Source organism: Streptomyces scopuliridis, assembly GCF_042790125.1.
GTDB classification, from domain to species: Bacteria; Actinomycetota; Actinomycetes; order Streptomycetales; family Streptomycetaceae; genus Streptomyces; species Streptomyces scopuliridis_A.
The window spans coordinates 115344-170684 of record NZ_JBHTZS010000009.1; the positions used below are offsets into that span (position 1 = coordinate 115344).

The following is a 55341-nucleotide window of genomic DNA, read 5'->3' on the forward strand; positions in this document are numbered from 1 at the left end:
CGCGGGGTCGAGTCCGGCGTCCGCCACGGCCTGCCGGGCCGCGATCAGCGCCAGCTTCACGAACCGCGCCATCCGCCAGACCGACCTGCCGCCGATCACCGCGTCGAGATCGATGCCCTCGACCGCGCAGGAGAAGTCGACCGGCATACCGGCCAGTTCCGGGCGCTGCCGGGCCACCGACCGCCCCGCGCACAGCCCTTCCCAGAACGACCGTTCATCATGACCTGCGGGAGTCACCACCCCGAGCCCGGTCACCGCGACCGTCCCGCTCCCCTCAGCCGTCGGCGTCATGATCCGTTCCTTCCGTCGAGGGCCGTGGCCCGTGAGTTCTCGGGCCGTACGGCCTCGGACGCGGTCGCCGCAGACGTGGTCACCGCAGACGTGGTCACCGCGAGCGCTGTCGTCGTGGGCGCCGTCGCCGCGGGCCAGCGCAGCGCCACCGTCCCCCAGGTGAGGCCGCCGCCGAAGGCGGTCAGCAGCATGCGGTCGCCCGTGCGGAAACGTCCCCGCGCGTCCGCGTCGGCCAGGGCGAGCGGGATGGAGGCCGCGCCGGTATTGCCCACCCGGTCGAGATGGGTGACACAGCTCCGGGCCCCGATCCCCACACGTTCGGCGACGGCCCGCAGGATCCGGGCGTTGGCCTGGTGCGGTACGAAATGGTCGACCTCGGCGGCGTCCCAGCCCACCGTGCGCAGCAGCGAGCGGCACGACCCGGTCATCCGCTCGACCGCGTGCTGATAGACCGCCCGCCCCCGCATCCGGAAGAACTCGTCGCCCTCGGCGGACGGTTCCGCCACCGACCTCGACCGCGCCCCGCCGCCCACCACGGTGATCAGGTCATATCCCGTGCCATCACTGCCCAGATCGAAGGCGAGCAGTTCGCCCGGGTCTCCGGCCCTGCCCGCACCGATCAGCGCCGCGCCGGCTCCGTCGCCGAACACCACACCCGACGAGCGGTCCCGGGGGTCCAGCCAGGTCGAGTACACATCGGCGCCCACCAGGAGCACCCGTTCACAGAGCCCCGACACCACCAGTCCATGGCAGACGGCGAGCCCGTAGACAAAGCCGCTGCACACCGCGCCGATATCGAACGCGGGTACCGTCCCCAACCCCAGTCGGGCCGCCAGCGCCGGCGCGGTCCCCGGACAGAGATGGTCCGGCGTCGCCGTGGCCAGCACCACGGCGTCCACCGCCCGCGCGGGGCCGGACCCCGCCGATCCCGCCGATCCCGTCCACCCCCGACCCGCCCCCGGTGAAGCCGTCTCTCCGAGCAGCAGCCTCGCCGCCTCGTACGCGAGGTCCCCCGTGGACATCCCCGGAGCCGCCCGATGGCGGTCGGCGATGCCCGTGCGGGTACGGATCCAGGCGTCATCGACCTCCCACTCCGCGGGCAACGCCCCATTGGGGACCGGCTCCCCCGGCACCCATCCGGCGACGCCCTCAAGCACCGCCGTCCGTGACTCCGCCCCCTCCCCGCCTTCCGCGCGCCCCCTCGCGCGCGGGCCTCGCGCCTCCGTACGCCCGTACAGTGCGTTTCCGCTCGCCACCCACGGCCCCCATCCGGTAAACGATCACATCGACCGGATGACAAACGGGCGCGCCCGTAAGCGAGTTACTGCGCCATTTGGGGCAAAGATCGAGCCGGTTCCCACCCAGGTAGGTGAATCCTTGCCGCGGAGGTGCCGAGCCCGCTCGGAACGGGCGGCAGCCGACGGGTGATACGGGCCCGGTCCTCCAGCAGTTCGGCCTCCTTGTACCGCTTACAGCCGTGGTGCCAGTTGAGAATCCCGGCCAGCCAGTTCTCCAGCCCCTTCACATGGCCGTCGAGCACCCGGCGCGCGTCCGCGTCGAGGCCGAAGTCGTCGTACAGCACGGGCAGTTCATGGGCGACGACATGCCGGAACTGGCTCAGCCGCGAGTGCATCAGGTCGTCGATGATGGTGAGGGCGGCCGGATAGTCGCAGTTGAAGAAGTTCTGCACGACGAGCACACCGTTGTGCAGCTCGCCCTCGAACTCCACCTCCTTCTGGTACGAGAAGACGTCGTTCATCAGCGTCCCGTAGTCCTGGGCCGCGTTCTCCAGGGACCTCATCGGCCCTGAGCGGTAGATCTCGGGCGGTACCACCCGGCCATGGCCCAGCCAGGACAAACGCATCGTCATGTCCGACCCGAAGGTCCGCCGGCGCATCTCGATGTAGTCGACGGGGTCGGGGATCCGGTTCTGCGCCTGATTGGCCAGCTCCCACAGCCAGCTGTCGGTCATGTCCACGACCGACTTGCGGAAGGCACGGCGCGCCTCCGGGTCCAGCCGGCCCGCCGTACGGACCCAGAGATCGGCCAGCCCACGTTCCAGCGCGGTCGCGGGCGCCGGTGTCCCGAAGCTCTCGACCGGCATGAACAGCGCCAGCCGGTCGTTGCACGCCTTCGCGCCCGCCACATCGCGTGCGTTGCCGTGGACCACCGGGTAGTAGTCGTCGCCGTACGTCCCCCACGTCAGCCAGTCCGAAGTGAGATCCAGCCCCTCCGCCGTGGCGTCCGGATGGATACCGGCCGCGCAGAGCGGCAGGTCGATACGGCGCAGCCGCCGCTCGTCCCAGACGCCCGAGCCGGGGATACCCGGCTGCGCCTCCAGCATCCCCATGCGGTGGGCCCACTCGACGGTGTGCTCCCGCGAGTGGTGCAGATGCGGACTCAGCGACAGCCCGAACGGCATCCGGAACTCGGGCAGTACGGCGGGGCCGACCCGCTGGAACGGGACAGGGCTGTGGCTGCGCGCCCGCGCCGGCGCACCCGCGCTGATCGCCTTCGCGATATCGGCCGCGGCCGTACCGAGACCGACCGGCACCAGCGAGAACGACACGCCCGCCCCATCACCTGTCCCCCCGACAGCCTCGCCACCGGAGCCGAGGCCGGAACCGGAGCCGGGGCCGGAACCGGCGCCGTTCATATACCGACTGGAGCGCATATGCCACTCATGGCCGCCCGACTGCCAGTCCTGAAGCCCCTTCACATAGGCGAGGGTGTCGGCGCACGACTGCGGATCCAGCCCCTTCTCCGCGAAGAGCGGCCCCAGTTCGGTCAGCGCGGTGTTCTCGAACTGCTGGACGCGGGAGGTGAGCAGATCGTTGACCGCGTCCGCCGCCTCCTGTGTCGTACAGCCGAGGAAGGTCTCCAGGACGAGCACGCCATTGCTCAGCTCGCCCTCCTCCTCGATCTCCCGCTGGTACGAGAACAGGTCGTTGCGCAGATGGACAGCGTCCGAGAACGTCTCCTTCAGCACCCGCAGCGGGCGTGAGCCGGCGATCTCCGCGGGCACTTCGGCATTCGCCGCGTACTCGATGAGCCCCGCGGACCAGGGCGCTCCACCGACCTTGCGGCGCATCTCGATGTACTCGACGGGATTCGCGACCCGATGCGCGTTGATGTTCGCGAGTTCCCAGTCGGATTCGTTGAGGAGATTCTCCGTGGACTCCGCGAACCGCTGCCGCCACGCCATCGACATGCTCGGGACCGTACGGGCCCAGAGGTCCGCCAGCCCCGCCTCGACCGGATTGGTCGGCTCCGGGAATCCGGCGGCGAGATCCATCGGCATGAAGGCGGCCAGCCGTTCGAGATACGCCTTGCCGCCCTCCCGGTCCTGGGGCCGCTTGTAGACCTCCAGGAAGTGGTCGTCGAAGAAGAACACCCACACATACCAGTCCGTGACCAGCGACAACGCCGGACCGTCGCAGTCCGGATGCGTGTACGAGCAGAGCAGCGCGTAGTCATGGGAATCGAGGTCGTGCTCCTCCCAGACACCCGACCCCTCCAGCATGCCCATGTCTCCGGCCCACTGCTTGGAGTGCGCCCTGGCCTCCTCCAGGTGCGGATTGAGCCGGGCCGGATAAGCCAAATAGAAATCCGGCAATTCAAACGGCTGTGTCACGTGCGAGCGGCCTTTCCTGACGATTCCGGTGGTTTTCCCTCCGTCGTGATCTACCCTTCGCCCGACTCCGCCATTCGGACCACAAATTAGTCATATGAACACACGACAAGCGCGTGGCGTGCCCGGCCCACCACGCGACCCAGGCGATCATCGCTGAATGAGCACCACAATCCGGCTCGCACAACAGCCCGAGGCCGACGAACTGCTCGGCCGCAGCCCGCTGGCCGCGCTCGTCGGCATGCTGCTTGACCAACAGGTGCCGATGGAATGGGCGTTCTTCGGCCCGTACACCATCGCCGTACGCATGGGACACGACGACCTCGACGCCCACGAGATCGCCGCGTACGACCCCGAGGCGTTCGTCGCACTGCTCACGGACAAGCCCGCCGTGCACCGCTATCCGGGGTCGATGGCCAGACGCGTCCAACAGCTCTGCCAGTACCTCGTCGAGCACTACGACGGCGATCCCCGCGCGATCTGGCGTGACATCGCCACCGGCGCGGAGGTACGGGACCGGCTCAACGCGCTGCCCGGCTTCGGCAAGCAGAAGTCCCAGATCTTCCTGGCACTGCTGGGCAAGCAGTACGGGGTACAGCCCAAGGGCTGGCGCGAGGCCGCGGGGGCGTACGGGGACGTGGGGTCGTACCGCTCGGCGGCGGACATCACCGGACCCGAATCGCTGGCCAAGGTACGGGCGTTCAAGCAGGAGACGAAGCGCGCGGCGAAGGCGGCACGAGCGCCCAGGACCGACTGACCACCGTCCGGCCTGCCCCCGATCCGCGGCTGATCCGCGGCTGATCCACCGATACGCACCGTGAGCTGTGACACAGGTGTTCCCAGGGAGCGCGGCGCTGGCTAGCTTTCCCTCACCTTTGTTCGCACTGGAAGGATCCCAGTCCCTGTGAACGCAACGTCCCGCAGACTCCTGGCAGTCGCGGCCACCACCGCGCTGGCCGCCCCTCTCCTGCTGTCCGCCTCGCCCGCCACCGCGCTCTCCCACGACCCGGCCAAGGACGCCGCCAAGGACGCGGCGAAGCTCTCCCGGAAGCTGGTGCGCGAGGCATCGGCCGGCGACGCGTATCGGCATCTGGAGAAGTTCCAGGCCATCGCGGACTCCGCCAACGGCAACAGGGCGGCGGGCACGCTCGGCCACGACGCCTCCGCCGCGTACGTGTACAGCCAGCTCAAGAAGGCCGGTTACCAGGTCTCGTACGACACGTTCGACATCACCTATATCGAGACGCTCGCCGAGAAGCTCACGGTCACCGCGCCGACGCCGCGCGACGTCGAGATCGTGGCCATGTCGTACACGACCTCCACCAAGGAGGGCGGGATCGCGGCCGACCTCGCCGCCGTCCCGGTCGACGCGACCACGGGCTGCGAGCCCGCCGACTACGCCGCCGGCGCCTTCACCGGCAAGATCGCGCTGATCCAGCGCGGCGGCTGCGACTTCGCGACGAAGCAGAAGGAAGCGGCGGCGGCCGGTGCGGTCGCCGCGGTCATCTACAACAACACCACGGGCTCCCTCAACGGAACGCTCGGCGGTCCGGACGCCGGGAAGATCCCCACGGGCGGCATCACGCAGGCCGAGGGCCAGGCACTCGCCGCCGAGGCCGCCAAGGGCGCGGTGAAGGTCTCTCTGGACATCCGCCAGCTCCAGGAGGAGCGCACCACCCGCAATGTGATCGCCGAGACCAAGGGCGGCAGGGCGGACCGGACCGTCATGCTCGGCTCCCATCTGGACTCGGTCACCGAGGGCCCCGGCATCAACGACAACGGCTCCGGTTCCGCCGGGCTGTTGGACGTCGCCCTCAAGCTCGCCAAGACGCATGACAAGCCGGCGAACAAGGTGCGCTTCGCCTGGTGGTCGGCGGAGGAGCTGGGCCTGCTCGGCGCCGAGGCGTACGTCAACGGCCTCACCGACGCACAGCGCGAGGACATCGCGCTCTACCTCAACTTCGACATGATCGCCTCGCCGAACTTCGCCCAGTTCGTGTACGACGGCGACGATTCGGACGGCGAGGGCGCGGGCCCCGGACCCGAGGGCTCCGCCCAGCTGGAGAAGGGCATCACCGACTTCCTCGACAGCAGGAACGTTCCGCACGAGGGCACGGACTTCGACGGCCGCTCCGACTACGGGCCGTTCATCGACGCGGGCATCCCGTCCGGCGGTACCTTCACCGGCGCCGAGGGCATCAAGTCCGAGGCCCAGGCCGTGAAGTACGGCGGCGAGGCCGGTGTCGCGTACGACAAGTGCTACCACGCGGCCTGCGATGACCTCTCGAACATCAATATGAAGGCGTTCGGCATTAACATCGGAGTGATCGCCAACGCCGTGGGCACCTACGCCCACGATCTGAGTTCGGTGACCAAGCCCGCGGCGAAGACCGAAGGGGCGCGGATGCCGCTCAAGGGCGGCGCGACCGACACTGTTTCGCACTCCCGCGGCCACACGCCCACCGCATAGCGGGGAGATCAAACGGCTCAGCGCACCCCATTGCGATCAGGCGGTGGGGTGCGCTGCGGTTCTGGCGCCGGAAACAAAAGTGAAGAAAACAGCTCTGCTGAACACAAGGACCGGGCCTTCGGTATTCTTGCTGTCACGGACGGGGATAATGCCCGGGATACCGGTGCCTATTTCCACGCAATTTCCGCTGTTGTCGCCGCTGTAACTGCTCTTTACCCACGTTGTCGCTCTGAAATCGCGATTCATCATGGTGGCCGTACCCTTCCATCGCGTCATGGAGCAACGCGGCAGACTCGGAGGCGGACAGCGCATCCGCCCTCAGAACAGCATAGGTCTGTGCATGACGGCCGGTAACTTCCGGATCGTCGCTGAAGTGCCCGCGGTCAAGCGATTCCGAGTACACCCAGACATGACCATCCGCGAGGGTGATCAGGGACATGGACGTATTGGGACGCCAAATACCCGGGACACCCGCGGGAGCGACTTGGACACGGATGTTCGGCTGCTTTCCCACACGCAGCAGATGTGCGCACTGATCCCGCATGACGGCCGCGCTTCCGACGGTGTTCCTGATGCAGCTCTCGTCCAGGACCATGAGCAGCAGCGGCCCCTCGGGGGAGAGAAACCTGTGTTGTCTGCTGAGCCGCGCGCGCACGCGTCTTTCCAGCTCGTCCCCGCCGGCCCGGCGCGAGAGCAGCGCGCGGGCGTAGTCCTCGGTCTGCAGCAGCCCCGGCATCATCTGGGTCTGGTACTCACGGAGCGCCGTCGCCTCGGCGTCCATGGCGGCACGTCGCTTGAACCAGTCCGGATGGTCCACCTCCGGATACCAGTCGATCTTGTGCCAGAGCTTCTGCAGGATGCCGCCGGTACGCAGCACGATGTCGCACGTCTCAGCGAATTTCTCGTCAGGAACACGTGTTCCTGCTTCCACACGGGCAACGTAGGAGCGATCGCAGGGGACTTCGCCAGCCAGTGCTATTTGCGTAACACCTATGGACTCACGGCAGTGCTTGAGAACTTCGCCGAAGACATCGGCCGTGCTGGCGCCTTTCTCCCCGCCCCCTGCGTTGCGTCGGCCCATGGCCGCTCCCCTCATGTCATGTGACAGATCTCGACTGGAACGCGTTCAACGTTGTGCGCCCACCCCGCGCAACGCAACCCTTGTCCTGTGCAACGTAGTTGCATCGCCCCGAGGACGACAATGCGCGAGGAATCGAACTCAATGACACACCGTCCCCCTGAATTGGAGGCCGTGGTCCTCGGCACGACTATGCCCCGGCGGCGTCGGGCGGAACAACTACCCGCCGAAGCAGGTGAATTGCACGAGCCGGTCTATTTTCGGGTATCCCCTGGAGGTCACCAGAACGCGGCGCTCGGAAAGGTGACGTGATGCCCAGGGCGACCTTGACCACCGTGCTGCTCTCGAAGACGGACTGCTGGTACTGCGAATCCTGCTGGATAAACAGCGTGGAGGCGGCACGCACCACCCAGGACGGCTGTATGGACCTGCTGTGCCTCAGCTGCGCCGAGGCGAATTTCCCGAGGCGCGTGGATATCTTTCCTCCGTTCGGAATCTTCGGACTCTCGAACCGGCGGACCGGAATGAGCAACGGAAAGCACGCGAAACCGGGCGGCCCCAAAATACCCCCCGATCCCGGCCCGCATCCGCCGCCGAACCCGCGCCCGCAGTCCCCGCCGGGCACCCCGCCCGTCTAACGGGTCCGAGCGACGGGCGGCCGGAGTGAGCCGCTGTCGCGCGCCTCACCGCCCCTCTTTCGAGCGAATCAGCGGCACGCACCGGCGGCCGGTAGCCACGTTCCCGGGCGCACGGGCGCCGGAGGGGCTGGTTCCACTCACGCTTCGCTCCCCCTTTGCCACTAAATGCGACCTTTGCACTGGCGCACCATGGCTGCGCCCGGAGCCGCTCGCCCGGTAGGCTTTCCGTGTGATCTTCAAGCGCATCGGTAACGGGCGGCCGTATCCCGACCACGGCCGGGAAAGCACCCGGCAGTGGGCGGATGTCGCGCCGCGCCCGGTCCGCCTCGATCAGCTCGTGACCACGAAGGGTCAACTGGACCTGGAGACGCTGCTCGCCGAGGACTCGACCTTCTACGGGGACCTGTTCGCCCACGTCGTGAAGTGGCAGGGCGATCTCTATCTGGAGGACGGCCTGCACCGCGCCGTCCGCGCCGCGCTCCAGCAGCGCCAGGTGCTGCACGCGCGCGTGCTGGAGCTCGATCGGGGCTGACCCTGTCCGTACGGACAGGGTCCGACGACGAGGTCCACGACGGGCCGGCCCGTCGGGCACTGAGCCTTTCGGGGCCTATCGTCACCCGGTCCGCGCAACCGGTTGATCATTTAGTAGGAAACACCAGCAGCGCGCACTACGCTGCGGCCATGAGCATGCTGACTCCCCCCGGCATGGGCGGAAAGTACCGCATTACGGGCTCCAAGTACCCGCGCATGCGCCGCCCCCGTCATCGTCGCAGGATCGTGCTCGCGGCCGTCGCCTCCGTCGCTGCCCTCGGCCTGACCGGCTGGGGAACGCTGCAGCTCATCGACGTCTTCACGGGGGGCGGCACGAAAAGCGCCGCCGCCGCCCGGAAGTCCGGCTGCGAGCACTCGTCCGCGCCCGTCAAGGCGCTCCCCAAGCCCGGCCAGATCACGGTCAACGTCTATAACGCGACCCCGCGAGGCGGACTCGCCAAGGTCACCGCCGACGAGCTGAAGAAACGTGGCTTCGTCATCGGCAAGGTGGGCAACGCCCCCGCCGCGTACGACAAGAAGGTCCCGGGCACCGGGATACTGGTCGGCGGCGAGAAGCCCGAGGACGGGTTCTTCACCGTCCTCGGCGCCCAGCTGAAGGGGGCCACGTCGAAGACCGACACCCGTAAGACACCGGACGTCGATCTGATCCTCGGCGCGGCCTTCAAGGAGCTGACCGAGCAGAAGGACGCCGACCAGGCCCTGGCCACCGTGGCGAGCCCCGCGACGGATCCCGCCTGCGGGGATTTGGGGGCGGCCCCGAAGCACTGACCCCCGTACCTTCCCCTGGGCCCCGGTTCGCGAACGTGCGAACCGGGGCCCGGGGGTTTGTCCTACTCGGCCGTCCCGTACATACGGTCGCCCGCGTCGCCGAGTCCCGGCACGATGTAGCCGTTCTCGTTGAGGCGCTCATCGACCGCCGCCGTGACGACCGTCACCGGCGTGCCCGCGAGCTCGCGCTCCATGACCTCGACGCCCTCGGGCGCCGCGAGCAGCACGACCGCGGTCACATCGTCCGCGCCGCGCTTGATCAGCTCACGGATCGCCGCGACCAGCGTGCCGCCGGTCGCCAGCATCGGATCGAGCACATACACCTGGCGTCCAGAGAGGTCCTCGGGCATACGGTTCGCGTACGTGGACGCCTGAAGGGTCTCCTCGTCGCGGATCATCCCGAGGAAGCCCACCTCCGCGGTCGGCAGCAGCCGCACCATGCCGTCCAGCATGCCGAGGCCGGCCCGGAGGATCGGGACGACCAGCGGGCGCGGATACGAGAGCTTCACGCCCGTCGTGCCCGTCACCGGTGTCTGGATGTCGACCTGTTCTGTCCGTACGTCCCTGGTGGCCTCGTACGCGAGCAGGGTGACCAGCTCGTCGGCGAGCCGCCGGAAGGTCGGGGAGTCGGTGCGCCGATCGCGCAGCGTGGTGAGTTTGTGCGCCACCAGCGGGTGGTCGACGACATGAATCCGCATGGCGACACAGTAACCGGGGGCCAAGGCTGTACGCGCTGCCACCGCCCGGCTGGCATCAACCCCGGCAGGCGAGGGAAGGTGTGAGAAGGCCCCGGTACGACCCCGGAGCCGAGTGAGCAGCCTTGAGGTGGTGACGCATCCGTGCCGGACGAGGACCGGGAAGGCCGGGATCAGCGCGCCGAGGCGGAGGCCCGGACGGACGGTCGGGACGACGCCGGGGAGAGCGAGACGGAGCGCCGTCGGCGGCGCGCGCAGTTCCTGCGAGAGCTGAACGAGGCCAAGGCGCTGCGCGAGCGCGTGAAACCGCGCCAGGCCCGCGCGGCGCGGATGCGTCAGCAGATGCGGATGCGTACGTTCCGGTGGTGACCGGCCGACAGCCGCGCCCGGCGTGGGACGTACCTCACGTCCGTCCCGCATGCTCTTGGAAGGCATCCGGCGCCCGGGGCCGAACAGGGGCCTAATAAAATGGCCCGACGACGCAACGGTGGAAGACCTCTCGCGAAGCGTTCGTTTCTGCCACGATTCCGAGTGGGCGGGGCAGACCAGCGCACCGCCGGATCGTCACACCTCTGACCAGTGGGAGAGTCACGGTGTACTTCGCCGCACTGCTCGCGCGCACCGAAGACGGGTGGGAAGCGAGCGACACAGAGCTCGACGATGTGGAGACCTTGTCGGACCTGACCGACTTGGCCCGCGAAGCCTCGGTGGACGAGGACACGGTGCTCGTGTTTATCGAGCAGGAGGATGCCTGGTTCGGCATCATCCGCGTGGAGGGCGAGGAAGACCCTCGCATCTACGTCTCCGACGCGGCCGCGGCCGCGCGCTCCTCGTACGGGGAGATCCTCATTGATGAACTGCTCGGCAGGGACGACGACGACCCGGCCGACGACTTGGACACGCTGGACCTCGACGGTACGGAGGACGGCGAACCGGACGGGAACGACGAGGAGGAAGAGGACATCCCCGTGAAGAACGGGGAGACCGTGCCCGCGGGAGCCGTCGGCGACCGCGAGATTCTCACCGACCTCGGCCTGTCCGAGGCCGATCTGCTGGCGCTGGATTCCGATGCGATGGCCGAGATCGCGGAGGCTCTGGGAGCCGCCGAGGTGCTGGAGACCGTTCGATAGGGCCTGCCTTCCGGATCAGGCCGGATCAGGGAGCGGGGCCTGGTGCCGTGGATCGCAAGGCGGAGGAGGGAGCCCACACAGGAGCGGATGGGGTCTCCCCTGGTCGAGCGAAGCCGAGACCTTGGGGATGACTGACGACGACGCCGCGAGGCGCGGCACCAGGGCACGCGAGCCCGGCAAGATCTGGAAGGCAGGCCCTGATGATCCGGCACGACCCGGCGCCCGACCCGGTACGCGCACCGTGGCGGGGGGCCATGCGCCTCGCCCTGGAGGAGGCCGCACGCGCTGCCCTGTCCGGTGATGTACCGGTCGGCGCCGTCGTGCTGTCCCCGGACGGCACGGTGCTCGCCACGGGCCACAACGAACGCGAGGCCACGGGCGACCCGACGGCGCATGCGGAGATCCTGGCGATCCGCAGGGCCGCCGGGCAGCTCGGAGCCTGGCGGCTCACGGAGTGCACGCTGGTGGTGACCCTGGAGCCGTGCACGATGTGCGCGGGAGCGATCGTCCAGTCCCGGGTGGACCGCGTGGTGTTCGGCGCGCTCGACGAGAAGGCGGGGGCGGCCGGCTCGCTCTGGGACGTCGTACGCGACCGGCGGCTCAACCACCGGCCCGAGGTGATCCACGGGGTCCTCGCGGAGGAGTGCGCCGACCTGCTGACGTCGTTCTTCCGGGATCGCTGACCAGCCGTCGGGCAGCCGCCGGCCAGCCATCTGGCGGCCCTCGGGCGGCTATCGGGATATCGATTTCGGAGCACGGCCCACCTTGGGCTAAGCTCTCTCTCGGTAGCGTGTCCGAGCGGCCGAAGGAGCTCGCCTCGAAAGCGAGTGTGGGGAAACTCACCGAGGGTTCAAATCCCTCCGCTACCGCTCTTGTGAAGGGTCCCGGCGCAGTGCGCCGGGACCCTTCCGGCATGTATGGGCCAGGACGTCCGGCTTTCGGGGCCGGAGCGGTGTGGGAGAACGACCTCTGGGCAGAGGCGTTCATACGGTTAGACTCACGCGCGACCGCACTGGGGAGACAGGGGAGGAAGCGGCGCATGGGGCAAGCGAGAAAGATCGTGCTGTACGCGGTCGCCGTCTTCGTGCTGTACACGATCATCACGTCGCCTGCTCGGGCCGCCGATCTTGTCCAGGTAGGGTTCGAGGGCATTTCGAGCGCCGCCCAGGGTGTCGGCGAGTTCATGTCCGAGCTCATCAACTGACCGGCATTCAGCCACGCTGCGGCCCTCGCCCCCTCACTCTCTCCTCCGCGTCCTCCAAGGAGTGCCCGTGATCCGCCACCTGGTCCTCTTCAAGCTCAATGAGGGTGTCTCGCGCGACGAGCCGCGCGTCGTCGCGGGGGCGGAGGCCTTCAGGGAGCTCGGCGGGCAGGTGCCCGAGCTGGAGTTCTGGGAGTGCGCCTGGAACATCACCGACCGCCCGATCGCCTATGACTTCGCCATCAACGCGGCCGTCTCCGACCGCGAGGCGCTCCAGCGCTATCTGGACCACCCGGCGCACCAGGCGGGCGTCGCGCAGTGGCGTGAATTCGCCACCTGGGTGATCGCCGACTACGAGTTCTGAGCCGTCGGCCTCCTCGCCCCGCACCCATTCGGTGTGGGGCTTTTGAGGTTATTGCTCCATCCTGCCGTCAACACGGTTTTTTCAGGTGCTTGCACACAGTGGACATGTCTTGTGATGCTATGACCGCTTTTGACGGATGAGTTGACGTAGTCGACCGCAAAGGGGTGGCGTCACCGTGCCGGCCAGTACTACGCCTCAACTGCTGCCCCAGATCGAGACCGAGCCCCGCCCCGCCGCGCAGAGCAGGGGCGCGGACACCAGGGCACTGACCCAGGTCCTCTTCGCCGAGCTGAAGGAGCTTGAGCCGGGCAGCGAGGAACACACCCGGGTACGCGGAGCGCTCATCGAGGCGAATCTGCCGCTGGTGCGGTACGCGGCGGCCCGGTTCCGCAGCCGCAACGAGCCCATGGAGGACGTCGTCCAGGTCGGCACGATCGGTCTGATCAACGCCATCGACCGGTTCGACCCGGACCGCGGGGTGCAGTTCCCCACGTTCGCGATGCCGACGGTCGTCGGCGAGATCAAACGCTACTTTCGGGACAATGTACGGACGGTCCATGTCCCCCGTCGGCTGCACGAGCTGTGGGTACAGGTCACCGGCGCGACCGAGGACCTGACGACGGCACACGGCCGCTCCCCCACGACCGCCGAGATCGCCGAGCGGCTGAAGATCTCCGAGGACGAGGTACTGGCCTGCATCGAGGCCGGGCGCTCGTACCACGCGACGTCGCTGGAGGCCGCCCAGGAGGGCGACGGGCTGCCGGGCCTGCTGGACAGGCTCGGTTACGAGGACCCGGCGCTGGCCGGGGTCGAGCACCGCGATCTGGTGCGGCATCTGCTCGTACAACTGCCCGAGCGGGAGCAGCGGATCCTGATGCTGCGCTATTACAACAACCTGACGCAATCACAGATCAGTCAGGAATTGGGAGTTTCCCAGATGCATGTGTCAAGACTTCTGGCCAGAAGTTTCGCCCGGCTGAGATCCGCAAATCGGATCGAGTCGTAACCCTCAGGGGTAGACCCTCTTCGTCTCCTCTTCGCGGCCCGAAAACCCCCACACCCCCTCTTTCCAGGGCGGATTCAGCACTCACTTGTCGACATGTCACTACAGCGTGTTGCCGACATGTGACATTCTGCTTGAACCGCGTTTGCCGCAGTCCCGGCGCCGGTATTCAGGTGGAGGCTGCGTTCCACCGACGGGAGCGGCCGACGCGACCGTCCGCGACCTCAAGGGGGTGGCATGTCCGTAGAACAGGGCAGCTCGAAGGTGCTCACGCTCACAAAGAGCGCTCCCGCGCCCGATGCTCTCGACCACGTGGTCCAGCCGCGCGTGTCCCAGCCGGAAGCCATCGACACCCGCACTCTGTCCCGCTCTCTGTTCCTGCGGCTCGCCGTGCTCGATCAGGACAGCCCGGAGCGCACCTACGTACGTGACACCCTCATCGAGCTGAATCTGCCGCTGGTGCGGTACGCGGCGGCCCGGTTCCGCAGCCGCAACGAGCCCATGGAGGACATCGTCCAGGTCGGCACGATCGGCCTGATCAAGGCGATCGACCGGTTCGACTGCGAACGCGGCGTGGAATTCCCGACGTTCGCGATGCCGACCGTGGTCGGCGAGATCAAACGGTTCTTCCGGGACACCTCATGGTCGGTGCGGGTGCCGCGCCGGCTCCAGGAGCTGCGTCTCGCGCTGACGAAGGCCAGCGACGAGCTGGCGCAGAAGCTGGACCGCTCGCCGACCGTTCCCGAACTCGCCGCCGTACTGGGCGTGTCGGAGGAGGACGTGGTCGACGGCCTCGCGGTCGGCAACGCGTACACCGCTTCCTCGCTGGACTCGCCCTCTCCTGAGGACGACGGCGGGGAGGGCTCGCTCGCGGACCGGCTCGGCTACGAGGACATGGCGCTGGAGGGCGTCGAGTACCGCGAGTCGCTCAAGCCGCTCCTCGCCAAACTGCCGCCCCGCGAGCGGCAGATCATCATGCTCCGGTTCTTCGCGAACATGACCCAGTCGCAGATCGGCGAAGAGGTGGGCATCTCCCAGATGCATGTCTCGCGGCTGCTGACCCGTACGCTCGCGCAGCTGCGGGAAGGGCTGATCTCGGACTGAGGCCGGTGGACCCCGCCCCTCGCCCGTGCTCGGGCGATGTCGCGGGCGGGGTTCGGAAACGACCGGACCGGGTCAGGCGAAGGCCAGCCAGGCCACCACGGCCAAGACCACGACGGCCGCGACAACGCCGACGATCACTCCGGCCTTCGGCCCACTCTGCTGAGGCGGCGCCTGCCGGCGCTGCGGCTCGCCGTCGTCGACGAACGCACGGAACATCTGGGTGCTGCCCGCGGGGTCGGGATTGCCCTGGGGGCCCTGCGGGGCATGGGGGTTGTGTGCCATACGGCAGGACCCTAGCGAACGCGCGGACCCCGTCCAACGCCGGGCCCGCCCCTGACTGATATGGCGCTGCCCGCCGACTGATACGCCCCCCTTTGCCAGGCCGTCGCCCTGCCAGGCCATCGCTCCGCCAGGCCGATCGCGTTGCCAGGCCGATCGCGCTCGATGCCGGGCCGACCGGTGTTCCCCTTACCGGGCCGGACAGCTCTCCTTGGCAGGCCGGACAGCTCCCGCGCCGGGCATTGACCCCGTCCATACGAAGCCTTTTGGGTTCCTTTACTCCACTCGGCCCGTTTTAGTTTGCCTGCAGCAACCAACGGCTTCTATGGTTCTATGGTTGCCCCAAGCAACAAGATGTCGGGAGGGCCCATGGCCGCAGCACAGAGTCAGTACGCGGAACTGGCCCGACAGCTCAGTGCCATCGGCGCCGTCAAACGGGGGCTGGCGCGCACCCTGCCCGCCGAGTGCCCCGCCGGCACGGCCGCCGTCCTGACCCTGCTCGACCGGCACGGCGAGATGCGGATGAGCCGCCTCGCCGAGCTGCTCGCCGTCGACATGTCGGTGACCAGCAGACATGTCGCCCATGCCGCCGAGCGTGGCTGGATCGAGCGGTCCCCTGACCCCGGGGACAAGCGCTCACGCATCCTGCGGCTCACCCCGGCGGGCCGGGAGCTGATCGACGAGCTCGCCCGCCGGACGACCGAAATGTTCGCGCGGACGCTCGACGACTGGACCGACGACGAGGTCGGGCAGCTGGTCACGATGCTGGAGCGGCTGCGCAGCAGCTTCGGCGACTGCCGGGACTGGCGTTACCAAGATTCGTACACCCGTACACCCATGCGGCACGAGACGTAAGACAAGGAACTCAATGGCTACGACCACACCAGCGGGTGTGCGGGGCGGCCACGCCAAGCGCGGAGGCGGCGCCCCCGCCTCCGTGAACGGCGCGCCGATGACACACCGTCAGATCATGGAGGCGCTCTCCGGGCTGCTTCTGGGCATGTTCGTCGCGATCCTGTCGTCGACGATCGTCTCCAACGCCCTGCCGGAGATCATCTCCGACCTCGGCGGCGGACAGAGCGCCTACACCTGGGTGGTGACCGCTTCGCTGCTGGCGATGACGGCGACCACCCCGCTGTGGGGCAAGCTCTCCGACCTCTTCAGCAAGAAGCTGCTGGTTCAGATATCCCTGGTCATCTATGTCTCGGGCTCGATCGTGGCCGGCCTCTCGCAGAGCGCCGGGATGCTGATCGCCTGCCGGGTGGTCCAGGGCATCGGCGTCGGCGGTCTCTCCGCCCTCGCCCAGATCGTGATGGCCGCGATGATCGCGCCGCGTGAGCGGGGCCGGTACAGCGGCTACCTCGGCGCGACCTTCGCCGTCGCCACCGTCGGCGGCCCGCTGCTCGGCGGTGTCATCACCGACACCTCGTGGCTGGGCTGGCGCTGGTGCTTCTACGTCGGCGTCCCGTTCGCCTTCATCGCGCTGATCGTGCTCCAGAAGACCCTGAAGCTCCCGGTCATCCGGCGCGAAGGGGTCAAGGTCGACTGGTTCGGAGCCTTCTTCATCAGCACGGCCGTCTCGCTGCTGCTGGTGTGGGTCACCTTCGCGGGCAACAAGTACGACTGGATCTCGTGGCAGACGTACGCGATGGTCGGCGGATCGGTGCTGCTCGGCGCCGCGTTCATCCTCGTCGAGTCGAAGGCGCGCGAGCCGATCATCCCGCTGCGGCTCTTCCGTAACCGCACGATCACGCTCGCCTCGCTGGCCTCGCTCTTCGTCGGTATCGCGATGTTCGCCGGCACGGTCTTCTTCAGCCAGTACTTCCAGCTGGCCCGCGACAAGTCGCCGACGATGTCCGGTGTCATGACCATCCCGATGATCGGTGGTCTGTTCGTCTCCTCCACCGTCTCCGGCATGATCATCACCAAGACGGGACGCTGGAAGATCTGGCTGGTCAGCGGTGGTGTGCTGGTGACGGCCGGGCTCGGCCTGCTGGGCACCCTGCGGTACGACACCCCGTACTGGCACATGGCGGTCTATATGGCCCTGATGGGTCTCGGCGTCGGCATGATGATGCAGAACCTGGTCCTGTGCACACAGAACCAGGTCTCCCCGGAGGACCTCGGCGCCGCCAGCTCCACCGTCACCTTCTTCCGCTCACTGGGCGGTGCGGTCGGCGTCTCGGCGCTGGGCGCGGTGCTCGGCAACCGGGTCACGCACTACGTCAAGGAGGGTCTGGCCGACCTCGGTCCTGAGGGCGCGGCCCTCGGCCACGGCGGCACCGGCGGCGGCGCCATCCCGAATCTGGACACGCTGCCCGCCCCGATGCGGCAGGTCATGGAGGTGGCGTACGGCCATGGCGTCGGCGATGTCTTCCTCTACTCGGCACCGGCCGCGCTGGTCGCGCTGCTGCTGACGCTGTTCATCAAAGAGGTCGCGCTGAAGTCGCGGGCCGGCTCCGAGACGACGGGGGCCGCGGCCCCCGCGGCGGCGACCGCGCCGGTCTCGACGACCACCGCGATACCCGCGCTGTCCGAAACGACGCCGTCGCCGGCGGCGGTGCCCGTGGCGGCGGTGTCCGGAATGGCAGCGGCTTCTGGAGGGACCATGACAGCTGGATCTGCTGGATCGGCTGGATTTGATGGATCGGCTGGATCGGCTGGATCGGCAGGGTCTGCCGAATCGTCGTTCGCGGCACCCGTGCCGGGCACCGCCGTACGGGGTGTGGTGCTCGGCTCCGAGGGCACGCCGGTGCCCCGCGCCGCCATCACCCTGATCTCCCTGGCCGGACGGCAGCTGGCCCGCTCGGTCGCCCAGTCCGACGGCGGCTACCTCCTGGACGCGCCGGGCGCCGGCTCGTACGTACTGATCGCCTCCGCCGACGGCTTCCAGCCGCAGGCGTCCACGGTGGTCGTCGGGGACGGACCGCTCTCGTACGACATCCTGCTCTCCGGTACGAGCGGCCTCACCGGGGCCGTGCGCGCCGCGGACGGCGGGTACCCGATCGAGGGCGCGATGGTGATCGTGACCGATGTGCGCGGCGATGTGCTGGCCACCGGGAAGTCGTCCGGGCAGGGCGAGTTCGCCTTCAGCGAGCTGGTCCCCGGCTATGTGACCGTCGCGGTCAACGCCGCCGGCTACCGTCCGCTGGCCCTGCCGGTGGAGATAGGCGGCCAGGGCGTCACCCGCGTCGAGGCGGTCCTCCTCTCCGGCGCCCTGGTCCAGGGCACGGTCAGGGCGGGCGCGGCCCGCCGCCCGGCGCACGACGCCCGGGTGACGCTGGTCGACGCGGCCGGAAACGTGGTCGCGACGGCGACGACCGGGGAGGACGGGGCGTACGCCTTCGCCGACCTGGACTCGGGCGAGTACACGGTCATCGCGACCGGCTACCCGCCGGTGGCGGGCTCGCTGACGGTCACCGGCCGCGGCGTCGACGGCCACGACATCGAACTCGCCCACCCCGGCGAGTAGGTCCCGGACAGGGACTGGTCGAAACCCCCGGACCGCGTGGCGCTTGTAGCGGGCGCCGCGCCGGTCGGGTGCGGAAACGGGCTCCGGTGGCGGGGGCGGCGGGCAGGGGACGGCCTGCCTGCCCCCGGCCGGAGCCCGGCTCTTTATGGGACCGAGGGACCGAGGGAGAGAGAAACGGGATGGGACTTCGCGGACAGGTACGGACGCGGGACGGCTGGGCCGTGCAGCACGCGGTCGTGACCATGACCGATATGAGCGGTACGCAGGTGCTGCGGGAGGGGGCCGACGAGAACGGCGCGGTACGGACCGAGGCGGCGCTGGCGCCGGGCCCGTACACCGTGGTCGTGACGGCAGTCGGTTACGCACCCGTCGCCTCCACGGCGCTGGTGACGGCGAGCGGGCGGGCCGAGGTCGGCACGGTGGTCCTGGCCCGGCAGGGCGGGGTCGAACTGCCGCCGCCGGGCGCCTGGAGCCTGGATCCGGCGCACTCGGCGGTGAGCGCGGTGGCGCAGCATCTGGGGATCTCCAGCGTGCGCGGGCGGTTCACGGAGTTCGGGGGGCGGATCGAGATCGCGGAGGGCGGCGCCGGGGCCCCGGCGGGCGCGGGGAGCGCGGGAGGGGCGGGAAGCGCGGGAGGGGCGTACGGAGTTGAGGCGTCGCGCGTCGACGCGGTGATCAACGCGGCGAGCATCGACACCGGCAACGCGCTGCGGGACAAGCACCTCAGGTCGCCCGACTTCCTGGACGTGGAGCGCTTCCCGGAGATCACGTACAGCAGTACGGGACTGACCCCCGCGGGCCCCGACCGCTGGACCGTGCACGGGGTGCTGTCGCTGCACGGCGTCGTACGCGAAGTGGCCCTGGACCTGAGCTATCTGGGCACCGGACCCGACCCGTGGGGCGGGGTACGGGCGGCCTTCCGCGCGACCACGGAGCTGCGCCGGGAGGACTTCGCCATGAACTACAACCAGGTGGTGCAGGCGGGGATTTCGGCGATCGGGACGACGCTGCGGGTGGAGCTGGACATCCAGGCGGTCCAGGGCGAGAGCCTGCCGGGTGTGTGATCGCGGGGCGGGGTGTGGCTCGGGCGAGGGCTGCGGCTCGGGCGAGGGGTGTGGTTCCCGGCGGGCGGGCTCCGAGGTCGTAGGCTGCGCGGCATGGCACCGAATATCGCGACGAATACGACCGTTGACCTCGCCGGGCTGCTGGAGTTCGTACGCCCCAGGCACCGCGCGATCCTGCTGACCACCCGTTCCGACGGCCGGCCGCAGGGCTCCCCGCTCTCCTGTGGCGTCGACGACTCGGGCCGGATCGTCGTCTCCACGTACCCCGAGCGCGCCAAGACGCGGAACGCCAAGCGGGACGAACGGGTGAGCGTGATCGTCCTGTCGGACGACTGGAACGGCCCGTGGGTGCAGGTCGACGGTACGGCCGAGGTGATCGACTCGCCGGAGTCGGTCGAGCCGCTGGTCGAGTACTACCGGAACATCGCGGGCGAGCATCCCGACTGGGACGAGTACCGGGAAGCGATGGTGAAGCAGGGGAAGTCCATCATCCGGATCACCCCGGAGCGCTGGAGTCCTCTTGCCACCGGCGGCTTCCCGGCCCGTCTCGTCTCGTAGGTCTTGTCCCTGGGAGCGGGCCGGCCGTCCTCCCGTGGGCCCGTAAGCCCCCGGTAAAGGCTCAGCTCCGGGCCCTGTCCCCGCTCGGGTCGTGGGGCCCGTCCTCCGCCCCGGCGCGGGGCCGGGGCTGTCCGGCGGCGGCCCGGTCGCGCTCCCGCATCGCCTCGATGCCCGCGATGAGGAGTTCGATCGCGAACGTGAAGTCGCGTTGGCGCATCTCCGCCACCGTATCGCCGCCGCGCGCCTCCATCAGTTCGTCCGCGTCCTCGAACGACGCCTGGAACCGCGGCTGTTCGTTGATGGCGCCCATCGCCTGCCGGAAGTACTCGTCCTGGGTCAGCCCGGCGTCGGCGCAGCGCTGTACGAAGTGGCCCTCGATCGTGCCGAATCCGTACACGAACTGGAAGACCGCCGCCAGGCCGCCCATCCGGCTGTGCGGCGCCAGGCCCGTCCGGGCCATGACAGCCTGCACGGCCGCCGAGAAGGCCATCGAGTGCGGGCCGATGTTCAGATATCTGCCGATGAGCGGCGACACCCAGTGGTGCCTGACCAGCACTTCCCGGTAGCTGGTGGTCAGTTCGCGCAGCTGGTCGCGCCAGTCGGCGTCCTCGTCCGTCATATCGGGGACCCGGACCTCGCCGAAGACGGAGTCCAGGGCGAGTTCGAGGAGGTCGTCCTTGGTGTCGACGTACCAGTAGAGGGACATGGCGGTCACCCCGAGCTCCGCGGCCAGCCGCCGCATCGAGAACTTCGCCGGGCCCTCCGTGTCGAGCAGCCGTACCGAGACCGCTGTGATGCGGTCGCGGTCCAGGACGGCTGGATGGTCCGCGTTCTCGTTCCTGCGGCCGCGGCCCGCGGGCTTCCCCTCCAGCCACACGCTGGTACGGGTCGGCCGCTTGGCGCGATCGGCTTCCGACACCATGGGTGAGCCTCCTCGTTCCCGCCGGCCGGGCTTCGGCCGGACTCCACTTCCCTCGAGCCGGAGCATCCGACGATGCCGGGCATCCAAGGAGCCGGAGCCCGGACGCCTGCCGCTCTTCCGATGCTATGCCGCCCCTGACACGGAGTCCGACGGGGAGCCGGACGACGAGGCCGACGGGGAGCCCGGGGAGGACCCCGGAGAGCCCGGAGAGCCCGGTGTGGGGTTCGCGCGCTCCGCCCGGCGCAGCAGCAGCGCGGCCAGCAGACCGCCCGCCAGCACGGCCACGGCCCCGACCAGCTGGCTCGTCTCCAGGCTCGACGCGAACGCCTCGGAGATGCTCAGCCGCTCCGCCTCCCCGTCCGCCGCCGCGAGCGCGGCGGGCAGCGAGGCGGCCCCCACCGCCGCCGGGACGAGCGCGGCGAAGCGGGAGTTGAGCACGGCGCCCAGGACGGCGACCCCGAGACCGTTGCCGAACTCGGCCAGCGTGCCGTTGATGCCCGCGCCGACCCCGGCCTTCTCCGGCGGGATCGCGCTCATGATGGCGTTCGCCATGGCCGGCATGGAGAGGGCGACACCCGCGCCCATCACGATCAGGCCGAGCAGCATCCCGCCGTACCCATGGGCGCCGAGCACCGCGATCGCGGCGAGCCCGGCGGACACCAGGACCATGCCGAGCGCGATGGTGCCCGGCGTGCCGAGCTTCCGTACGGCCAGCGCGCCGACGCCCGCGAGGTTCAGGACGATGACGCTGACGGCGAGCGGAGCCGTGCGCAGACCGGCGTCCAACGGCCCGTATCCCAGGACGAACTGGAGATGCTGGGTCAGCAGGAAGAGCGAGCCGGTCATCCCGAAGGCGACGAAGATGGCCCCCGCCACCGCCCCCACGAAGCGCTGGTCGCGGAAGAAGTGCATGTCCAGCATCGGATACGGGACGCGCAGCTCCCAGAACACGAACAGGCCGAGGACGACCAGGCCGACGGAGACCGCGAGCAGCACCTGACCGGAGAGCCAGCCGTGGTCGGGCCCGGAGATGATCGCGTACACGACGGCGGTCATGCCGATGGTGGAGAGCAGCGCGCCGAGCAGATCGGGGCGGTCGCCCTCCTTGCTCTTCGACTCCGGTACGAGCGCGGCGACCGCGATCACCCCGAGCACCGCGACCGGGATGTTGATCAGGAAGATCGCGCCCCACCAGAAGTGGTCGAGCATGGCCCCGCCGATCAGCGGACCGGCGGCGAAACCTAGGGAGTTGACGGTCGACCAGATGCCGATCGCCTTGATGCGCTCGGTGTTGTCGAACAGCTGGACCACGACGGCGAGGGTCGTGGTGATCAGCAGCGCGCCCCCGACGCCCATTCCGGCGCGGGCGGCGATCAACTGGGCGCTGGACTGGGCGAGTCCGGCGCAGAGAGAACCGATCCCGAACAGCACGAGGCCCACGATCAGCAGCTTCTTGCGGCCGTACCGGTCGGCGGCGTTGCCCGCGGTGAGCAGCAGGCCCGACTGGACCAGGGAGTAGGCGTTGATCATCCACTGGATGTCGGCGGTGGAGGCGTGCAGTTCGCGGGTGAGGGACGGGATCGCGACGCTGAGGACGGTGTTGTCGAGCAGCACGGTGAGCTGGGCGAGACAGATGACACCGAGAATCAGCCAGCGCTGCGGGTGGCGTGCGGGGGCGGTGTGGTGCTCGGCGGCTGTCGCCGTCATGGAGGTCTCCTTGTACGGTGTACGGGAACCGTCGCCGTACACCGTACAAGAGCCTCCCTTACGCCGTATAGCATTTAATCGTGTCGGCGCGCCCTCCCGACGGCGCGCCCGGACGTCGGCCGGCCCCCGTCGGCTGAGTCCTTGTCGGGTCAGGCCTCCTGAGTCAGGTCGTAGAGGGTCACGCCGTCGACGGTGACCTTCTTGAAGGTGGACTCCACCCATGTGGAGATCCCGGAGTTGGAACCGCCGAAGCCGCCACCACCCCGGCCACCACCGCCGCCCTCGCCGCCGCCACCGCCGCCCTCGCCGCTCACCAGGAAGTAGTGGATCTTCCCGTCCTCGACGTACTGCTTGAACTGGTCGAGGGTCGGGGACGGATCGCTGCCGTTGAAGCCGCCGATCGCCATGACGGGTTTCTCGGTGGCGAGTTGATAGCTGGCCGCGTTCTGGGAGCCGATGGTCGCCGCGACCCAGGTGTAGTCGGAGGCGTCCTTCTTGAGCGCGGCCTCGGCCTCGGAGCTGACGGTCTGGCCGTTGAGGAGGCCGCCCATGGCGCCTCCGCCGCCCATACCGCCCCGGCCGGCCGGACCGCCCTCGGGCAGCGCGCCGTTCGGCGACAGCTGGGGCCAGCCGCCGGCGGCCGGGGGCTGTCCCTGACCCTGCCCCTGCCCCTGTGCCTGGCCCTGGATCCGGCCCTGCCTCTGGCCCTGGCCCTGGCCTTGTCCCTGAGCCTGGCCCGCTGCCTGCTGACCGGGAGGCATCATCCCGGCCTCAGCGGCGCCCACGACACCTCGGGGCCCGCCACCGCCGAAGCCGCCTCCCCGTGCGACGGCCGGTCCCGCCGTGATGATCGAGCCCCGGTACGCGGTGTTGACCGTGGTCAGCGTGTACGCGAGCGGTCCGGCAAGCGAGGCCGCGACCGCGAGACCCGCCGCCGCGAGCGCCAGCGGCAGGCCGAGCCTGCCAACGGCGAGCAGCCCCACGGCGGCCAGCAGACCGCCGATCAGCACCGCCCACCGCAGCCACGGCACATAGTCCGGGGTCCGGCCGAGCAGTACGTACGCCCACACCGCCGTCCCCGCCGCCGCGAGCGCCAGCGCCGCCGACGCCAGGATCCTGGCGCGCTCCTCCCAGAGCACGGTGACGCCCATGCCGATGACGGCCGCGATGTACGGCGCCAGCGCCACGGTGTAGTACTCGTGGAAGATGCCGGCCATGAAGCTGAAGACCGCGAGGGTCACCAGCAGCGAGCCGCCCCACACCAGGAACGCCGCGCGGGCCGTGTCCGTACGCGCGCTCCGCCGGGTCACGACGAGTCCGACGACGAGCAGCAGCAGTGCGGCAGGGAGCAGCCAGGAGATCTGGCCGCCGATGGACTCGCTGAACATCCGGCCGATTCCGGCGGCGCCACCGCGACCGAACCCGCCTCCGCCACCTCCGCCGACGCTTCCGACCTCGTCGCCGTTGATCCGGCCGAGGCCGTTGTAGCCGAAGGTCAGTTCAAGGAACGAGTTGGTCTGGGAGCCGCCGATGTACGGACGTGAGGACGCGGGCCACAGCTCCACGATCGCGACCCACCAGCCGCCGGAGACGACGACCGCGAGACCGGCCAGCGCGAGCTGGCCGAGCCGGCGCCGTACGGACGTGGGCGCGCACACCGCGTACACCAGCGCCAGCGCCGGCAGGATCAGAAACCCCTGGAGCGTCTTGGTCAGGAACGCGAAGCCGATCGCGATCCCGGCCCACACCAGCCATTTGGTCCGTCCGGCCTCCAGCGCGCGCAGTACGCAGTAGACGGCGGTGGTCATCAGCAGCGCGAGCAGCGCGTCCGGGTTGTTGAAGCGGAACATCATCACGGCGACGGGCGTGAGCGCCAGCACCAGGGCCGCGGTCAGTCCGGCGACGGCGCTGAAGCGACGGCGTACGGCGGCGTACAGCACCGCTACCGTCCCGAGCCCCATCAGCACCTCGGGCACCAGGATCTGCCACGAGCCGAGCCCGAAGAGCCGTACGGACAGGGCCATCGGCCAGAGCGCGGCCGGGGGCTTGTCGACGGTGATGGAGTTGCCCGCGTCGGAGGAGCCGAAGAAGAACGCCTTCCAGCTCTCGCTGCCCGCCTGGACGGCGGCGGAGTAGAAGGAGTTGGCGTAACCGGAATCGCTCAGATTCCACAGCTGGAGCACTCCGGAGACCAGCAGGATGGCGAGCAGGGCCGGGCGTACCCAGCCGGCGTCTTCGGCCCTGCCCCGCCAGAAGCGGCCGGCGCGGCCGGCGCGGCCGGCGGCGCGATGGCCCTGGTGGTGCGCCGTCGCCGGATGCCCGTCGGGCTGAAGGATCGTGGTCATCGTGCGGTCCTTGAGTCGAGGTCGGGGGTGTCGGAAGAGGTGGGGGCGGGAGAGGTGGAGGCGGGAGAGGGAACGGGACCGGCCGCTGTGGCGGACGAGGCGGGAGCGGTGGGTGGTGCGGAGGCGGGAGCGGTGGCCGGGGCGGTGTCGCGGGCCGGGAGGTCGTCCGTACGGCGCTCGGGGAAGACCCAGGCGCGCAGGAGCAGGAAGCGCAGCACCGTCGCGGCGAGGTTGGCGGCGATCAGCACGGCCAGCTCCGCGGAGTGGGAGGGGGTGCCCGTGGCCGTGTCCAGGGCCGCCAGTGAACCGCTGGTCAGGGCGAGTCCGATGGCGAAGACGACCAGGCCCTGGGCCTGGTGACGGACGGCACGCTCGCGGCCCCGTACGCCGAAGGTGAGCCTCCGGTTGGCCGCCGTGTTGGCGACCGCGGAGACCAGCAGGGCGGCGGCGTTGGCGAGTTGTGGACTCGCCATTGCGCGGAATCCGGAGTACAGCAGAAGATAGAAGAGCGTGGACAGGGCGCCCACGAAGCAGAAGCCGACCAGTTGCCGGGCGAGTCCGCCGGGCACCCCACCGATCCGGCGGTCCCTCGGGTCATCCCCGAATGGCCTGGCCAGCCGGTCCAGAGGCAGCGCGCCCACCGCGAGTGCCCGCCCCACCCGCCAGACGCCCTTGAGATCCTCGGTCGCGGTCTTGACGATATGGACCGTGCTGTCGGGGTCGTCGATCCAGTCCACCGGGACTTCATGGATCCGCAGTCCGGCGCGTTCGGCGAGCACGAGCATCTCCGTGTCGAAGAACCACCCGGTGTCCTCGACCATCGGCAGCAGCCGCTGGGCGACATCACGCCGTATGGCCTTGAACCCACACTGCGCGTCGCTGAAGCGCGCGGAGAGAGAGGACTTGAGGATGAGGTTGTAGGCCCGCGAGATGAACTCGCGCTTGGGGCCGCGTACGACCCGCGCCGAACGGGAGAGCCGTGACCCGATCGCCAGATCCGAGTGGCCCGAGATCAGCGGCGCCACGAGCGGGAGGAGTGCGTTGAGATCGGTGGACAAATCCACGTCCATATAGGCGAGGACGGGTGCGTCGGAGTGCGACCACACGGTACGGAGGGCCCTGCCACGGCCCTTCTGCTCCAGGCGGTACGCGCGTACTTCCGGGATCTCCGTGTCGAGCCGGGCCGCGACCTGCGGGGTCCGGTCGGTGCTGGCGTTGTCGGCGATCGTGATGCGAAAGCTGTACGGGAAGGTGCGGGCCAGGTGTTGGTGCAGACGCCGCACACATGGTTCGAGGTCCTGCTCCTCGTTGTAGACGGGGATCGTCACGTCAAGCACGGGGGCATCGGTCACCTCGACCGGGAGATGCTCCCGGGCCGGGAGTGTGCCCCATGAAGTGTCGGTTCGCATGACCCGACATTCGCGAGGCGCGCTGTCACGGCAGTGTGGTGAGGCTGTGCCCTGTCTGTGAGTCACGGCCGGGGCCCGACGGGCGCTGCTGGGGCCGCTGTTGCCCCTGCGCGGGGTGGGTCTGCCCCTTGGCGGGCGGGCCGGGCAGACGTACGGAGAACACGGTCCGGCCGGGAACGCTCTGGACGGTGACGGTCCCGCCGTGCGCGGTGACGACCGCCTGGACGATCGCCAGGCCGAGGCCGGTGGAGCCGGCGGCGCGGGAGCGTGACGCGTCGCCGCGCGCGAAGCGTTCGAAGACATGCGGAAGCAGTTCGGGAGGGATGCCGGGGCCGTCGTCCTGCACTTCGAGGACGACAGAGGATCCACCGCCGGAGAGCGCACCACTGTCCGGGAATCCCTCGACGGGGACTCCAGCGTCCGGGCATCCCTCGACCAGGACACCACCGTCCCGGACACCACCGTCCGGGACTCCATCGGCCGGGATTGCCTCGGCCGAGGACCAGACGCCCGACGACCACACATCCCACGGTCCGCCGCCCCAGTACCCGCCGTCGCTTCTGCGGACGCGTGCGGTGACGGTGGTGCCGGGCGGGGTGTGCGTACGGGCGTTGGCAAGGAGGTTGACGAGCACTTGATGGAGGCGGGAGGCGTCGCCGTACACCGTGGCGGAGGGCTCGTCCGGCTCGGGCAGTTCAAGGCGCCAGTGGTGGTCCTGTCCGGCGGCATGGGCGTCGCTCACCGCATCCACGACCAGAGGGGAGAGATCAGTGCTCTCGTACGAGAGCGGGCGTCCGGCATCGAGCCGCGCCAGCAGCAGCAGATCCTCGACCAGGCCGGTCATCCGTTGCGCCTCGGCCTCGATACGTCCGAGCGCGCGCCGGGTGTCCGGTCCGGTCTCCTCGCGCCCGCGCCGGGTCAGCTCGGCATATCCCCGGATCGAGGCGAGCGGCGTACGGAGCTCATGGCCGGCGTCGGCGACGAACTGCCGTACCCGCGTCTCGCTCTCCTGCCTGGCCGCGAGCGCGGACCCGACATGCCCCAGCATCCGGTTGAGCGCCGCACCGACCTGTCCGACCTCGGTGCGTGGATCGGCCTCGGCGGCGGGGACCCGTTCGAGCGGGGCCACCTCACCACTGTGCAGCGGAAGTTCGGAGACCCGGGTGGCGGTGGTGGCCACGCGCCTGAGCGGTCGCAGCGCGACGCCGACGAGCGCACTGCCCGCGATACCGGCGGCGATCAGGCCGGCGACGGTGACACAGACCTCCACGAGCACCAGGGTGGTGAGGCTGTCCTGCACCTGAGCGGCCGGTACGCCCACGAAATAGGCGCCGTTGACGCCGACGACGTACTGGACCCGGTAGTCGACGCCGTCGGGCAGCGTGACGGTGTGTGCCGCGTTGTCCTGCGGGACGGCCGCTATGGCCGCCTTCTGCGCTTCACTGAGCGGCGTTTCCGCGATCGGCGGCCAGGTGTTCTCGTTCTTCTGAAGGGAGCTCATCAGCCCCCGGCCGACCGAACCGTCGGCCGTCAGCTCGATACCGACCGTCCCCAGGGGCGCGCCGCCACCCGTGACGATCTTCAGCGGGTCCCTGGCTTCGGGCAGGTCGCCGGACGGCCGGTCGCCGTCGCCCGTACCGTTCCCCGTACCGCTTCCCGCGCCGGCCGCCACACCGCTCCCTGCGTCGGTCGGCGCCTTCCCCGGCGGCGGCGGTCCGGCGGCCCGCTTGGCGATGGCCTGCACCTGCGCGTCCAACTGGTCGTACAGATACGAGCGGTACGCGATCGTCGTGACCGCCCCGATCACCGTCCCGACGATCGCGATCAGCGTGACCGCCGACACGACGAGCCGGGTCCGCAAGGACCAGCGCCGCTTCATCCCCCCTCGCCGGCGTCCCTTCACCGCGGGGCGTCGCCCGGCTCACCGGGCTTGATCAGATAGCCGGCCCCGCGCCGGGTGTGGATCATCGGCGGGCGCCCCGCGTCGATCTTCCGCCGCAGATAGGAGATATACAGCTCGACGACATTGGCCTGGCCACCGAAGTCGTACGACCACACCCGGTCCAGGATCTGCGCCTTGCTCAGCACCCGGCGCGGATTGCGCATCAGATAGCGCAGCAGCTCGAACTCGGTCGCGGTCAGATGGATGGACTGCCCGTCGCGGGTGACGTCATGGCTGTCCTCGTCGAGCGTCAGATCCCCGACGACGAGCAACGACTCACTGCGCACGGCCGCCGCGCCGGACCGCCGGATCAGCCCGCGCAGCCGCGCCACGACCTCCTCCAGGCTGAACGGCTTGGTGACATAGTCGTCGCCGCCCGCGGTCAGCCCGGCGATCCGGTCCTCCACTGAGTCCTTCGCGGTGAGGAAGAGCACGGGCACCTGCGGCAGCTCGCGGCGCAGCCGGCCCAGGACCGCCAGCCCGTCCATGTCGGGCAGCATCACGTCCAGTACGACCGCGTCGGGCCGGAAGTCCCGCGCCGAACGCATGGCACCCGCGCCGTCACTGGCGCTGCGCACCTCCCAGCCCTCGTACCGCAGGGCCATGGACAGCAGCTCGGTGAGCGACGTCTCGTCGTCGACGACAAGCACACGGACGGGGCTCCCGTCCGGCCTGAGCATTTCGGTACGCCCCCGGGGCGAGGTGATGGTCATGCTGTTCACCCTGGGGACGGCCTCTGAGATTGCCCTTGTCGCTTCCTGTGAAATCCCTGAGAAACGGCCGCGGGCCAACGCCTGGCGTCTAGAGGCCAGGGCCCGGATCCCCCGGGGCTGCATCCTGGTCGCCGGCGATCCCGAAGAGCCGCGCCCCGTTCTCGTAACAGACCGCCCGCAGCCACGCGTCCCCCAGCCCCAGCCGCTCCAGGGCCTCCAGCTGATGGACATACGGATAGGGGATGTTCGGGAAGTCCGTCCCCAGCAGGATCCGGTCCCCCAGATCCGCCAGCCGCGCCCTCGCCTCCCCGGGGAACGGCGCGAAGTTCTCACTGAAGTCCGTGAACGCCATGGTCGTGTCGAGCCTGACCTCCGCGTACCGCTCGGCGAGGTCCAGGAAGTCCACGTACTCCGGCATCCCGAGGTGCGCGACGATCAGCCGCAGCCGGGGATGGCGCGCCAGCAGCCGCCCCACGGGCTCGGGCCCGGTGTACTTGCCGGGCGCGGGTCCGGAGCCGCAGTGCATCACCACCGGGACCGCGGCCTCGGCGAGCAGCCCCCAGACCCGGTCGAGCCGCTCATCGTTCGGGTCGTACGCGCCCACCTGGAGATGCGACTTGAAGATCCGGGCGCCGCCCGCGCCCGCCCCGCCCGCGCCCGCTCCGTCGGCCCCCGGGCCGCCGCCCACTCCTCCCGCGCCGCCCTCGACGGCCTCACGTACGTACGCCTCGACGCCGTCCTCCGGGAAGAGCGTGGCCGTCCGCAGACAGTCCGGCGTACGCGCCGCGAACCCGGCGGCCCAGCCGTTCAGCCACTCCGCCATCCCCGGCTTGTGCGGGTAGAGCATCGAGGTGTACGCCCGCACGCCGAACGCGCGCAGCAGGGCGACGCGTTCGTCCTCCTCCTGCCGGTAGGAGATGGGCCACTCCCGGCCTATGAGCGGCCCGGCGGCGTCGAAGTACGCCCAGACCTTCCTGAGGACCCGCTCCGGCATGAAGTGCGTATGTACGTCGACGATGCCCGGGAGCCCCGTCCGCTCCCGGAACCGCCGTACGGCCTCGACCTCATCCTCGTGACCGCTCATACCAGCCCACTGTCCCTTCAGAAGAGCCCGTCCTGCACCCCGCCGCTGTGCACGTCCCTGACCGGTACGGTGACCACGCCCTCACCCCCGCCGCCGCCCGCCGCCGCCAACTCCCACCCGCTCATCAGCCGGGTGTCCAGGACCATCATCCCGCCGTCCCCGGTGGCGAGATGGAGATCGGGCCCGGCTGCCGCGACCAGCCGCCCCGCGACACGGCCGCCGTCCACGAGTTCCACCACGACGCCGGTGGCCGGCGCCAGTCCGGCCAGGCCGAAGGCCCCGGCATGGTCGACCGCCGCGAACTCCAGCCGCTCCAGCGACTGCGGCCACCCTTCCAGCGCCACCGCTCGTGCGTACAGCCGCTGGATCTCGTCCACCCGCTCCGCCAGGACCGGCAGCGCGGTCCGGACTGCCCGCTTCCGCGCGTACGGGATACGGTCCGGCACGCCCAGCGCCCTGCGCAGCAGCTCCTCGGTCCGCCGCGCGGCCATCAGCGGCCCGCGCCCGAGCCAGCTGAACGCGACCGCCCCCTGCTCCAGAAGGCGCGCGGACCCACGCTCCTCGGCGGTGATCCCGACCTTCACCATCCCGGGCCCGAACCAGGCGAGATAGACGCGATACGTGCGCGGATCATCGGCGATGGTGTCGGCGGCCACGGAACGCGCCCGGTCCAGCCGCGCGCACTCGCCGCACTGCCCGTCGGTACCGCGCCCGCCGATCAGCGCCCCGAGCGGACACCCATGCCCCCGCGCCCCGACGCACACACGCGCCCCAACGGCACGGAATCCCAGGTCACGCCCGTACTCCAGGACGCTCTCCCGCCGTGCGCCGCCCCCGTCCCGCCGCCATCCGAGCACGGGTGCCCCGTCCCTCCAGCGAAGCCCCTGGCACGTCCACCCCATACCGCCCAGGATGACAGCCACGGACGGCAAGGGCATGAGCACCGCCGTACGGCCGCCCCCAACTCCCGCGCGTCGGCCCGCCCGTACGACTTCCCCGCCCGCGCCCCGCACGCGACCTGCCCTCGCCCCGCCCTCGCCCCGTCCGGGCAACGCGAAAGGCCCCGGATCATCTCCGGGGCCTTTCGACGATGTGCACTCGGCAGGATTCGAACCTGCAACCTTCTGATCCGTAGCTCTAGCCGGATCGGTCAGTGACGGCCATACCGGCTACTGCAGGGCCCAGGAGAGGCGATAGCGGGCGCGGGCGGTTGCTGCGGTTGCGGTACGCCGCTGCTGTACAGCCGTCCCCTGGCCTCGGGCGGGCCTTGCGGGGTAAGGGGCCCCTCGTCACCTCTGTGTCTTGGCAACGAGGTCAGACAGCAGCAGATGGTTTTCCCCACCTCGTCAAGGCCCGCGCACGGCGCGGGTGCGCGCTACCCTGCGGCGCGACCTATCACCTGTTTTCGCCCCGGCTGGTCGCGGTACGTGCAAGCAGGCAAGGGCAGCACATCATCCGCGGAACACGATGATGTCTCCGGCGGGAGCGGCCGACATCGGCAGCATTGAGGCACGGGCGCCGAGTACAAGTCCGTGGGTGGCGCGAGATGTTGGGCTCCGTTCCTTCCGTATTCCGTAGACCGAGGCAGAGCCGAGCAGACGCGGCCCAGAAGCGTCAAGGTCGTTCGTACAGTGGCGCCCTCCACCTGGACCCCCCTGAACCATGCCCGCTCCACGGTGTGGGCGTTGACGGCGTTATGGAACGGCAGCGGTGGGGCGGAGGGTCTGCTAGCGGGCTGTGGCGCACGAGCCTTCATGACGAAAACGACGCTGATCAAAGCGCACGTCGATAGCATGCCAGAGGCCCTCGACCGAGCGGGCAATGACTAGAGCGAGAGGGCATGTCATGCAAGGGCAAGACCGCAATGAAGAGCTCACGAGTGAAGAAATTCAGGAAAATTGGCAACTCACCAAAGCTGACATCAGAACCGGCGCAATGGATTTCAGTATCGATTCATTGGTGAGGATTTTCGAGCAAGGGGATCTCGTAATTCCACCATTCGCCCGCCGAAAAGTCTGGACATCCTCTCAGAATTCCCAATTCATCGAATCACTTCTGCTAAACATTCCCGTACCTTCCTTGTTTTTTGCAGAGGACCCTGACACCTATAAATATTCGGTTCTTGACGGAACTCAGCGCCTCGACGCGGTGCTCTCTTACGTGAAAGGAGAGTACCCACTCCAGGGCCTCGAAAGTCTAGCGTCGGCCAACACGCTAACATTCGAAGAACTCCCCCACCGGATGCAGCGGCACCTACTCACGTGCACGATGCGTGCGGTAATCGTAGCCGCCACTTCCACTTCTGATGTGACAACTGCCGTGTTCTCCAGACTCAACACAGGAGGGACTCATCTGACGACACAGGAAATTCGAAATGCCATACATCAAGGTCCATTCAATTCACTGACGGTCGAACTTGCTGAAGGTGAAGATTTCCGTCGCGCTCTTGGCATGAGCTCAGGCAGCGTCAGACACATGCGTGACGCGGAGCTGATTCTGCGTTACTTTTGGCTCACTGATGAAGCATCGGATTCAGCGCCGTCACCTCAGGCGCTGACACGTTACTTGCAGCGCAAGAATGAATCTTCACCTGCAGAAATTGGAAAATACAGAGAATCATTCGTCACCACTCTAGATAAATGCCTAACAGCCTTTGGGTCTGAGGTTTTTAGGCGATGGCTACCCAGGCAAGACAAAGCAGAATCAAGATTCTCCACTCCTCTCTATGACGCCCAGATGTTGGCGGTCCGTAATTTCTCCAACCCTGAGATCAATCAAAATTCAGTTCAGATCCGCCTAGGCATGCGCAAGCTCTTTACTGATCCAGAATTCAAAGAGGTTCTCACACCATCTAACAAGCACCATTTGATGTCGCGCGTAAACGCAGTTGTTGCGATGATTGAAAGTGTCGCGAGGTAGCGATGCCGACTCAGAAATTCGGAACACAGCTCGACGACGTCGAGGATATGCTAGATCTCGCCGAATCCATCAACTTGCGCCACCCAGCATTCTCTTACTTGCCCAAGAGGCCGAGCACAAGCCCCTTGCTCGCAGGGGCCGTGGTGCTTCTTTGTGCCCGATTTGAGGAGTTCGTTAAGGACGTAGTCACATACGCGCTGGACAGGCATGGAGAAGCAACTCCGGAATTTACCCTTTGGGATCTTCCGGAACGGCTACAGCTTCTATTAATCACCAAAAATATGAATGCCGCCCTCCAGACGAAAAGATTCGGAAAATTGCGCGACCAGATGGACAGGATCAACGAGGGGAGGGCGGCAGCACAGGGGATAACTTCCGGTAAAATCAGCGCAGGGCAGGCAATTGAGACCGGAGGAAATCCGGGACCCGATACGGTCGCTGAGCTAATGAAGCTCGTTGGAGTCGAAAAGCCGTGGATGAAAATCTCAAGACATTTCGATGCGCATTACGCGGAACCTGCCAGGGTGGAGCTATCCGGGATGGCACTAGGTGATCTGCAGGAGCGTCTCGGTGAGTTGGTAGGGCTGCGCAACATCGTCGCACACAGTGGCGCACGAATCCCGTCGTCGCCGACCGAGATCCGCTTTAATGTGCATTTCGCGCGACATCTTGCTGACGCCATCTATCAGGTGCTTAAGGACCGGGTCGAGGAGGATGCACGGTCCAGTGGGAGGGTTCCTGGTCAATGGTCTAGATAGAATGTATGTGGAGCTTTCTCGTCTCTCAGTTTCCGTTTCGTTCAGTCCCGTTCATAGCCGTTCAGCGGGGCCTGTCAGCCTGGCGAACTGCCGCTCCACACGCCCAAGAACGCAGGTGAACGACTCCGATCTGTACGTCCTTCCCTTGGTTTCCTGCTCTACCGGGCACGGCAGGGGGCACGGGGGCCGGGATCTCGTAGACGATCTCGCAGTGCGCTGCGGGCACCACGATGTCCGCCGTCTCCACGGGCCGGCCCTGGTCGCTGTAGTACGTCCTCCGAATGTGCGTCACGAGTGCGGCCTTCTGGACGCCAAGTAGCGACTCCTCCTCGGCAGTTGCCTGCCGTGGCTCCGGCTGCTCGGCGCATGGCTGGGCGGTGACTCCGATCGCGGCCATGCGGTTCACGACACCTCTCCCGGCGTGTGGCCCTTCCTCGGGAAGGGCGACGAGCGTGCCGCTGGTGACACTGATCCGGGAAGCCTCGTGAGCTGGTCAGTAAGTCATCATGCGTGCCATGAGCTTGGAAATCACGGATCGTTGTGACCTCACGGGCTTGCTGGCCAGGCATAACGCTCAATCATCGCCCTCCTCGATCTAGCTTCGGTGGCTCAGTGCGACCGCCATCGCTCGCGCGGTCTGGCATACATCTGGCATGCACATGGGTAGCGCATGGTGGCGTCGAAGCCGACCGGGTGGGCGAGATGGTGCGGACGCTCGTGCAGCTTGTCACTGGCTCGACTCAGCAGCACGCGTATAGAACTGACAAGTGGCCGAGCGCGCGTGACAAAGCGACTGGTCAAGGGCCGATCCAGGGGCTGAGGGGCTACCGCGCTTGGAGGTTCTAAGGGTGATCGACATGAATCTGTGCCGTTCAGTACCGATGAAATGGTTTCCTCAGCGCTCCAGAAGCGTTGAAGATGAGGGAGTATGGGCAGAGCCCAAGGCGCTAGGATGGAGCCCAAAATGGCAGACCGAAGCACCATTGAGTGGACTGAGGCTACATGGAACCCCACCACAGGGTGTGACCGTATTTCTAAGGGCTGCGACAACTGTTATGCCTTGGTGCTAGCGAAGCGGCTGAAGGCGATGGGGTCTCCGAAGTACCAGGTCGATGGAGATCCACGGACGTCAGGGCCAGGGTTCGGGCTTGCTGTACATCCAGACTCGCTGAGGCTTCCGTACACGTGGAAGGCGCCGAGGGTGGTTTTTGTTAACTCGATGTCTGACCTTTTCCATGCACGAGTGCCGATTTCCTACATCAAGGATATCTTTGATGTAATGCGCGAAACTCCACAGCATACATACCAGATTCTGACTAAACGGTCTCGGCGAATGCGGAATGTTGCGGATCAGATTGATTGGCCTGAGAATGTCTGGATGGGGGTGACTGTCGAAGCTCCTGAATTTAAGGCAAGAATCAACGAGCTGAGGGACACTCCTGCATTCGTTCGCTTCCTGTCGTGCGAGCCGCTGATCGGACATCTCGGCACGGTTGACCTAAGCGGTATCGGCTGGGTTATCGCCGGAGGTGAATCGGGAAAGGGGCATCGTCCGATTGCGGAAGACTGGGTCACTTCCTTGCGGGATCAGTGCTCCGAGGCTGGTATCCCGTTCTTCTTTAAGCAGTGGGGAGGGCCGACCCCCAAGGCAGGGGGAAGGGTGCTGCAGGGGCGTACCTGGGACGAGTATCCGAAAGCCAAGTCCCGCGCTGGCGTATGAAGTCAGGGGAACGTGATCCAGGTACCGCCAGGGAAGCCGCTCCGGCCTCGTCGCTCGACCTGGATGATTCCCGCTCTCTCCAGCGGTGTCAGGACGGGCTTGCGAAGGTGTGTCTTCTTGTACGGCGTGTGGATCAAGGTGAACTGCTCCAGGGTCGTGATCGAAACACGTCGCCCGCTGTACTTGGCGAGAAGGGCTCGTCGCAGTGGGTCAGTGTCCACGGCCGAGTCAGTAAACAGCACGTCCTGGCCGGCCAACCGGTCCGAGAACTTAAAGCCGCCTCCAGGGTCGACCTTCCACATAGCCTCCTTCATTAACTCAACGCCCTTGATGTCGCGAGTCCCGTGAAAGAGGTAGTAGCCGATATGCCCAGTTTTATTGATCATGGCGAAGGACTGCACGTAAGGGAAATTACAGACGTCCGTGAGTTGCCGCCCGTAGAGATCGTGCAGGAACTGCTGACGGCTTTCACCGGGCGGGAGACTTCCTACCTGCTTGTATTCGCTTGTGCCGAAGAGGTCCACTAGGTGGTGATCGACGTTTCCCGCGGTGGCGAAACGGTTAACGTGATCAACCATATAGTTCACGAAAAGCTCGCAGCTTGCGAATGAGAGCAGATCCGCGAGGATGCTCATAGGGAGCCCTGAAAACCCAAATGGATCGACAAAGGCGAAAGTTGGTGCCAGGCGGCGCTTCTGGTTGCGAAGGTGATATATCAGGTTCGTTGCCGTCTCGGAAAACTCTGAGTTAACCAGCTGGACTTTGACGTTCTCCGGCCAGGGTTGGTTCGCTTCTTTGTATCCCTCAATTTGCTGAGCAAGGCTTTCGAAGCGATCCTTCTTTGACTCACAGAAAAAGAAAAGAAACTCGCACTTCATCTTGTCGAAGTACCTATGTGATAGCAGCGCGTCAAGTGCGATGAGCGGGGACCCCGGCTCGCCAGATTGGTAGCGCCCCGGGCCTGCGAAACCATCTAGGAACACAATCCTGCCGTTGTAGGAGGACAGGACGGGAAACCAACCACCTAGATATGACTTCAAAAGGTCATGCTTGGCTTTGGTATGCGGGTCAAGCTGCCACACGGTAGTCCTCGGTGCTGCCACGTGTCCCCCTCGACGCAGTCGACATGCTCGGCAGCATTATGGTTCCGACCCGCGCCCAAATGCACGCCATATGTCAATAATGGTCTACTCAAACACAGCAAATTCGCCCTAATGTTCGAATTTAGGTCAGCGGAACGGGTTTGGCCGGTGTCCTGCCCGGTTTGGGGTCGAGCATGGTCAGGGGGCCGTACGCTGGCCGGCAACTCGGGCAGGCTGGATCCTGCCCGGAATTTGAACGAGTGGCCCCCTGGTTTTGCTCGACGCGGGACCCGAACCGGGGAGGTGGCTAAAGCCGTGAAGCCGACCGCCCCAGCCACAGCGGGTTTCTTCCCCACCATGGTGCTCGCTCCAGTCGCGTTACCGGCGTAGCCGGGGCCAGAGCGGGCCGAAGGCAGGAGCGTCGGGCCCGGCGGTGAGCCAGGGAGCGCGCGGCTAGCGGAGCGAGCCGCCTTGAAACCGTAGAGAAAGTTGTAACTCAAGCCAGCAGAGTTTCTGGCTCGCGCCCGACGGTTTTCAAGAAGATCCAGCCGCCCGACGCGCCACTGACCAGTCCGAACACCACTCCATGGGCCAATCTGACCGCCCGTGGGGAACGTATGGGCGAGTCACGAGCCTCAGCTACCCGCCTGTTCACCATCCCGGCGAGCCGTCGGCAGCAGGAGGTCACGCTCTGGGTGGTTCTCGCCTGTGACCTTGCCTTGCACTCCGAGGTCCACCCGAGCGGCCTCATGGAACTCGTTGATCTCCCGGAAGGCGGCACGATTCCGCTCCCGCCACTCCTCCAGGGTGCCCACGGTCTTTCCGGTCGCCTGCCAGTCGATCTCGCGTACCGCGGCGTGGAGTTCGTGCGCCGCCTCAACGACCTCGTCCCCGCCGAGCAGCATGATCTGCTCGAACGACCGCCCCCGCTGGCGCTCGGCCTCCGACAGCTCCGTGAGCATCTCCGCTTCGGACTGTTCGCTCCGCCGGAGGCCCTCCTTGTGCTCGTACAACTGCACAGCCAGGAAGATGCCCGCCCGAACCCGGTCGACGTAGCCGCCATAGGCGTCAAGCTTCCGGTCGTCCCACCGCGTCAGCAGCTCCCGCCGATGCCGGCTCCGTTCCATCACGTAGTTGGTCAGATGCGTAGTCAGCGCACCGAGCAACACGGCCGCGACGGTGACAAGTTGCTCGCCGGTCCCCAACGCATCCCCCAACCAACTGAGTCATCTAGATCTCTAGAGGATCTTAGGAGTCCTCGGGCCAGGAGGCATGGGAAGAGCTGGAAGAGTGCGGCTAGTGCTGTGGCCGGAAAGGTTTGCCGGGGGCTCGCGGCGTCCGGTGCGGTGCGTCGCAAGGCGGAGGATCGCGCTCGTACTGGACGTACTCGCGCGCGTCCGACAACGCGGCGAGGTGCCGTGCCGGGCGTCGCGAGCCGGTGAACCTTTCCGGCCACAGCACTAGACGCAAGGGTGTGAGCCACTGCAGGTACGGGAGACTCGTAAGCGACGCGGGCACTCACGAGCGGGAGCTGAGGGCTGTCAGCCGTAGACCATGGCCATACCCAGCAGCAGCGCGTAAGCCAACGGAAGAATCGCAATACCGAGCGCCGTACCGGCGGCCACCATGCGCGGTACCCGCATGGTGCGGCGGTGCGGCAGAAGCCAGGCGACAGCGAGCAGGATCGTGGCGCCAACGATCAGGAGCGCTATGCCGCTGGTGTAACCGTCTCTGTAGAACAAGCCGTACTCTCCGACGAGGAGTGGCAGGCCCGGCAGGGTGGCAACCATGGGAGCCTTCCACCATGTGTCGTGGGCGGCGTAGAGCTGCGAATCGTCCTTGACCATGGTTCCCATCCCACCGACGCCAGGCGCCCAGGACATCGGGGAGCATACTCATCGCCCCCGTGCCCAGGTACTTATGCTTGCCTCATACCGGCAGCCAGCTGGACGAAGATCGTGCCGGAGGCCCCGCGAGCGGCGACACGGTTCGCGTGAACCGGCGGGAGGGCCAAGCAGATGATCAGTCTCAGCTCACAGACCCTGGTCAACCTTGGCCGCGCCTACGTCCGCTATGCCCCCGGGTCACCGGGTAAGGCCTCACTGGGAGCGGAATACCTGAACCCTCGGTTGCGGGAGCGCCCACGACGGCGGGTTGTCCGGTCGCGGTTCGGGGCTCGGTTCGCCGTGGATACTCAGGACCTCATCCAGCGGTACCTGTACATGTTCGGAGTGTGGGAGCCGCACATGACCCAGTGGCTACAGAGCCGGCTCCGGCCCGGAGACACATTCATCGACGTCGGAGCGAACATCGGCTACTACAGCGTCCTTGCGTCCGGGCTCGTCGGGGACGAGGGCCAGGTGGTGGCGATCGAGGCCTCGCCGGACTTCCATCGGAAGCTGTTGCAGCAGGTGCGGCTCAATCAGTGCAGCAACGTGCGGGCGGTTAACAGCGCTGTGTCGGACAGTCGGAAGACTCTGACGTTCGTGCTTGCCAGTTCAGCCAACATGGGGGCGAACAGCATCGTCCCGTACGACGGGCCAGCAGAGTCCTCGTTTGAGATTGAGGCGCGGCCACTGCCGGAACTGCTTGAGTCGGACGAGATCGCCCGTGCTCGCGTGATCAAGATCGATGTCGAGGGGGCAGAGGGGCCGGTCGTGCGGGGGATGGTGCCCATGCTCGACAAGCTGCGGCCGGACGTCGAGATCACGGTTGAGGTGACACCCGACCGGATGGCTCAGCTCGGGGACTCCGCCGAGGAGTTGGTGACGACGATGCGCGATCACGGGTTCCACGTCTACCGGCTTGAGAACGACTACGCACCTGAAAGCTATCCCGCGGCGATTCGCGGCAAGCCGGTTGTTCCGGTGAGGTGGCGCGGGGCAGTCGTTGAGGAGAGTGACTTGATCTTCTCCCGGATCGATGCGGAGACGCTCGCCTGATTCCCTGAGCCACGGAGACACGACAGGCCCCAGGTTCAGAGACCTGGGGCCTGCGTGGTGATGAGACGTAGCGCCGCATGACTGGGGGCTATCTCGTCTGTGCGTGCCGACTCGCGCGTTAGGTGCCACCCTCGTCGGCTTGGCGCTTCCTCGTCTCCGCGTCATGCGCGAGGCGTCTCAATGCCCGGCGCGTCCCTTCCTCCGTCTTCCAGTCGGGCGGCGATGTGCGCTCGTACGCCTCCCGTAGCGCGTCCATTCGCCGGTGGAAATCGCGGAAGGAGACGTTGCGCTCCCACCACTCCTCGGCTGCGATCAGGCACGCACCGAACCGGCTCAGGAGGGAAGGCTTCGGCGGGTTGAGGATCCGCTGAACGTTCCACTCCACACGTTCGTTCAGGTCCTCAGGGGCACGGTTACGCCTCGACTCTCGTCGGTCGATCAGGGCAAGAACCCAGCCGATGATGTGAGTCATGAGATCAACCCCGACTCCGCGCATGGGCACGGAGAAACCAGAAGGGGCAGGAAAAACGCCGGGCTGATCGTCCATCTCAGTACTGCGCCCTGGTGCAGCAGAGAGAGCGCCGCCGGTTCGCCTCGCTTAAGGTGGTCAGCGGCTGTCCACTGGTGGCGCTCAAGCCATTCGAATGCCCGCCGGGCCTGCACAGGATCGAGGCCCCCCGTCAGTGGGCGCAGATCCACACGGAGCCAGGACAGCGCTCCCCCTGCGCTCCGGACCGCGCGCGTCTTCTGCGTGCCGGGTGCATCGGCTCCCGCCGCGGTGACGGCGAACTCGCACCAGAACCCTGCTCGAATCCACAGGCTCACGATGCCCCCTGAGGGGCCGGCCGTTTGATCTGCGCCCATACCGTCTTGCCGACGGGGCGCTCTGCGACTCCCCAAGCGCCGCCGCTCAGGATGTCCACCATCTCCAAGCCCCGCCCACGCTCGGCGTCGCCCTGGTCCCCATCGCTGGGAGGGGACAGTACGGGGTGGCGCTCCGCGTCGGTGTCGGACACCTCGATGCGAATCACTTCGGGCTTCGGCACCACGACCAGCTGCCAGCGGGAATCGGGAAGAGCCCGGGCATGCGTTACCGCGTTCCCCGTCAACTCCCCCACCACAAGCAGCACGTCGTCCCTCGTGCCCGAGTCCACGTCCCATGTGTTCATGGCCGCTTCGAGCACACTGCGGGCAAGGGGAACGGATCGAGCGGTCATCGGAAGCTGGATATCGAACGAGGCCTCTGAGGTGGTGATGGCGTGCGACGTAGTCATCCTGCTGCCCCCACTTCCTGGGTAACAGAACGCTTGGTGAAGAGGGCATCGGTGCGGTCACCGGGCAGCACCAGGAGCGCCGCCTCCACCACCCGGTCACTGGCGTCGGTCGACGTACGTTCCACGGCCAGGACCGGGGCCCTGGTGCTGATGTGCAGGGTGTGCGCCTCCCACGCAGTCGGGAAGCGCGCGGTGACCCGCTCGGCGATCGCCGTCACCCGTACCCCCGCCCCGGACAGCAGTTGCCGCACGCTGTCGCCCCACGGCGACTCGTTCACGTCCGGCACCCCGAGCCGCGCCACGGCGTGAGGCACGTAGACACGGGCCAAGCTGCGCGGTGACGTCCCCTGGCAGCTGATGAAGGCGTACTCAGCCAGGGGACTGCCGGCTCGCACGGCCAGGAGCAGGGACAGCTGAGCATCCGCCTCCACCAGCGCGGTTTCGAGGCTCACGCTGACTGCGACCCCGGGTACAGGGCTCCGTCCGGCCTCATGCCTGTCGTTGGCGTACGTGATTCGCTGTCCCGGCCGGCGGATGAAGTTCCCGCTGCCGTGGCGCTTCTCCACCAGCCCCTCGCTCTGAAGAACCTCCAGCGCGTTCCGCAGCGTCGGTGTGCTGACCTTGTAGCGCAAGGCGAGTTCCTGTTCCGCGGGCAGCCGTTCGCCCACGGACAAGGCACCCGTCGTGATCAGGCGCCGGAGGTCGTCCGCGACGTGCTGGTACCGGTTAGCCATGCGTCCCGCCTTCGCTGGAGGCCTGGACCTTGCTCAGATGGCACGAGCACACGCAGGTCTCGTAGACGATCGGCACGGCGGCCGGGGAGGCTTTGAGCTCCGCCTCCTCGCACCTGGCGTGCGTACCGACACGGCAGGCCATCGAGTAGTACGGCACGGCCATGGCGGCGCTGGTCGGTTGCTGGTGACGGATCGACATCAGTGGACCTCCGCGGCGTTGAAGTACGGGCGGACCAGGAGCGTCCGGGGGCGCGGACGGCGCCAGAGCCGGGCTCGCTCTTCAGCCGTCAGTACGTACGGCCGTACGAGAGCGTTGTCTTCCGCGCGAAGCGGCGCGGCATGCTTCGGGCGGCGCGGTGGGCGCAGCGGCACCAACGCCGCAGGTGAGGTGCGTCGTTCGGGCTGGCCGGCGATCGCGCGATGCGAACCGCGCCGACGAGGTAAACGATGACGCGGTGAAGGTGGAGTGAGCTGTCGTCTGGTCCATGCGGCAGCACGGCGGATAAAGTCGAACACGCTGATCAGCTCCCTATAGCTGATGGGTGCGCCCCCGGACGGCGTCGTCCGTCACGGGGGCATTTCTGCGGATGGCGGCCCATGCGAGGCGACCGCCCGCGCTGCTGACGGCCAGCCCGAACCGATCGGCTGCTTCCAGCACCGCTAAGAGCTCCTGCCAGGACCCGGCCGAGACCGAGTCCGCGACCTCCATCTCAATGCGCGTGTGGTCGTCGTGATCCGTCACGCGCGGGGTGAACCCGGCGGCGGAGAGGCGCGTGGCCAGTTGGTCAGCCAGTCCTTGGGGTAAGGACACAGGTCCCCCGTCGCCGCAGGATCACTTTAAGTGAAGGTAGTTAACTAGATTAGAGCTAGTGGACTAGATTTTCCATATGCGTGAGCAACCGCCCTACCTCCGGATCGCCGACGTGCTGCGGCAGCGCATCGCTGACCAGGAGTGGACGCCGGGAGACCGGCTCCCGTCCCGCGCTCAACTCGCACAGGAATGCGGGGTCGGAGAGAACGTCATCCGCCGCGCGCAAGAGCTACTGATCTCACTGGGCGTGCTGGAGGGCCGTACGGGATCGGGCACGTACGTCGCCGAACCGCGCGAACGCCTGCGCATGGTCCGCTCGCAGTACCGCGAGCAGCGTGGGGGATCACCGTTCCGAGCCGACATGGCGTCGCTCGGCAAGCGCGGTACGTGGGAGAGCCGTACTGACGCGAAGGTCCCGGCGCCGGCGGACATCGCCGCGCGGCTCGGCATCTCCGAGGGAGACCTCTGCGTCCGCACCGCGTACGAGTTCCTGGTCGACGGTAAACCGGCTCAGGTATCGACCAGTTGGGAGCCGTACGAGATCACGGCCGGCACGTTGATCGTGCTGCCCGAGGGCGGACCGCACGCCGGCGCGGGAGTGGTCGACCGCATGGCGGAGATCGGCATCACGGTCAGCCACGTCGTGGAGCAGCCGGAGCCCGGACAAGCCAACGCCGAGGAGGCGACGCTCCTCGGCGTACAGCGGGGCGCACTCGTCACGCGCATCCGGCGGACGTACTACAGCGACGACTCCCGCCCGGTAGAGACGGCGGACATCGTCATCCCGGCCGCTACCTGCGAGATCGTTTACGAGGTGCCTGTCCAGAACTGACAACCCCGACAAGGTGCTGCTCGCCGCACCGACCGAAAGGCCGGAATGACCGTGCGAACCGCGAAGGCCTCGTAGGCACCACGGGACTTCGCAGTCCTTTTGGCGGCATCTCGGCTCTGGGTCAGTCGAAAAGGTCGATGAGGCCGTTCACCCAGATCGCGAAGAACACAACTACCGCCAGCAGGCATCCCGCACCCGCCAAGGATTGGGCGAGTACGCCGCCCTCCGGTGCGTCGTCATGCAGGGCAGCCAGGCTCATGTCCCAGTCGACGGGGCGCCCGACGGCATTTGAGCAAGCAGTCCGAACCGCCGACAGTTGCTCCGCCGCGAAGGCAGAATCGGCGAGAGGCTCAGGCCCATGCCAGGCCAATGCCCGCATGAGCCGACCGGGAGTGTGGTACCTCGCCTCGAAGACAGCGGTCTCCTCCGCGTCGCGGTCTTCTTCGAGATACATCCATCGTCCGGCTTCCGCGCGGTCGCCGTACAGCCGATACACCTCAGCCAAGCGCCTGCGAAGTGCCAGGTTGCCGGGGAAGGAAGAAACGAGTCCGCGCAACCGCTGGCGCGCCATAGGTATCCGCCCGGCAGCCAAGTCTGCCTCGATCCGCTCCAGAGTGTCTGCCAATGCCATGCCCCCATGATCGGGTACATGCGTGAGCCCACTCGACCGGTTTTTGGTCGCGCGGACCTCAGTCTCCGACCGGGTAGTGCCACCGGAGGTAGGAGAGCGCCCGCGCCCTGGCCTCTACGACCGCCATGCGGGCATCCCGCTCGGCCGGGTCGGTGTGCGCGGCCTGGCCCGTCGCCTGGCCGGGCCACTTGCGGTACAGGAGCCCCACCTCCGGTGAGAACCAGCCGCGGCTGACCGAGTCCAGCGCGAGCAGCAGCCCCGTGTCCTCCGAGGCCGGCAGCGCCATCCACCCGCCGAGAGCCAGCACCAGGTCCCGGCGCGCGAAGAGCGTCGCCGGGTGGACGGGGGCCCGGTAGTTGTTCGCCGACCAGTACGCGGCCACCGCGCCGCGCTCGATCGGACCCGCGTCGGGGTCCCCCTCGAAGCCGACGGTCGAGCCGTCCGGTAGCAGATCCAGTACCCGCGATGTCGCCCAGCCGAGCGTGGGGTCGGCTTCGAGCGCCGCCAGGTCTCGGGCCAGCGCCCCCGCCGGCAACTGGTCGTCGGCGTCCAGGACCTTCACGTACTCGCCGTCCGCGTGCGCCAGCGCCAACGTACGGGCCGTGCCCGGACCGCCGGGGCGACCCTGCTTGAAGGTCACCCGCGCATCGTCGGGTACGTACGGTGCGACCTCGTCGCTGCGGCCGTCCTCCTGGATCAGCCAGTGCCACTCCCACCCCTCAGGCAACTCCTGCTCGCACAGCGACTTGTACGCGTCCGGCAGGAAGTGGGCGGACGGTGCGTGCACGGCGGTAATGACGATGATGCGCCGGCTCACGGCACTCACCACCTTTCCAGGGGAGTGGCGAAGAGCATTTCCGTACGGTCACCGGGCAACGTGACGTCGGACATCTCCACGACGCGGTCATTGAGGTCGAACGAGGTCTTCCGGAGCAGGAGGACCGAGGTGCCGGGCGGGAGCTCAAGCTCCTCCGCCTCTTCGGGTGTCGGCGGCCGGGCGGTGACGCGCTCTTCGATGCGGTCCAGCTCGATGCCGACCGAGAGCAGTTGGTTCTGCGTACCGCCCGGCCACGGCTCATTGGCCGCGTCCAGGAGGTCAGAGTTCGACTCGACCAGCGCACGGATGAGGTACGAGGTGACCAGGGCGAACGGAGCGGTCTCGGCGGCGTACCGCGTCCGATACGTACGCTCCACGAGGGCGCTCCCCTCAGGAACGCCGAGCGCCTCGGCGATCTCCTTGTCCGCCTTGGTCTCGCGGTACGAGGCGTGGAACACGAGGTCGTTCACCTCAAGCCCGGTGTCGTGCTCGGTGGAGCCCGTCTCCAGTCGCTTGGCCTCTGGCTCGCGCGCCCGGTCTTTCTCCCACTGGTGGCGGTCGTTCGTGCGCAGCACCCTCGTACGGGCCTTGCGGACGAAGTTCCCGCGGCCGTGCAGCTTCTCGATCAGCCCCTCGTCCTGAAGGAGCCTGAGCGCGTCACGGATCGTCGGCACGCTCCGCCTGTAGTCCTCGGCGAGCTTCGTCTCCGAGGGCAGACGGTCGCCGGGCTTCAGCTCACCTGCGCGGATGGACTCTCGAAGCTCGTCCGCGATCCGCTCGTATGCCTTGGCCATGGATGCTCACCCGTCCCGTCGTGCCACCAAGCCCGACTTGACATGTGAGGCGACCGGGCGGCTTGGGGCCAGCATACGACTCCTAAAGAGGTCTTGACGACTGGGGGAGGGATGCTCCATAGTCCTAGCTACTCATAAAGAGGTCTTGAGGAGAAGACCTCTTTATGAGTTGCTTTGACATGGCCGGTGACGGCGGTCGACGGGTCAGACGATGCCCGCCGGGCCGGCTTCGCCCATCCCATCCAGGACCAGGAGAGAAGGTGAGGACCCCCATGCGTACGTACGTCGGCGGCTGGGCGGCCCACGCATTAGAGGAGCGGGAGCCGCAGCCGGATTCCGAGGACTTCCGGGACCTCTTCCTCGGCGAGTACGGCGAGACCGCCGAGCAGCGGGAAGTCAGGAGGGCAGCCGCCCGCGATGTGCTGCTGGAGCTGCTTGAGCAGAGCGAGAACGATGAGATCTCCCTGCTCAACGCGGTGTACGCGGCTCAGCTCAGCAGCGTCGCGGCGCTGAGGAACATGGCTCGGGCGCTGTCGGCGGCGTGGACGAGGGCCGCCGCATGAGCCGACCTCCCGCGCCTCTTCTGCTCAGCACAGTGGACAAGGCACTGCTCGGCATCGTGATCCCGGCCGGTGGGGCGGTTGGTGGCCTCGGCCTTGTCGCCTCGTTCGGCTCTGTCTCCTCGGCCGCTGAACGCTGGGGATTCACCGAGGCGTGGATGCTCCCGGTCGGTATCGACCTGGCCATCCCGGTCTTCACCGCGGCCAATCTGCTGTTGATCCGGCTCGGCATGCCGTTGGCCTGGGTACGGTTCGTGCCCTGGGCGCTCACGCTGGTCACCTGCTGGCTGAACGTCGCGGCCGGGACCTCGATCTCGGCGAAGATCGCCCACGGATCGATGCCGCTGCTGTGGGTCGTGCTCAGCGAGGTCGCGGCGCACGTCTACGCCGTCCGCATCGGGGTGGCGACCGGGGCCCGGATGGAGCGCATCCGGCGCTCACGCTGGCTGTTCGCGCCCCTTACGACGCTGATGCTGTGGCGTCGGATGGCGCTCTGGGAGACGACCGACTATCGCGAGGCTCTGGCTCTGGAGAAGCAACGGCTCCTCGTTCGGGCCGAGTTGCGCGAGAGCTACGGTCGGGCCTGGCGACGCAGGGCGCCGCACCGCGATCTGGTGTTGCTCAAGCTGGGCGAACTGGCTCCGGACGGATACCTCCCGACCGACGCCGAAGAAGAAGACCAGCCCGCCCCGACGGCGGCGGCGGACCGTGAGTCGGCCTCGGAGCCCAAAGTCCGGCCGCGTTGGAAGGCGAAGGCGCAGAAGTACCGCCCGCGCATGACGTGGGACGAGGCGATCAAGAAAGCCCGCGAGGAAACGGCGTCTTGGCCCTACGAGCGCCTGGACGCCGAGCCCATCCGTAAGGCCGTCGGCTGTGGCCAGGACCGCTCGCGCCAACTGCGCGACGTACTCAGGTCCGAGCGCCGCGCGGCGGAAGCGGAACTGGAACCGGCCGTGGCTGTGGTCTGAACAGACCGACCTAACGTTTCGAACTGAGGCCCGGCCGCTGCTTTGGCGGGTAGGGCCGGGCCTCAGCCTCCCTCCCTATCCGGAAGGAAGTGCCAGTGAAGCACGAGGATCACAACGACCAGGAGCGCGAGTTCTTCGCGCGGTTGGAGAAGGAGATGAGCGTCGGTAAGCCCGGGTCGGAGCGGTCAGCCCCGGCCGAGGCCCCGACCGAGTCGGCCGACTCCCACACGACCGAACACGGCGAACACGGCGATCCGGACGAGACAGTCATGGTCGACCGTCCCGGCGGACCGTCGGGCCCCGGGCTGATGGACCGCGTACGCGGCGCGAAGCGGCGCGCGGTCTTCCCCGCCTGGGCCAAGTCCCGAGCCGAGTTCACCAGCGCGAGCAAGGGCGTGGCCGCGTATGCCTGGCACGTCACCTCGTACCACGCGATCCGTACACCGTGGTACGCCCTGCGCCTCGTACTACAGGCGCCACGGGGCATGTCCCGGTTCATCGGCGGCTCGCTGCGGTGGATGGCGGACGCCGAGGGCGGGCCACTCCGTCAGTCGGCGGCCACGAACGACGACATCGACGACTATCTGAAGCTCTGCCGACAGCGGGACCGTCGGGTGCGGTGGCGTACGGTCGTCGCCGTCCTCGCCTCGATCGTCGGGCCGACCACGGCGCTGACCCTGTACGTTCTGGCCCCGGCCTGGCTGCTCGCCCTCGCATGCACGGCCGCCACTCTCGCGATGGGTTGGTTGGGCCAGGCCGCCGACGCTCCGGTCATCAACAGGGCTGTGGAAATCCCCAAGGCCACCAAGCTGACCAGCGACATCGTGTTGCGCGCACTGGGGTCGATCAGCATCGCCGCCATCAACCAAGCCCAGTCCAAGGGCGATCCGGGCTTCTCCTTCACCGCGCCCATCACCCGTGACGGTCCGGGGTGGCTGGCCGTGGGGGACCTGCCGTTCGGCGTCACCGTGACGGACGTCGCCGACCGTCGCGACAAGTTGGCCTCGGGTCTCCGGCGCCCGCTGGGCTGCGTATGGCCGGAGGCCGTCCCGGACGAACACACCGGCCGGCTCCGGCTCTGGGTCGGGGATCAGGACATGTCTCAGGCCGACCAGGCGCCGTGGCCGCTCGCGAAGTCCGGCAGCACGGATCTCTTCAAGCCCGTCGTCTGGGGAACTGACCAGCGCGGACGGTGGGTGGGCGTCACGCTCATGTTCATCGCCGGTGTCATCGGTGCCATCCCGAGGATGGGCAAGACGTTTTTGCTCCGGCTGCTGCTGCTCATCGCCGCGCTCGATACGCGGGCCGAGCTGCATACGTACGACCTGAAGGGCACCGGCGACCTGGACTCGGTCGGTGACCGTGTCGCGTACCGACACCGGGCGGGGGAAGAGGACCCGGACATCGAGTACGCCATCGCGGACCTGCGAGAGCTTCAGGGTGAGCTGCGGAGGCGAGCCAAGGTGATTCGCTCGCTGCCCCGGGACATCTGCCCTGAGTCGAAGGTGACCACCGAACTGGCCTCCAAGCGCTCGCTCGGCCTCCACCCGATCGTGGTCGGGGTGGATGAGTGTCAGGTCTGGTTCGAACACGCCAAGTACGGCGGGGAGTTCAAGGACATCTGCACCGACCTGGTCAAGCGCGGACCGGCCACCGGGATCGTTCTGCTACTGGCCACGCAGCGGCCGGACAAGGACAGCATCCCGACTGCCATCAGCGCCAACGCCTCGGCCCGCTGGTGCCTGAAGGTCATGGGTCAAATCGAGAACGACATGGTCCTCGGCACCGGCGCGTACAAGCGCGGCGTGCGCGCGAGCATGTTCGCCTGGGGTGACAAGGGCATCTCTTATTTCCTCGGTGAAGGCGCGGACGCCCGGATCGTCCGCTCGGCGTTCATCGACGCCGTACAGGCCGACCGGATCGCGCTCCGCGCACGTGCACTACGAGAGAGCGCCGGCACCCTCGCCGGGCACGCGCTCGGTGAACAGCCCGCGTCGAATGCGGTCGCCTCGTACGACCTGTTGGCCGATCTCTGCGCCGCGATTCCCTCCGACAAGTCGAAGCTCTGGAACGAGGTTGTCGTCCCGCGTCTCGCCGAACTCCGGCCGGACGTCTACGGCGAGTGGACCCCGGAGCAGCTGACCAGCGCGCTGAAGCCGTACGGCATCCGCACCGCGCAGGTATGGGGCACCACCGAGGACGGCAAGGGCGCCAACCGCCGTGGCATCAAGCGCGCCGACGTCCTCTCGGCGATCACGAAACGTGACGGGAAAGCGGAAGCGGCATAGCCGTTCGCGCCGCTGGACCTAGCGGCGAGCCCCGCTAGGTCTAGCACCCCCGCTAGCGCCCAAAACCAACTCTGAGCAGGCAACTAGCCCCTAGCGGCCCTGCCTGGCTCATGCCCTGATTCCTGCCCTGGGAGGGGTTGTCATGCCTTCTCTGCTCTCCGCTATGCCCATCCTCATAGTCGCCACGCTCTGCTACGGGCTGATGTGCGCCGCGAGTCCGTACGGCGCCTGCCGCAAGTGCAAGGGCTGGGGCCACAAGATCCATCAGACGCGCACCGGACGGCTCAAGCGCGGTCGCCAGTGCAGGCGCTGCTACGGCTACGGCAGGCGCCTCCGCATCGGCCGACGCCTCTATAACGGCGCCGCTCGCCTCCACCACGACGGCACCCGCTGATCACCAACAGCTTCTGGAGGCCACGCCCATGTTCCTGACGATCTCCGCACTCGCGCTGCTCGGGCTCCTGCTGACGCTGCTCCTGCGCTTCAAGGCCGTCGGCATCGGGGCCGCCGTGGTCGCCGTGCTCTTCGGCTTCTACCTCTCCCGTACCGGAGCCGCCGAGTCCATCGACCAGGTCATGACCGCGCTCGCCGATGCCGTACGCGACCTCGGCAACTGACCCGGATCTCACCCATCCCACCGAGAGGAACCCCGCCCATGTCCGAGCAGTACGCCACCGTCCCGCCCCAGATCTCACTGATGGCCGCCGGTGAACTCCGGGACGCCCTTGAGGCCATCAGCGAGGGCCGCGGCCCCGCCGCCGTCGCCTCGCTGATGGCCATCGACTCCGCCTCCTGGCAGGCGATCGAACAGCGTCTCGCCGTCGTCGTGGGCAGCGACCTCCGAACACTCCTGCTGGCGTCCGCCGGCGGCACCAGCGCGGTGCGGCAGTTCGTCGGCTGACGGTCCTCTGTGCGGCTTCAACTCCCCTCATCCCGGTCGGAGGTGGAGCCGCGCGGAGGACCGGACAGCCCGCCCGGCCCGCGCCCGACACGGAGGATCTCCATGCCCAAGCCGACCCCCGCGTGGTTCGACACCCTGACCGCGAGCGTGCATGCCCTCGGAGCCGCCGCCCGCGAATACCGAACCGCCCACCAGACGGCGTGCACCGCCTCATGGCACGTCGATCCCACGCGAGTGCTGCCCGTCAACGGCAAGCTGAGCGTTCTCGAAAGGGACTTCGTACGTCCGCAGGACGATGCCCTCTGGCGGCTCGGTGAGCTGTACGGCGACCTGCGCGACACGACGAAGAAGCTGTACGAGAACACGGCGCAGGCATACGCGTACGGCACCGCCACGGTCGTGCAGTCCGTACTCAACGGCGCGCGTCCGGCTCACATCGAGCTCGGGCGTCGCGACGGGTGTTACGTACTGCCGGCCGGACCCCTTCCCGATATGCAGGACGGGCTCAGCCGGTGGACCGGAAGCGAGCGGCTCGCCCGTCTGCGGCAGCGGGTACTGGAGCAGGAGTGCGCCCTTGCGTACGTATCCGACTTCGCGTTCTACGAGGACCTGGCGGACTACGAGTGCGCCGAACTCGCCCATGCCTCCGAGCACGCCGCAGGGCTGGCGGACAGTGCGTACGCCTACGGCGAGGCGGCTGAGAGCGCCCTGCACTTCGTGCTTCTCACGGCGGCGACCAACCAGGTTTCCGGGGGAGACCGATGATGCGGGAGATCCCCCTGCTCACCGCACAGATGGGGCGCACCGGGGACGGCTCCCACTGGGCTGTGTACGTCGTCCTCCCCGGCGAGAGCCGGTGGCCGGAGGTGCTGCTCCCCGCCGACAGGGGCATCCCCAGCGTCAACGACCGCGCCGCCGCCCTCAACCGGCTCGGCTATGTCCCGATCACGACGTGCCCGTACTGGCACTGGGTCGAGACGGAGAACCCGCGAGACACCGCATCCCCGGTCCGGCTGATCGCCACCTTGGCCGTCCTCCCAGCGAAGTCTGAACACCCCGCAGAAGACCTCACCCGGCACTCATAACTGTGCCCGGGGCAGCGGTCGACGGGTCAAAGACGCCCGCTGCCCCGGTTCCTCCCATCCCATCCACGGAACCAGGAGGTGCCCTCAGAATGCCCCATATCCGCCTCGCCCGCGTAGTCGCTCTGGTGAACGTACGCAGCGCCCGCCGGATCCGCTGGCACCTCTTGCACGCGAAAGGCCGCAAGGTGACCAGCCCCTTCCCCTCCGACGAGACGCAGACAGAACCGCCGAACGATCTCGACGCCGAACAGGCCGCGCTCGGCTCCATGCTCCTCTCTCGCACCGCGATCACCGAGGTAACGGCGATCCTGGCACTCGACGACTACTACCGGCCGGCGCACGCGACCATCCACGCGGCGATCGCGGCCATGCACGCCTCGGGCCTGCCGGTCGACCCGATCACCGTCGCCGCGTATCTGCGCGAAGCCGGAGATCTTCACCGCGTCGGTGGACCGAGCTATCTGCACACGCTCGTCCAGGCCACACCCACCGCCGCGAACGGCTCGTACTACGCCCAGATCGTCACCGACGTCGCCAAGCAGCGCCGTCTCATCGAGACCGGCACCCGCCTGATCGCGCACGGCCGCCGAGACGCGTCGGGCACGGAGCAGATCGCCGCCCAGGCCGCCGAGGAACTGGCCACGATCAGGGCAACAGACCAATGGCCGACCCCGATCCCGCTCGGCACGCACGCGGCTCTGCCGGTCTTTCCCGTATCCGCCTTGACGCCATGGATGGCTGAATACGTGGCCGCCGTAGCCGAGTTCACCCAGACTCCGCCGGACCTCGGCGCGACCATGGCGCTGGCTGCTGTCTCCACAGCGGCGGGCGGCCGGGTGCATGTGGAGATCCGGCCCGGCTGGCGTGAGCAATCCAATCTCTACCTCGTCTGCGCGATGCCTCCCGCCTCGCGGAAGTCCGACGTGTTCGCGGCCATGACGGAGCCGATCTACGACGTCGAACGCCAACTTCAGGAAGAGTCCCGCGCCCGGATCATCGAGGCCGAAACGGCGAAGGAAGCCGCGCTCGCCGAGGCCGAGGGGCTCATGGCCAGGGCGCGTAAGCCCGGTGACGGGATGGACCGCAACGCACTGGTGGCCGAGGCATCCGCAGCCAAGCTGCTCGCCGAGGAGATCGCCGTACCACCGAGGCCACGTCTGACCGTCTCCGGCGACATCACGCCCGAGCCCCTCGCGCAGCAACTCGCGGTCCACCGCTGCCTGGCTGCTCTGTCCCCCGAGGGCGACCTCTTCGACATCATCGCGGGACGCTACAGCGCCAAGCCGAACCTCGGCGTGTTCCTTCAGGCCCACAAGGGCGAACGGCTCCAGACGGACCGGATCACCCGCGAGCAGCCCAGCGTCGACAAACCCGCGCTCACCATCGGCGTCACACCCCAACCCGCTGTCCTCCAGGACCTGGCCGGCGCACCCGGCGCCCGCGACCGAGGACTCCTGGCCCGCTTCCTGTACGCGCTGCCCGCCTCGAACCTCGGCTACCGCAAGACCCGCACCACCCCCGTCCCCGAGGCCGTAGCTCAGCGGTACCACGCCCGCCTGTCCGGCCTCCTCCACACGCTCTACGCCCTCCCCGAACCGGTCACGGTCCCCCTCACCGCACAAGCGGACCGAGCGGTAGAAGCACTCCAAGACCGACTCGAAGTCGCCCTGCGCCCGGAACAGCCCCTCGCCCATCTCCTCGACTGGGCAGGCAAACTCGTCGGCCACACGGCCCGCATCGCGCTGCTGCTCCACCTCGCCGACCGGACCGCCAACAACCACTGGGGCCAACCAGTCCCCGAAGAAACCATCAACCGCGCGGCAGAGATCGCCGACTACTACACCCAACACGCCCTGGCTGTCTTCGACCTGATCGGCTCAGACCCCGCCACCGAGGCCGCACAGACCATCCTCGGCTGGCTCCGTCGCCCGCGGACGGACGGCACATGGCGTACGACGATCAAGCGCCGCGACGCAGTCGCCGCCTCCCGCCGCTTCCGCACGGTCACCCAGGTCGAACCGGCGCTCGCGCTGCTCGAATCCCACGGCTACCTCCGCGCCAACGCACCGGCCAGAACCGGCCGCGCGGGCCAGCCGGCCTCGGCCACGTACCGCGTCCACCCCTCCCTCCAGGAGGGCAGCGCCGATGCCCGCTGACCGTCAGCAACGTCAGCACAATCCACTGACCTGCAAGAACGCCGACGCACACACGGTCAGCAGCCGTCAGCACCGTCAGCGCCCCCACATCCCGCCGCTGACACAGCTGACATCCGCTGACGCCCGTCAGCACCCCGAAACCGCCGGTCAGCAAATTCCGCTGACGTCGCTGACGCCTTCCGCCAGCCCCTACATCGCCGAATACGCGGCCACGGCCGCAGAAGCAGCCGGCACCGTGCACCGCCGCATCGGCGAACTGGCCGAATTCAACAAGCTGCCCGACCTGCCCGACCACACCCACTGCCTGGAGAGGGACTGCTCATGACTCCCGCTGTGATCGAACGCAAGTGGCACACCACAGCCGAGGTTGCCGAGATGCTTGGCTTCGGTCTGTCCAAGACCAAGATGCTCGTGCTCACCGGTGAGATCCGCTCGGTGAAGGTCGGCCGTAACCGGCGCATCCTGCCTGCCTGGGTGGACGCGTACGTCACCCGCGTTGCTACCGACGATGCGCGGTGGTCGGCATGAGTGGCAAACGGGGCAACGGCGAAGGGTCCATCTACCCCTACAGGAACGGATTCGCCGCGTACGTCTGGGTCGACACCCCGGACGGCAGACGCAAGCGCAAGTACGTCTACGGACCGACCCGCGATGTCGTGCACGACAAGTGGATCCGGCTGCACGGTGAAGCCAAGAAGGGGCCCGTGGCGACCCGTCACCGCACCCTCGACGCCTTTCTCACGTACTGGCTCGACTCAATCGTGAAGCCGAATCTCGCTCCGCTCTCCTACGTCTCGTACGAAGGTTCTGTACGGCTCTACATCGCGCCGCACCTCGGCACGAAGCGCCTCGACAAGCTCACCGTGCGGGACGTCCGTGAGTGGCTGACCAAGCTGGCCGGCATCTGCCAGTGCTGCGCGCAAGGCAAGGACGCCAAACGCTCAGCGGGTCGGCAACGTTGCTGTGCTGCCGGTGAGTGCTGCGAGGCGTTCCCTTCCCGGCGGGTGATCCAGGCCGCGCGTGATGCCCTGCGGGCCGCTCTGTCCCACGCAGTAGCCGAGGAGGAGATCGGCAAGAACGTCGCGTCTCTGGTCAAGGTGCCCAAGCCGCGTCGTCGCCGGATCAAGCCGTGGTCCGTGGCCGAGGCGGGGCACTTCCTCGCCGACGGAGTGGCCCGTGACGATCACCTGTTCGCCGCCTGGGTCCTCGTCCTCTGCCTGGGGCTGCGACGTGGTGAAGTGCTCGGTCTGACCTGGAAGTCCATCGACTTCGAGACCGGCGAGTTGTACGTGGACCACCAGATCCAGCGAGCCGGACGGCAGATCCTCCACCGCGAGACCAAGACGGAGGAGTCGGACGACTTCCTGCCACTGCCCGCGCTCTGCCTCAAGGCCCTACGCATGCGCCGCGCTCAGCAGACCGGGGACCGGAAAGCCGCAGGCTCTCTCTGGCAGGACAGACACGATCTGGTCTTCACCACGAAGTACGGGACGCCGATCGAACCGGGCAACCTCACCCGCATGTTCGCGCTACGCGCCCGCCGGGCCGGCCTCCGGGCGATCCCGCTGCGGAACACCCGGCACACGTGCAGCTCGCTCCTGGTCGCCCTCAAGGTGCATCCGAAGATCGCTCAGCGCATCCTTCGGCAC

58 protein-coding genes, 1 tRNA gene and 1 pseudogene (2 of these 60 running past the window's edge) are annotated in these 55341 nt (G+C 67.9%); 33 read left to right on the forward strand and 27 right to left on the reverse strand.

Annotated features, from left to right (window positions below; all coding sequences use genetic code 11):
- From ACFRKB_RS16480 to ACFRKB_RS16490, 3 genes are all read right to left on the reverse strand, one after another.
- Positions 1 to 291: the 5' end (the start) of a beta-ketoacyl-[acyl-carrier-protein] synthase family protein gene (locus tag ACFRKB_RS16480; RefSeq protein ID WP_383106497.1), read on the reverse strand. Its footprint begins 948 nt before the window's first position; 291 of the gene's 1239 nt are visible here — the first part of the coding sequence; its start codon is at positions 289 to 291; the stop codon falls past the left edge of the window.
- A complete protein-coding gene (locus ACFRKB_RS16485; protein ID WP_383106498.1) occupies positions 288 to 1448 on the reverse strand; it encodes a beta-ketoacyl-ACP synthase 3 in 1161 nt (386 codons plus the stop codon). The genes ACFRKB_RS16480 and ACFRKB_RS16485 overlap by 4 nt, the downstream gene beginning before the upstream one ends.
- A gap of 164 nt (positions 1449 to 1612) precedes the next feature.
- Entirely contained in the window at positions 1613 to 3925 is a 2313-nt protein-coding gene (locus ACFRKB_RS16490; protein ID WP_383106499.1) for a terpene synthase family protein, read from the reverse strand.
- Positions 3926 to 4082: 157 nt separating this feature from the next.
- Between ACFRKB_RS16490 and ACFRKB_RS16495 the strand changes: the two genes are divergently transcribed.
- Positions 4083 to 4679: an HhH-GPD-type base excision DNA repair protein gene (locus ACFRKB_RS16495; RefSeq protein WP_383106500.1), complete on the forward strand. Its 597-nt coding sequence runs from the start codon at positions 4083 to 4085 to the stop codon at positions 4677 to 4679.
- Positions 4680 to 4826: 147 nt separating this feature from the next.
- The gene (locus ACFRKB_RS16500) at positions 4827 to 6392 is read left to right on the forward strand and encodes a M28 family metallopeptidase (protein WP_383106502.1); all 1566 of its coding nucleotides are present in this window, start codon (positions 4827 to 4829) and stop codon (positions 6390 to 6392) included.
- Between the two features lie 36 nt (positions 6393 to 6428).
- Here the strand turns inward: ACFRKB_RS16500 and ACFRKB_RS16505 are convergent, their stop codons facing one another.
- On the reverse strand, positions 6429 to 6569 hold the full coding sequence (locus ACFRKB_RS16505; protein WP_383106503.1) for a DUF397 domain-containing protein: 141 nt from the start codon (positions 6567 to 6569) through the stop codon (positions 6429 to 6431).
- Entirely contained in the window at positions 6526 to 7473 is a 948-nt protein-coding gene (locus tag ACFRKB_RS16510) for a helix-turn-helix domain-containing protein (RefSeq protein WP_383106505.1), read from the reverse strand. Before ACFRKB_RS16510 ends, ACFRKB_RS16505 begins: the two co-directional genes overlap by 44 nt.
- 864 nt (positions 7474 to 8337) lie before the next feature.
- Here ACFRKB_RS16510 and ACFRKB_RS16515 point away from each other — a divergent pair.
- Positions 8338 to 8640 carry a type II toxin-antitoxin system VapB family antitoxin gene (locus ACFRKB_RS16515; protein ID WP_041987019.1) on the forward strand — a complete coding sequence of 101 codons (303 nt, stop codon included), beginning with the start codon at positions 8338 to 8340 and terminating at the stop codon, positions 8638 to 8640.
- A 149-nt stretch (positions 8641 to 8789) separates the two neighbouring features.
- Positions 8790 to 9428 carry a LytR C-terminal domain-containing protein gene (locus ACFRKB_RS16520; RefSeq protein WP_383106507.1) on the forward strand — a complete coding sequence of 213 codons (639 nt, stop codon included), beginning with the start codon at positions 8790 to 8792 and terminating at the stop codon, positions 9426 to 9428.
- A 62-nt stretch (positions 9429 to 9490) separates the two neighbouring features.
- On the opposite strand, the gene upp is transcribed toward ACFRKB_RS16520, so the two are convergent.
- Positions 9491 to 10126 carry a uracil phosphoribosyltransferase gene (gene upp, locus ACFRKB_RS16525; RefSeq protein WP_030349959.1) on the reverse strand — a complete coding sequence of 212 codons (636 nt, stop codon included), beginning with the start codon at positions 10124 to 10126 and terminating at the stop codon, positions 9491 to 9493.
- A 141-nt stretch (positions 10127 to 10267) separates the two neighbouring features.
- On the opposite strand from upp, the gene ACFRKB_RS16530 reads away from it, so the two are divergent.
- From ACFRKB_RS16530 to ACFRKB_RS16565, 8 genes are all read left to right on the forward strand, one after another.
- Positions 10268 to 10492 carry a hypothetical protein gene (locus tag ACFRKB_RS16530; protein ID WP_383106509.1) on the forward strand — a complete coding sequence of 75 codons (225 nt, stop codon included), beginning with the start codon at positions 10268 to 10270 and terminating at the stop codon, positions 10490 to 10492.
- A 224-nt stretch (positions 10493 to 10716) separates the two neighbouring features.
- Positions 10717 to 11253 carry a tRNA adenosine deaminase-associated protein gene (locus ACFRKB_RS16535; protein WP_383106510.1) on the forward strand — a complete coding sequence of 179 codons (537 nt, stop codon included), beginning with the start codon at positions 10717 to 10719 and terminating at the stop codon, positions 11251 to 11253.
- A 200-nt stretch (positions 11254 to 11453) separates the two neighbouring features.
- Positions 11454 to 11936, forward strand: coding sequence for a tRNA adenosine(34) deaminase TadA (gene tadA / locus ACFRKB_RS16540; protein WP_383106512.1), 483 nt, complete (start codon positions 11454 to 11456; stop codon positions 11934 to 11936).
- A gap of 101 nt (positions 11937 to 12037) precedes the next feature.
- Positions 12038 to 12122 (forward strand) — tRNA-Ser (locus tag ACFRKB_RS16545).
- Between the two features lie 170 nt (positions 12123 to 12292).
- The gene (locus ACFRKB_RS16550) at positions 12293 to 12457 is read left to right on the forward strand and encodes a hypothetical protein (RefSeq protein WP_165371796.1); all 165 of its coding nucleotides are present in this window, start codon (positions 12293 to 12295) and stop codon (positions 12455 to 12457) included.
- A gap of 67 nt (positions 12458 to 12524) precedes the next feature.
- Positions 12525 to 12818, forward strand: a complete 294-nt coding sequence (locus ACFRKB_RS16555; protein WP_383106513.1) for a Dabb family protein — start codon at positions 12525 to 12527, stop codon at positions 12816 to 12818.
- A 175-nt stretch (positions 12819 to 12993) separates the two neighbouring features.
- Positions 12994 to 13824 (forward strand): RNA polymerase sigma factor SigF, encoded by an 831-nt coding sequence (locus tag ACFRKB_RS16560; protein WP_383106515.1) that lies wholly within the window; start codon positions 12994 to 12996, stop codon positions 13822 to 13824.
- A 234-nt stretch (positions 13825 to 14058) separates the two neighbouring features.
- The gene (locus ACFRKB_RS16565) at positions 14059 to 14925 is read left to right on the forward strand and encodes an RNA polymerase sigma factor SigF (protein ID WP_030349953.1); all 867 of its coding nucleotides are present in this window, start codon (positions 14059 to 14061) and stop codon (positions 14923 to 14925) included.
- A gap of 72 nt (positions 14926 to 14997) precedes the next feature.
- Here ACFRKB_RS16565 and ACFRKB_RS16570 read toward each other — a convergent pair whose 3' ends face one another.
- On the reverse strand, positions 14998 to 15207 hold the full coding sequence (locus ACFRKB_RS16570) for a hypothetical protein (protein WP_383106516.1): 210 nt from the start codon (positions 15205 to 15207) through the stop codon (positions 14998 to 15000).
- Positions 15208 to 15573: 366 nt separating this feature from the next.
- Between ACFRKB_RS16570 and ACFRKB_RS16575 the strand changes: the two genes are divergently transcribed.
- From ACFRKB_RS16575 to ACFRKB_RS16590, 4 genes are all read left to right on the forward strand, one after another.
- Positions 15574 to 16059 (forward strand): MarR family winged helix-turn-helix transcriptional regulator, encoded by a 486-nt coding sequence (locus tag ACFRKB_RS16575; RefSeq protein ID WP_383106518.1) that lies wholly within the window; start codon positions 15574 to 15576, stop codon positions 16057 to 16059.
- Between the two features lie 97 nt (positions 16060 to 16156).
- Positions 16157 to 18676, forward strand: coding sequence for an MFS transporter (locus ACFRKB_RS16580; RefSeq protein ID WP_463291739.1), 2520 nt, complete (start codon positions 16157 to 16159; stop codon positions 18674 to 18676).
- 179 nt (positions 18677 to 18855) lie between these two features.
- The gene (locus ACFRKB_RS16585; protein ID WP_383106520.1) at positions 18856 to 19740 is read left to right on the forward strand and encodes a YceI family protein; all 885 of its coding nucleotides are present in this window, start codon (positions 18856 to 18858) and stop codon (positions 19738 to 19740) included.
- 93 nt (positions 19741 to 19833) lie between these two features.
- On the forward strand, positions 19834 to 20298 hold the full coding sequence (locus ACFRKB_RS16590) for a PPOX class F420-dependent oxidoreductase (protein WP_365974422.1): 465 nt from the start codon (positions 19834 to 19836) through the stop codon (positions 20296 to 20298).
- Positions 20299 to 20359: 61 nt separating this feature from the next.
- On the opposite strand, the gene ACFRKB_RS16595 is transcribed toward ACFRKB_RS16590, so the two are convergent.
- From ACFRKB_RS16595 to ACFRKB_RS16630, 8 genes are all read right to left on the reverse strand, one after another.
- Positions 20360 to 21220 (reverse strand): TetR/AcrR family transcriptional regulator, encoded by an 861-nt coding sequence (locus ACFRKB_RS16595; RefSeq protein ID WP_383106522.1) that lies wholly within the window; start codon positions 21218 to 21220, stop codon positions 20360 to 20362.
- Positions 21221 to 21343: 123 nt separating this feature from the next.
- Entirely contained in the window at positions 21344 to 22927 is a 1584-nt protein-coding gene (locus ACFRKB_RS16600) for an MFS transporter (protein ID WP_383106523.1), read from the reverse strand.
- A 149-nt stretch (positions 22928 to 23076) separates the two neighbouring features.
- Complete coding sequence (locus ACFRKB_RS16605) at positions 23077 to 25272, reverse strand: ArnT family glycosyltransferase (RefSeq protein WP_383106524.1); 2196 nt, start codon at positions 25270 to 25272, stop codon at positions 23077 to 23079.
- On the reverse strand, positions 25269 to 26681 hold the full coding sequence (locus tag ACFRKB_RS16610; protein ID WP_383106525.1) for a bifunctional glycosyltransferase family 2/GtrA family protein: 1413 nt from the start codon (positions 26679 to 26681) through the stop codon (positions 25269 to 25271). The genes ACFRKB_RS16605 and ACFRKB_RS16610 overlap by 4 nt, the downstream gene beginning before the upstream one ends.
- Before the next feature lie 25 nt (positions 26682 to 26706).
- Positions 26707 to 28560: a sensor histidine kinase gene (locus ACFRKB_RS16615; RefSeq protein WP_383106527.1), complete on the reverse strand. Its 1854-nt coding sequence runs from the start codon at positions 28558 to 28560 to the stop codon at positions 26707 to 26709.
- A 20-nt stretch (positions 28561 to 28580) separates the two neighbouring features.
- Positions 28581 to 29336 carry a response regulator transcription factor gene (locus ACFRKB_RS16620; RefSeq protein WP_383106528.1) on the reverse strand — a complete coding sequence of 252 codons (756 nt, stop codon included), beginning with the start codon at positions 29334 to 29336 and terminating at the stop codon, positions 28581 to 28583.
- An 88-nt stretch (positions 29337 to 29424) separates the two neighbouring features.
- Positions 29425 to 30420 carry an amidohydrolase family protein gene (locus ACFRKB_RS16625; protein WP_383106529.1) on the reverse strand — a complete coding sequence of 332 codons (996 nt, stop codon included), beginning with the start codon at positions 30418 to 30420 and terminating at the stop codon, positions 29425 to 29427.
- A 17-nt stretch (positions 30421 to 30437) separates the two neighbouring features.
- On the reverse strand, positions 30438 to 31322 hold the full coding sequence (locus ACFRKB_RS16630; protein WP_383106700.1) for a DUF2797 domain-containing protein: 885 nt from the start codon (positions 31320 to 31322) through the stop codon (positions 30438 to 30440).
- Positions 31323 to 32265: 943 nt separating this feature from the next.
- Between ACFRKB_RS16630 and ACFRKB_RS16635 the strand changes: the two genes are divergently transcribed.
- Positions 32266 to 33339, forward strand: coding sequence for a DUF262 domain-containing protein (locus tag ACFRKB_RS16635; protein WP_383106531.1), 1074 nt, complete (start codon positions 32266 to 32268; stop codon positions 33337 to 33339).
- 2 nt (positions 33340 to 33341) lie between these two features.
- The gene (locus tag ACFRKB_RS16640; RefSeq protein WP_383106532.1) at positions 33342 to 34097 is read left to right on the forward strand and encodes a HEPN domain-containing protein; all 756 of its coding nucleotides are present in this window, start codon (positions 33342 to 33344) and stop codon (positions 34095 to 34097) included.
- A gap of 61 nt (positions 34098 to 34158) precedes the next feature.
- Here ACFRKB_RS16640 and ACFRKB_RS16645 read toward each other — a convergent pair.
- Positions 34159 to 34563, reverse strand: a pseudogene (locus ACFRKB_RS16645) (UTRA domain-containing protein); the annotation flags it as partial.
- Positions 34564 to 35061: 498 nt separating this feature from the next.
- On the opposite strand from ACFRKB_RS16645, the gene ACFRKB_RS16650 reads away from it, so the two are divergent.
- Entirely contained in the window at positions 35062 to 35817 is a 756-nt protein-coding gene (locus ACFRKB_RS16650) for a DUF5131 family protein (RefSeq protein ID WP_383106533.1), read from the forward strand.
- 2 nt (positions 35818 to 35819) lie between these two features.
- Here ACFRKB_RS16650 and ACFRKB_RS16655 read toward each other — a convergent pair whose 3' ends face one another.
- The 3 genes from ACFRKB_RS16655 to ACFRKB_RS16665 form a co-directional block, all read right to left on the reverse strand.
- The gene (locus ACFRKB_RS16655) at positions 35820 to 36899 is read right to left on the reverse strand and encodes a three-Cys-motif partner protein TcmP (protein ID WP_383106535.1); all 1080 of its coding nucleotides are present in this window, start codon (positions 36897 to 36899) and stop codon (positions 35820 to 35822) included.
- Positions 36900 to 37534: 635 nt separating this feature from the next.
- On the reverse strand, positions 37535 to 38104 hold the full coding sequence (locus ACFRKB_RS16660; RefSeq protein WP_383106536.1) for a hypothetical protein: 570 nt from the start codon (positions 38102 to 38104) through the stop codon (positions 37535 to 37537).
- Between the two features lie 336 nt (positions 38105 to 38440).
- Positions 38441 to 38746: a hypothetical protein gene (locus tag ACFRKB_RS16665; protein WP_383106537.1), complete on the reverse strand. Its 306-nt coding sequence runs from the start codon at positions 38744 to 38746 to the stop codon at positions 38441 to 38443.
- A gap of 171 nt (positions 38747 to 38917) precedes the next feature.
- Between ACFRKB_RS16665 and ACFRKB_RS16670 the strand changes: the two genes are divergently transcribed.
- A complete protein-coding gene (locus ACFRKB_RS16670; RefSeq protein WP_383106539.1) occupies positions 38918 to 39841 on the forward strand; it encodes an FkbM family methyltransferase in 924 nt (307 codons plus the stop codon).
- 118 nt (positions 39842 to 39959) lie between these two features.
- Here the strand turns inward: ACFRKB_RS16670 and ACFRKB_RS16675 are convergent, their stop codons facing one another.
- The 5 genes from ACFRKB_RS16675 to ACFRKB_RS16695 form a co-directional block, all read right to left on the reverse strand.
- Positions 39960 to 40388: a hypothetical protein gene (locus ACFRKB_RS16675; protein WP_383106540.1), complete on the reverse strand. Its 429-nt coding sequence runs from the start codon at positions 40386 to 40388 to the stop codon at positions 39960 to 39962.
- Positions 40389 to 40662: 274 nt separating this feature from the next.
- Positions 40663 to 41115 (reverse strand): ATP-binding protein, encoded by a 453-nt coding sequence (locus ACFRKB_RS16680; protein ID WP_383106541.1) that lies wholly within the window; start codon positions 41113 to 41115, stop codon positions 40663 to 40665.
- A complete protein-coding gene (locus ACFRKB_RS16685) occupies positions 41112 to 41849 on the reverse strand; it encodes a GntR family transcriptional regulator (RefSeq protein ID WP_383106542.1) in 738 nt (245 codons plus the stop codon). Before ACFRKB_RS16685 ends, ACFRKB_RS16680 begins: the two co-directional genes overlap by 4 nt.
- Positions 41842 to 42048: a hypothetical protein gene (locus tag ACFRKB_RS16690; RefSeq protein ID WP_383106544.1), complete on the reverse strand. Its 207-nt coding sequence runs from the start codon at positions 42046 to 42048 to the stop codon at positions 41842 to 41844. The genes ACFRKB_RS16685 and ACFRKB_RS16690 overlap by 8 nt, the downstream gene beginning before the upstream one ends.
- Positions 42049 to 42378: 330 nt before the next feature.
- A complete protein-coding gene (locus ACFRKB_RS16695) occupies positions 42379 to 42660 on the reverse strand; it encodes a hypothetical protein (RefSeq protein ID WP_383106545.1) in 282 nt (93 codons plus the stop codon).
- A gap of 76 nt (positions 42661 to 42736) precedes the next feature.
- On the opposite strand from ACFRKB_RS16695, the gene ACFRKB_RS16700 reads away from it, so the two are divergent.
- On the forward strand, positions 42737 to 43492 hold the full coding sequence (locus tag ACFRKB_RS16700; RefSeq protein WP_383106546.1) for a GntR family transcriptional regulator: 756 nt from the start codon (positions 42737 to 42739) through the stop codon (positions 43490 to 43492).
- Between the two features lie 121 nt (positions 43493 to 43613).
- Here ACFRKB_RS16700 and ACFRKB_RS16705 read toward each other — a convergent pair whose 3' ends face one another.
- The 3 genes from ACFRKB_RS16705 to ACFRKB_RS16715 are packed head-to-tail and all read right to left on the reverse strand — an operon-like array spanning position 43614 to position 45734.
- Entirely contained in the window at positions 43614 to 44123 is a 510-nt protein-coding gene (locus ACFRKB_RS16705) for a DUF6584 family protein (RefSeq protein ID WP_383106548.1), read from the reverse strand.
- A 58-nt stretch (positions 44124 to 44181) separates the two neighbouring features.
- Complete coding sequence (locus ACFRKB_RS16710; RefSeq protein ID WP_383106549.1) at positions 44182 to 44940, reverse strand: glycosyltransferase family 2 protein; 759 nt, start codon at positions 44938 to 44940, stop codon at positions 44182 to 44184.
- Between the two features lie 5 nt (positions 44941 to 44945).
- Entirely contained in the window at positions 44946 to 45734 is a 789-nt protein-coding gene (locus tag ACFRKB_RS16715) for a GntR family transcriptional regulator (RefSeq protein WP_383106550.1), read from the reverse strand.
- 272 nt (positions 45735 to 46006) lie between these two features.
- Here ACFRKB_RS16715 and ACFRKB_RS16720 point away from each other — a divergent pair, with 272 nt between their 5' ends.
- The 12 genes from ACFRKB_RS16720 to ACFRKB_RS16775 all read left to right on the forward strand — a co-directional run.
- Positions 46007 to 46297, forward strand: a complete 291-nt coding sequence (locus ACFRKB_RS16720; RefSeq protein ID WP_383106552.1) for a hypothetical protein — start codon at positions 46007 to 46009, stop codon at positions 46295 to 46297.
- The gene (locus ACFRKB_RS16725; protein ID WP_383106553.1) at positions 46294 to 47262 is read left to right on the forward strand and encodes a DUF2637 domain-containing protein; all 969 of its coding nucleotides are present in this window, start codon (positions 46294 to 46296) and stop codon (positions 47260 to 47262) included. Before ACFRKB_RS16720 ends, ACFRKB_RS16725 begins: the two co-directional genes overlap by 4 nt.
- A 155-nt stretch (positions 47263 to 47417) precedes the next feature.
- Positions 47418 to 49550 carry a cell division protein FtsK gene (locus ACFRKB_RS16730; protein ID WP_383106702.1) on the forward strand — a complete coding sequence of 711 codons (2133 nt, stop codon included), beginning with the start codon at positions 47418 to 47420 and terminating at the stop codon, positions 49548 to 49550.
- A 163-nt stretch (positions 49551 to 49713) separates the two neighbouring features.
- Entirely contained in the window at positions 49714 to 49944 is a 231-nt protein-coding gene (locus ACFRKB_RS16735; RefSeq protein ID WP_376579452.1) for a hypothetical protein, read from the forward strand.
- Positions 49945 to 49972: 28 nt separating this feature from the next.
- The gene (locus tag ACFRKB_RS16740) at positions 49973 to 50167 is read left to right on the forward strand and encodes a hypothetical protein (protein WP_383106554.1); all 195 of its coding nucleotides are present in this window, start codon (positions 49973 to 49975) and stop codon (positions 50165 to 50167) included.
- Between the two features lie 38 nt (positions 50168 to 50205).
- Entirely contained in the window at positions 50206 to 50451 is a 246-nt protein-coding gene (locus tag ACFRKB_RS16745; RefSeq protein WP_383106556.1) for a hypothetical protein, read from the forward strand.
- A gap of 102 nt (positions 50452 to 50553) precedes the next feature.
- A complete protein-coding gene (locus tag ACFRKB_RS16750; protein ID WP_383106558.1) occupies positions 50554 to 51216 on the forward strand; it encodes a hypothetical protein in 663 nt (220 codons plus the stop codon).
- Positions 51216 to 51536: a DUF6303 family protein gene (locus ACFRKB_RS16755; protein WP_383106559.1), complete on the forward strand. Its 321-nt coding sequence runs from the start codon at positions 51216 to 51218 to the stop codon at positions 51534 to 51536. Before ACFRKB_RS16750 ends, ACFRKB_RS16755 begins: the two co-directional genes overlap by 1 nt.
- Positions 51537 to 51625: 89 nt before the next feature.
- A complete protein-coding gene (locus tag ACFRKB_RS16760) occupies positions 51626 to 53692 on the forward strand; it encodes a DUF3987 domain-containing protein (protein ID WP_383106561.1) in 2067 nt (688 codons plus the stop codon).
- Positions 53682 to 54017 (forward strand): hypothetical protein, encoded by a 336-nt coding sequence (locus ACFRKB_RS16765; RefSeq protein WP_383106562.1) that lies wholly within the window; start codon positions 53682 to 53684, stop codon positions 54015 to 54017. Before ACFRKB_RS16760 ends, ACFRKB_RS16765 begins: the two co-directional genes overlap by 11 nt.
- Positions 54014 to 54220, forward strand: a complete 207-nt coding sequence (locus ACFRKB_RS16770; protein ID WP_249951549.1) for an excisionase family DNA-binding protein — start codon at positions 54014 to 54016, stop codon at positions 54218 to 54220. Before ACFRKB_RS16765 ends, ACFRKB_RS16770 begins: the two co-directional genes overlap by 4 nt.
- Positions 54208 to 55341, forward strand: partial view of a site-specific integrase gene (locus tag ACFRKB_RS16775; RefSeq protein WP_383106564.1) — the 5' portion only. It continues 102 nt past the right edge of the window; only the first 1134 of its 1236 coding nucleotides appear in the window; it begins with the start codon at positions 54208 to 54210; its stop codon lies off the right edge, out of view. Before ACFRKB_RS16770 ends, ACFRKB_RS16775 begins: the two co-directional genes overlap by 13 nt.

Bases quoted from the DNA above. Each gene is read 5' to 3' on its own strand.
- ACFRKB_RS16495 (WP_383106500.1), top strand. From the start codon at position 4,083: ATGAGCACCACAATCCGGCTCGCACAACAGCCCGAGGCCGACGAACTG.
- ACFRKB_RS16510 (WP_383106505.1), bottom strand. From the start codon at position 7,473: ATGGGCCGACGCAACGCAGGGGGCGGGGAGAAAGGCGCCAGCACGGCC.
- ACFRKB_RS16520 (WP_383106507.1), top strand. From the start codon at position 8,790: ATGAGCATGCTGACTCCCCCCGGCATGGGCGGAAAGTACCGCATTACG.
- upp (WP_030349959.1), bottom strand. From the start codon at position 10,126: ATGCGGATTCATGTCGTCGACCACCCGCTGGTGGCGCACAAACTCACC.
- tadA (WP_383106512.1), top strand. From the start codon at position 11,454: ATGATCCGGCACGACCCGGCGCCCGACCCGGTACGCGCACCGTGGCGG.
- ACFRKB_RS16550 (WP_165371796.1), top strand. From the start codon at position 12,293: ATGGGGCAAGCGAGAAAGATCGTGCTGTACGCGGTCGCCGTCTTCGTG.
- ACFRKB_RS16565 (WP_030349953.1), top strand. From the start codon at position 14,059: ATGTCCGTAGAACAGGGCAGCTCGAAGGTGCTCACGCTCACAAAGAGC.
- ACFRKB_RS16570 (WP_383106516.1), bottom strand. From the start codon at position 15,207: ATGGCACACAACCCCCATGCCCCGCAGGGCCCCCAGGGCAATCCCGAC.
- ACFRKB_RS16575 (WP_383106518.1), top strand. From the start codon at position 15,574: ATGGCCGCAGCACAGAGTCAGTACGCGGAACTGGCCCGACAGCTCAGT.
- ACFRKB_RS16580 (WP_463291739.1), top strand. From the start codon at position 16,157: ATGACACACCGTCAGATCATGGAGGCGCTCTCCGGGCTGCTTCTGGGC.
- ACFRKB_RS16585 (WP_383106520.1), top strand. From the start codon at position 18,856: ATGGGACTTCGCGGACAGGTACGGACGCGGGACGGCTGGGCCGTGCAG.
- ACFRKB_RS16590 (WP_365974422.1), top strand. From the start codon at position 19,834: ATGGCACCGAATATCGCGACGAATACGACCGTTGACCTCGCCGGGCTG.
- ACFRKB_RS16595 (WP_383106522.1), bottom strand. From the start codon at position 21,220: ATGGTGTCGGAAGCCGATCGCGCCAAGCGGCCGACCCGTACCAGCGTG.
- ACFRKB_RS16600 (WP_383106523.1), bottom strand. From the start codon at position 22,927: ATGACGGCGACAGCCGCCGAGCACCACACCGCCCCCGCACGCCACCCG.
- ACFRKB_RS16605 (WP_383106524.1), bottom strand. From the start codon at position 25,272: ATGACCACGATCCTTCAGCCCGACGGGCATCCGGCGACGGCGCACCAC.
- ACFRKB_RS16610 (WP_383106525.1), bottom strand. From the start codon at position 26,681: ATGCGAACCGACACTTCATGGGGCACACTCCCGGCCCGGGAGCATCTC.
- ACFRKB_RS16615 (WP_383106527.1), bottom strand. From the start codon at position 28,560: ATGAAGCGGCGCTGGTCCTTGCGGACCCGGCTCGTCGTGTCGGCGGTC.
- ACFRKB_RS16620 (WP_383106528.1), bottom strand. From the start codon at position 29,336: ATGACCATCACCTCGCCCCGGGGGCGTACCGAAATGCTCAGGCCGGAC.
- ACFRKB_RS16625 (WP_383106529.1), bottom strand. From the start codon at position 30,420: ATGAGCGGTCACGAGGATGAGGTCGAGGCCGTACGGCGGTTCCGGGAG.
- ACFRKB_RS16630 (WP_383106700.1), bottom strand. From the start codon at position 31,322: ATGGGGTGGACGTGCCAGGGGCTTCGCTGGAGGGACGGGGCACCCGTG.
- ACFRKB_RS16635 (WP_383106531.1), top strand. From the start codon at position 32,266: ATGCAAGGGCAAGACCGCAATGAAGAGCTCACGAGTGAAGAAATTCAG.
- ACFRKB_RS16640 (WP_383106532.1), top strand. From the start codon at position 33,342: ATGCCGACTCAGAAATTCGGAACACAGCTCGACGACGTCGAGGATATG.
- ACFRKB_RS16650 (WP_383106533.1), top strand. From the start codon at position 35,062: ATGGCAGACCGAAGCACCATTGAGTGGACTGAGGCTACATGGAACCCC.
- ACFRKB_RS16665 (WP_383106537.1), bottom strand. From the start codon at position 38,746: ATGGTCAAGGACGATTCGCAGCTCTACGCCGCCCACGACACATGGTGG.
- ACFRKB_RS16670 (WP_383106539.1), top strand. From the start codon at position 38,918: ATGATCAGTCTCAGCTCACAGACCCTGGTCAACCTTGGCCGCGCCTAC.
- ACFRKB_RS16675 (WP_383106540.1), bottom strand. From the start codon at position 40,388: ATGGACGATCAGCCCGGCGTTTTTCCTGCCCCTTCTGGTTTCTCCGTG.
- ACFRKB_RS16680 (WP_383106541.1), bottom strand. From the start codon at position 41,115: ATGACTACGTCGCACGCCATCACCACCTCAGAGGCCTCGTTCGATATC.
- ACFRKB_RS16685 (WP_383106542.1), bottom strand. From the start codon at position 41,849: ATGGCTAACCGGTACCAGCACGTCGCGGACGACCTCCGGCGCCTGATC.
- ACFRKB_RS16690 (WP_383106544.1), bottom strand. From the start codon at position 42,048: ATGTCGATCCGTCACCAGCAACCGACCAGCGCCGCCATGGCCGTGCCG.
- ACFRKB_RS16700 (WP_383106546.1), top strand. From the start codon at position 42,737: ATGCGTGAGCAACCGCCCTACCTCCGGATCGCCGACGTGCTGCGGCAG.
- ACFRKB_RS16705 (WP_383106548.1), bottom strand. From the start codon at position 44,123: ATGGCATTGGCAGACACTCTGGAGCGGATCGAGGCAGACTTGGCTGCC.
- ACFRKB_RS16715 (WP_383106550.1), bottom strand. From the start codon at position 45,734: ATGGCCAAGGCATACGAGCGGATCGCGGACGAGCTTCGAGAGTCCATC.
- ACFRKB_RS16720 (WP_383106552.1), top strand. From the start codon at position 46,007: ATGCGTACGTACGTCGGCGGCTGGGCGGCCCACGCATTAGAGGAGCGG.
- ACFRKB_RS16725 (WP_383106553.1), top strand. From the start codon at position 46,294: ATGAGCCGACCTCCCGCGCCTCTTCTGCTCAGCACAGTGGACAAGGCA.
- ACFRKB_RS16730 (WP_383106702.1), top strand. From the start codon at position 47,418: ATGAGCGTCGGTAAGCCCGGGTCGGAGCGGTCAGCCCCGGCCGAGGCC.
- ACFRKB_RS16735 (WP_376579452.1), top strand. From the start codon at position 49,714: ATGCCCATCCTCATAGTCGCCACGCTCTGCTACGGGCTGATGTGCGCC.
- ACFRKB_RS16740 (WP_383106554.1), top strand. From the start codon at position 49,973: ATGTTCCTGACGATCTCCGCACTCGCGCTGCTCGGGCTCCTGCTGACG.
- ACFRKB_RS16745 (WP_383106556.1), top strand. From the start codon at position 50,206: ATGTCCGAGCAGTACGCCACCGTCCCGCCCCAGATCTCACTGATGGCC.
- ACFRKB_RS16750 (WP_383106558.1), top strand. From the start codon at position 50,554: ATGCCCAAGCCGACCCCCGCGTGGTTCGACACCCTGACCGCGAGCGTG.
- ACFRKB_RS16755 (WP_383106559.1), top strand. From the start codon at position 51,216: ATGCGGGAGATCCCCCTGCTCACCGCACAGATGGGGCGCACCGGGGAC.
- ACFRKB_RS16760 (WP_383106561.1), top strand. From the start codon at position 51,626: ATGCCCCATATCCGCCTCGCCCGCGTAGTCGCTCTGGTGAACGTACGC.
- ACFRKB_RS16765 (WP_383106562.1), top strand. From the start codon at position 53,682: ATGCCCGCTGACCGTCAGCAACGTCAGCACAATCCACTGACCTGCAAG.
- ACFRKB_RS16770 (WP_249951549.1), top strand. From the start codon at position 54,014: ATGACTCCCGCTGTGATCGAACGCAAGTGGCACACCACAGCCGAGGTT.